This window comes from Cupriavidus sp. R6-3, from assembly GCF_059772245.1.
The window spans coordinates 1-57,148 of sequence record NZ_JCBAJO010000008.1; the positions used below are offsets into that span (position 1 = coordinate 1).

A 57,148-nucleotide genomic window follows, 5' to 3' on the forward strand; every position below is an offset into this window, starting at 1 on the left:
GGCGGTGTCGGCTGTGGCTTGCGCCTCGCGCTTCAGGCGCACCACGTCGTCGAGCTGCACCGCGACCGCGGCCTGCCACAGCGCGCGCATCGCTTCGGCGATCTCGACCGGAATCTCGGGCAGGGCGAGGTCGGCCAGGCCCGAGCGCACCACCTCGGCCTCGATCGCGTTGAGCGTACGCGACAGCGTTGCAGGGTCACCGCCGCCCAGGCGGTCACGCAGCTTGCGCACCGACACCACGCGGCGAAAGCGTGCGGCCGTGGGCGGCGCCGCGTCGCCGGCCTCGGTGAGCATGGCCAGCACGGTGGCGCGGATCTGGTCGGGGGTGGCGGCGAGGCGGGGCATGGCAGTTTCCGGAGGCGCATTTCAGCCTATCTTACGCACATACCTAACGTTAGAAAAGCCATTTATGTGTTGCTTGGGAAAACCAAAGACGGATAAATCTAGTTATCTTGCGGAAACAATGGCTTCCAGCCACAGGGCGCGCTTGGCCGCGCGGCGGGGGCGGTCAACGTTCCAAAACCAAGGGGAAAAGGACCAGTCAGCAAGTGACTGATTTGACTAGGGTTTTAGGGTGGGCATCACCCTGGAACCCGCATGGCTGCTACGGGTGGCTACCCCGGTAAATTGCGGCGAAATCAAGGGGACCCCTGATCCAGACATTCGTCTATTCGCTGGCCTGGCCGCATATCCAGTGGGCGGCGATGCTGGTGGTGCGGCTGCGCCCGGGTGCGGGTAACTAGTCGCTGGACGAACTGTAGGGGGCGAGCACTAACCGTCTCGCGCGGCGGCTTGCGAACCATAGGTCGGCCCGCGGCCGGAAAAATGCTTGACCTTCCCTGCCGTGGGAACGTCCATATTAACCATGGGGGACAGAAGCCCCTGCGGCGTGGCAGGACCAAGTCGGCAGAGAGCATCGGATTTTCCGCCGGAGGTTAGTCAAATGGGCGTTCCGGGGCGCACGTTGTATGAAGAGGTCTTTGCGGTGTTCGAAAGGGCATGCCAGGAAAGCGATTTCGAGCTGGCCGAGGACCTCCTGCTCGCCCTAGAAGCGATGGATCGCCGGCAGGAAGCTCATCGGCAACTCGACCGCGCCTACCTGCTGCTAGCCGATCTCTGAGAACGGGAGTCCCCCGACTTTGGTTTCTACCTGCTTGCCATCGGCTGGCCAATGCCCCTGGGGACAGCAGTGGTCCTCTTCCATGCCTTAGCGTGCAATATTTTCCGTTTTCTGAAGTGACCCCTTCTTTACGGAGTCCCGCGTATACCAGTCGTTCTTCTCGACAACCGGCTCTTTGCGATAGTGCCGCATGACCCGAAGAAAGCACTCGAGAGGCTGTTCTTCTTTCGTAACCATCGGGCCTAACGTCGTCGGAGACAATTGCACGTTCCGGCTAATTCGAGAAACATCGTCTATTTTGCAGAAAGCGGCCGCTAACCGATCGAGCGGGGGAGTATCCGAAGGTCTTGCGAGCGCCGAGGCAATTTCTTCCATGTGCGCCGGGCTGCAAGGAAACTCATGTCGATCGGACAGTGCGCTCACTTTGGCTTGCAGAGCCGGGTTCGTGCCCTCGTGAAGGTACGCAAACAGGTTGTAATCCAGGTAAATTCTCATGCGATGGAGTTTGCGTATTGTTAAGCGCGCTCATACGTTTGGGAAATGCTGGCCGAACCTGAAGTTGGCGCATTCGCGCTGCACGTGGCTTGGGAGCAGTGGGAGTCTTACTTCTTCGACATTTGAAGGATTCTGAGCACGATGAGTGCGAAGGCAGTCGCGACGATGGCCGTCACCGCATGGCCCATGCCGGCGGCCACGCCGATCGCGGCAGCAATCCAGATGCTCGCGGCAGTTGTGAGCCCCCTGACGTGTGTCTCATTGTCCGGCTTCAGGATCGCCCCTGCACAAAGGAATCCGATGCCTGACGTGAGACCCTGAAGCACGCGGCTCATGTCGGCAAGCTGCACGCCCGCCTGGAGGGGAACCACGACAAAAACGCATGCCCCCAGCGCGACGAGCATGTGAGTGCGCACGCCTGCGGATTTTCCCGAGCTCTCCCGCTCGTACCCCAGCAAGCCCCCCAAAACGATAGAGACGGTCATTCGAACGACGGCACGTACTGCCTCGGCAGCATTAGCGAGATCGGAGAATTCCGAGCTCAATGTGCGGATGATGTCGTTCATTGCGGAGCGTCTCTGGGTGTGTCCTGAAAATGGCCAAGACAGTCTATGTCGCAGAAGATGACTGTCAGATTGCCGAGCTATGACACAACCGGATTCGCTGGCCCGGGGGCAAGATTAACAACGTATTACATTTCGGCAATAAAGCCTGACAACGGAAGGGCAACCTTAGAATGCCGGCCATTAGTGCTCGTTTTCGCGCCAGTGTGTCCACTCGAAGTGCGCGACATTCTCCTCCAGCCCCCGAACCGCATGACCGATTCTTCAATCTCCCCGTCCCAACCCGCTGGTCTCTCGAGGGCGCTGGACAATTTCCTGACACGCCACCGCATCGGCGTTTGGCGTGTTGTCGTAACGTTTGTCCTGGCAAGTCTGGTCTTTGGCCATTCTCGCTGGGACGGTACCTGGGTGTCGCCGCTGCTGCTGACGCTGGGGATGTTGGGGGTGAGCCTGGCCACGGTCGGGCGGCTCTGGTGCGCGTTGTACATTTCCGGGCGCAAGAACAATACCTTGGTGACCTCGGGTCCATATTCACTGTGTCGCCATCCGCTCTATGTCTGCAACTTGCTAGGCATTATCGGACTAGGGGCGATGACCGAGTCGCTGGCGGTTACCGCAGTCCTGGCGCTCGCATTTGCGCTGATGTACCCGGCTGTCATCCGGACGGAAGACCGCTTTCTGGCTTCCGCCTTCCCGGAATTCGCCGAATACGCACGCCGTACACCAGCGTTCTTTCCCCGTCTGTCGCTGTATAGGGGGGAGTCGACATGGACGGTCCATGTGTCTTCCTTTCAACGCAATATTGCGGACTCGGTCTGGTTTCTCGGCCTGTCGGTGGTCGTGGAGTCGTTTGATTTGTTCCATGACGCCGGCGTCCTCCGGGCGGTCGTGACGCTTGCCTGATGCGGGCAACTCCGCATACACGTACAGCCATGCACTACGCTCACGTCTCCGATTCTGTTGTCGAGAGCATGCTCGTGATGCTGGTCGGCCTGATCGTCCTGTATGTGGGGTTCGCTGTCTATTTGCGGTGGAAGCATGGGCCCGCCCCCAAGCGTAAGACTGATGAGGGGCGAAAGCGGCACCCCAAAACGAGCAGGCGAAAAGCGATAATCGTAATCTGCTCTTAATGCTGGTGATCGAGGATTCATGTAAACTTCGGCGACGGCCCAGCCGTTAGTACTTCAACCCCAAGCCCCCCGCACAGTCTCCCAAGGAATGCGACGTTTCGTTCTGATCTTCGTGCTGCTCATTTTGCCGTTCCAGTTTTCCTGGGCGGCAGCGGCACGCTATTGTCAGCACGAGAAAGCCACGGCCACTTGGCACCTTGGGCACCACGAGCATCGTCATCAGCAGCCGGAAGGTAAAACGGATGCCGAGAAAAAGCCATTCGTGGATACAGACTGCGGGGTATGCCATCTGGTCTCCCTCCCGTTCGCCTATGGACAGACGCAGGACGTGTTGATAGCGAATCGGGTAGAAGTGACCGATACTCAACATGCGTCCGAGTTCTCGTCTCTGAATGCCAGGGCTCCCGACCGTCCTCAGTGGCAGCGTCTCGCTTGATCGGCGAGACGACGACTCTTTTTCTCCTTTCGTCTCTCGCCGAATTCTCCTGGTCACATACCTTGGTGCAATTCGATGCGAAGACTATTTCTGCCGCTCGGGCTGGCGGTAGCATTTCTCAGCCCAAACTTTGCCGTAGCGCAATCTGACACCGGCACGTCCATGGTGCCCGTCTTCCCAAGGGAAGCGGCGGGACCGTTGACCCTCGAGGCCGCGTTGTCGCTGGCGGCAGGAAGCAATTTCAACCTGTCCGCCGCCGCCAAGGAACTCGATTCCACAGAAGGTGGGATCATGCAGGCCCGGGTTATTCCGAACCCGGAACTCCAGACGCTGGTCGAGGACACGCGGAAATCCACCCGTACATCCACCGCCCAGATGAATATCCCCATCGAACTGGGCGGCAAGCGCTCGGCTCGTATCAATGCCGCGGAAAGGACGCGCGAACTGGCGCAGGCAACGCTGGCTGGCGTTCGCGGTGACATTCGGGCGCAGGTAATCGAGAGCTTTTTTTCCGTCTTGATCGCACAGGAACGCGTCAAGCTGGCAACTGGCTCCGCGGATATCGCTGCGAGGGGCGCGCAAGCCGCTTCACGCCGCGTCGCGGCCGGCAAGATCTCCCCGGTTGACGAAACTAAGGCACGTGTCGAACAGGCCAACGCCGAACTTGAATTGGCCGAAGCAACGGCGAGCCTGCAGTCCGCCCGTCAGGCGTTGACGGCGTTGTGGGGCAATGCATCGCCGCAGTTTACCGAAGCACAGGGCAATCTGGACGCGCTGCCATCCAGGCCGGCGCCTGAACTCCTTCTGAAGGAGCTGGAAAACTCACCGCTGGTGGCCGCAAGCCGCGCTGAACTTGACCGCCGCCAGGCATTGGTGGGCGTTGAGCGCAGCCGCCAGTATCCGGATCTGACAGTCAGTCTGGGTGCCAAGCGAGATACAGAAGCCAACCGCAACATGGCGGTGATCGGTGTGGCGATCCCGTTGCCGATTTTTGACCGGAATCAGGGCAACTTGTATTCGGCCATTCGCCAGGCGGACAAGGCCCAGGATGAATATCTGGCCAATCGCATCAGCCTGACCCGAAATCTCCTGATGGCATCGAACCAGCTGTCGGTATCGCGCGCCTCGGCACAAACGCTGAAGCAGACCGTCTTGCCAGGCGCCGAGCAAGCCTTCAACGCGGCGACCATTGGCTTCGAGGCCGGCAAGTTCAATTATCTGGACGTCCTGGATGCCCAGCGCACGCTGTTCCAGGCACGCATCCGCTATCTCGGCGTGCTTGGACAAACCTATCAGGCGGCGACCACGATCGATCGCATTCTGGGACGTTAAGACGGGATTCATAAAACATGGCTATTTCGAACAAACAAAAGGCTGCCATTGCGGCCATCGTACTGGTGGGCGGCGTCGCGACTGGTGGCGTTCTGCTGAGCGGGCGCTCTGCGCCGGAAGAGCAGGGTGGGCACTCGGAATCCAAGGGGCATGGCGACACCGAGCACCATGGCAAGCAGGCGGCGGAAGCCGACCACAAGGATGACAAGTCACACGGCGACGGCGAGCATCACGAGGTCAAGAAGGGCCCCAATGGTGGCGCGCTCTTTTCGCGTGATGGCTATGACGTCGAAATTGGCACGGCCGAATCCAAGGGCGAGGCCCGTATTCGGCTCTGGGTTAGCAAGTCTGGGAAGGCGGTGGCAAATGGCGTGGCAGCGACAGGCCAGCTCGTGCGGGCTACGGGCGAGTCTCAAGCGCTCAAGTTCGTGGTGTCTGGCGACGCGCTGGAAAGCCAACAGCCAGTTGCCGAGCCCCATGTCTTTGACGTGACCGCAAATGTGACCTTGCCCGGTTCGTCTTCGCCACTCGCCGTGCGGCTCTCGAAAGAGGAAGGCAAGATTGAGTTGACAGCGGACCAGCTGGCCAAGACAGGGGTAGTGGTTCAAACCGCGGGCTCGGCAAAGGTCCAGGCTGGCGTCCAGTTCCCCGGCGAAATCCGTTTCAACGAAGACAAGACAGCCCACGTGGTGCCGCGACTGGCTGGCGTCGTAGAGAGCGTTCCGGCCAATATTGGGCAACAGGTTAAGAAGGGACAGGTTCTCGCGGTCATCGCGAGCACCGGACTTTCTGACCAGCGCAGCGAACTGCTCGCAGCACAGAAACGTCTGGATCTGGCGCGTGTCACTTATGACCGCGAGAAGAAGCTCTGGGAACAGAAGATCTCTGCGGAGCAAGATTATCTGAGCGCCCGCAACGCGCTGCAGGAAGCGCAGATCAGTGTCCAGAACGCGCAGCAGAAGCTGACCGCCATTGGCGCCAGCAACAGCTCGACGGCACTCAATCGCTACGAGCTGCGCGCACCGTTCGACGGCATGATCGTTGAAAAGCATATCTCGCTTGGGGAAGCGGTGGCGGACAACGCCAACGTGTTCACGCTGTCGGATCTGTCGTCCGTCTGGGCCGAGTTCGTGGTGTCTGCCAAGGATGTCGAGCGGGTGCGCATCGGCGAAAAGGCGTCGATCAATTCGGCATCGTCCGATGTGAAGGCAGATGGCACCGTTTCATACGTGGGTTCGCTGCTGGGCGAGCAGACGCGGACGGCGAAGGCCCGCGTAACATTGACCAATCCACAGATGGCTTGGCGACCGGGTCTCTTCGTCACGGTCGACGTATTCGGTGCTGATGTCGAGGTGCCCGTTGCGGTGAAGACCGAGGCCGTCCAGGACGTCAATGGCGAGAGCGTAGTCTTTGTCGCGGTTCAAGGTGGATTCGTGCCGCAGCCGGTGAAGGTCGGCCGGACAAACGGCAAGGTCATCGAGATTGTCGAGGGCCTGAAGCCGGGCGCACGTTACGCCGCCGCCAACAGTTTTGTTCTGAAGGCCGAACTTGGCAAATCCAGCGCCGAACACGGCCATTGATACGGGGGAAACAGCAATGTTTGAACGTATCATTAGTTTCGCCATCCAGCAGCGATGGCTGGTCCTGCTCGCCGTGTTTGGAATGGCCGGGTTAGGGATTTTCAGCTACAACCGACTACCGATCGACGCGGTCCCTGACATTACCAACGTTCAGGTTCAGGTCAATACCTCGGCACCAGGCTATTCACCGCTCGAAACCGAACAGCGTGTTACGTATCCGATCGAGGTCGTGATGGCCGGCCTGCCGGGACTCGAACAGACGCGTTCCCTGTCCCGCTATGGCTTGTCGCAGGTGACGGTCATCTTCAAGGATGGCACGGACGTCTATTTCGCGCGCCAACTCGTCAACCAGCGCATCCAGGAAGCCAAGGACAATCTGCCTGAAGGCGTTGTGCCGGCGATGGGGCCTATTTCGACCGGCCTCGGGGAGATCTATCTATGGACCGTTGAAGCCGAAGAGGGTGCTCGCAAAGCTGACGGGACTGCCTATACGCCGACAGATTTGCGCGAAATCCAGGATTGGGTGGTACGGCCGCAACTGCGTAACGTGCCCGGTGTCACCGAGATCAATACTATCGGTGGTTTCAACAAGCAGTACCTGGTCGCGCCGAGTCTTGAACGGCTAGCGTCGTACGGGCTGACGCTGACCGACGTCGTCAATGCGCTGAACAAGAACAACGACAACGTGGGTGCGGGCTACATCGAGCGTAGGGGCGAGCAGTATCTGGTTCGTGCGCCGGGTCAGGTTGCGTCCGAAGACGACATCCGCAACATTATTGTCGGTACAGCGCAGGGGCAGCCGATCCGCATTCGCGACATCGGGGATGTGGAGATTGGCAAGGAACTGCGTACCGGTGCGGCAACCGAGAATGGCAAGGAAGTTGTGCTGGGCACGGTATTCATGCTCATCGGCGAAAACAGCCGGGCTGTGTCAAAAGCGGTCGATGAAAAGGTCGCTTCCATTAACCGTACGATGCCGGAAGGTGTGAAGATCGTAACGGTATACGACCGGACACGTCTGGTCGACAAGGCCATTGCGACCGTCAAGAAGAACCTTCTTGAAGGCGCGGTGCTCGTCATCGTAATTCTGTTCCTTTTCCTGGGTAACATCCGCGCGGCGCTGATTACCGCGACGATCATTCCGCTGGCGATGTTGTTCACCTTCACGGGGATGGTGAACTACAAGATCAGTGCGAACCTGATGAGCTTGGGCGCGCTCGACTTCGGCATCATCATCGATGGCGCGGTGGTGATTGTCGAAAACTGTGTGAGGCGACTGGCGCATGCGCAGGAACACCATGGCCGGCCATTGACGCGCTCCGAGCGGTTCCATGAGGTGTTTGCCGCAGCGAAGGAGGCGCGTCGCCCACTGATCTTCGGTCAGCTCATCATTATGATCGTCTACCTGCCGATCTTTGCGCTGACGGGGGTGGAAGGCAAGATGTTCCACCCGATGGCGTTCACGGTCGTCCTGGCGCTGCTGGGCGCGATGATTCTGTCCGTGACGTTCGTTCCGGCTGCGGTCGCCTTGTTCATCGGCGAACGGGTGGCCGAGAAAGAAAATCGTCTCATGCTCTGGGCGAAGCGTCGCTACGAGCCGCTGCTGGAAAAGTCGCTCGCGAACACGGCCGTTGTATTGACGTTTGCCGCGGTGTCAATTGTTCTGTGCGTGGCCATTGCGGCCCGCCTGGGCAGCGAGTTCATCCCCAATCTGAACGAAGGCGACATTGCCATCCAGGCGCTGCGCATTCCTGGCACGAGCCTGTCGCAGTCCGTGGAGATGCAGAAGACGATCGAGACGACCCTCAAGGCAAAATTCCCCGAAATCGAGCGCGTGTTTGCGCGGACAGGTACGGCGGAGATTGCATCCGATCCGATGCCGCCGAATATTTCGGATGGCTACATCATGCTCAAGCCTGAGAAGGATTGGCCAGAGCCGAAGAAAACACATGCCGAACTGCTGTCCGCCATCCAGGAGGAAGCCGGCAAGATCCCCGGGAACAACTACGAGTTCTCCCAACCGATCCAGCTGCGGTTCAACGAGCTGATCTCCGGGGTCCGCTCGGACGTCGCAGTCAAGATCTTCGGCGATGACAACAACGTGCTCAGCGAGACGGCGAAGAAGGTATCGGCCGTGCTGCAGGGCATCCCCGGCGCGCAGGAGGTGAAGGTAGAACAGACCACCGGCTTGCCGATGCTGACGGTCAAGATCGATCGGGAGAAGGCGGCGCGATACGGGCTTAACATGAGCGACGTGCAAGACGCGGTGGCAACGGGCGTCGGAGGCCGTGATTCCGGAACCTTCTTCCAGGGCGATCGTCGTTTCGATATCGTGGTCCGCCTGCCCGAAGCTGTGCGCGGCGAGGTCGAGGCTCTGCGCCGATTGCCGATTCCGTTGCCAAAAGGAGTGGACGCGAGAACGACGTTTATCCCATTGAGCGAGGTGGCGACGCTGGAAATGGCGCCCGGCCCGAACCAGATCTCGCGCGAGAACGGCAAGCGCCGCATCGTGATCAGTGCCAACGTTCGTGGACGTGATATTGGTTCATTCGTGCCCGAGGCGGAAGCGGCTATCCAAAGCCAGGTCAAGATCCCGGCTGGCTACTGGATGACATGGGGTGGCACCTTTGAGCAACTGCAGTCCGCCACCACCCGCCTGCAGGTGGTAGTGCCGGTGGCGCTGTTGCTGGTCTTCGTACTGTTGTTTGCGATGTTCAACAACATCAAGGATGGCTTGCTAGTCTTCACGGGCATTCCCTTTGCGCTGACTGGCGGGATTCTTGCCCTGTGGATACGCGGCATTCCGATGTCCATTACTGCAGCGGTGGGCTTCATCGCGCTGTGCGGGGTGGCGGTGCTCAATGGTCTGGTGATGCTGTCGTTTATCCGATCGCTGCGCGAAGAAGGGCATTCCCTCGACAGCGCGGTCCGAGTTGGCGCCCTGACGCGACTGCGTCCGGTGCTGATGACGGCCCTGGTGGCATCCCTGGGTTTCGTGCCGATGGCCATCGCCACCGGTACGGGCGCTGAGGTGCAACGTCCCCTCGCAACGGTGGTAATCGGTGGCATCTTGTCGTCCACGGCGCTGACCCTACTGGTGTTGCCGGTGCTCTATCGACTTGCTCACCGCAAGGATGAGGACGCGGAAGATACTCGCGAGCCAGTCACTCAGACGCATCAACCGGATCAAGGCCGCCAGCCTGCATGACGTAAATCCTTGGGCGGTCATCGTACCGCCCAATTTTTATAGGAGTTTCTATGGGCGCAGGTCACTCACACGACCATCCCGGTGGCAACGAGCGATCGCTCAAGATCGCCCTTGCGCTGACCGGTACGTTCCTGATTGCCGAAGTGGTCGGTGGTGTCATGACGAAGAGCCTGGCGTTGATCTCCGACGCCGCGCACATGCTCACGGACACCGTCGCACTGGCCATCGCACTGGCTGCTATTGCGATCGCCAAGCGACCCGCGGACAAGAAGCGGACATTTGGCTACTACCGTTTTGAGATTCTTGCCGCGGCCTTTAACGCATTGCTGCTGTTCGGTGTGGCTATCTACATCCTGTACGAAGCCTACCTGCGGCTGAAATCGCCACCTCAGATTGAGTCAACCGGCATGTTCGTCGTGGCTGTGCTGGGCCTGATCATCAATCTCATCAGCATGCGCATGCTGTCCTCCGGGCAAAGCAGCAGCCTGAACGTGAAGGGTGCTTATCTGGAAGTCTGGAGCGATCTGCTCGGGTCGGTTGGCGTCATCGCCGGTGCGATCATCATCCGCTTCACGGGCTGGGCGTGGGTCGACTCCGCCATTGCGGTGCTGATCGGCCTCTGGGTACTGCCTCGCACGTGGATCCTGCTGAAGTCGAGCCTGAATGTGCTGCTCGAAGGCGTACCCGATGACGTGGATCTGGCAGAGGTTGAGAAGCAAATTCTGGCGACGCCCGGGGTAAAAAGCTTCCATGACCTCCACATCTGGGCACTTACCAGCGGCAAGGCGAGCTTGACGGTTCATGTCGTGAATGACACGGCCGTCAACCCGGAAATGGAAGTGCTACCGGAATTGAAGCAGATGCTGGCTGACAAATTCGATATCACGCACGTGACCATTCAGTTCGAACTGGCACCATGCGAACAAGCGGATGCAGCTCAGCATTTCAATGCATCGCCAGCACTGGTCGGATCGAAGTCGCTTGCTGCAGGAGGAAACTAAGGTGCGGGTACTTGTTGTAGAAGACGAACCGCGTACTGCGGAGTATTTGCAGAAGGGATTGTCGGAGTCGGGTTTCGTGGTCGACATCGCGAACAATGGTGGCGATGGGCTCCACATGGCGGAAGAGACCGACTACGACGTCATCATCCTGGACGTCATGCTGCCAGGTATGGACGGGTGGACGGTCATCAAGTCCATTCGATCCAAGTCCGAGACACCCGTACTGTTTCTGACGGCGCTGGATGATGTGGCGGATCGTGTCAGAGGCTTCGAGTTGGGGGCAGACGATTACCTGGTCAAGCCCTTCGCCTTTGCCGAGCTCCTTGCCCGTATCCGGCGTTGCTTGCGCCAAAGCACCTCGAAGGAGTCCGAGCGATTGCGCATTGCCGATCTGGACATCGACGTGCTTGGAAGGCGGGTATTCCGGGGAACTACCCGCATTGAATTGACGAATCAGGAGTTCTCGCTGTTGCACCTGCTCATGCGCCGGAGAGGGGAGGTGCTGTCGCGAACCACGATCGCGTCCCAGGTCTGGGACGTCAACTTCGACACGGATACCAATGTCGTTGACGTCGCGATCCGGCGCCTGAGATCCAAGGTGGATGATCCCTTCGATCAAAAGCTGATCCATACCGTACGGGGAATGGGCTATGTCCTCGACCCAGAGCGCGGCCGGAGACGGAATGAGGCCCGGGACTTCGATAACCCCGCTGTCACTGACGAGGCGGCTTGGGCTCTTCTTTGCATTGGTACTGTCTATCGCGCTGGCCAGCATGGGCGCCTTTGCTTACTACTCGCTCGCCGCGCAACTCGAGGCCAGAGACGATGAGGTTGTAAAGGGAAAACTCGAACAGGTCGAGCATTTCTTGCGCGAGGTGGACGGGGTGCAGGGCGTCCCGGCGGCGCAGCATCGCTTCGATGATCTGGTGCGAGGTTACTCGGACCTCATCGTTCGCGTCACGGCGCTGGATGGCCGGCTTTTGTTTCGCACGGGCAACGATGCATTGCTGGAAGGCACTGACCAAGCGGCGGTCACGGGAAAGTCATCGCTCATGTTCCAGTCCGCCGATGCGGTGTTGGGGCGAGACGGTACGCGGGCGACGGTGTTCGTGGCGAAGTCTGGCGAGGACAGGAAGCAGGTGACTGCGCGATTCCGGACGACGCTCGTGCTTGGTACCACCGTCGGTGTGATATTGACGGCCCTGGTGGGGGCGGCCATTACGCGCCGTGAGCTGGAGCCGGCGCACGTACTTATCAAGCAGATCAACCGGATCAGTGTGGAACGGCTGAGCTACCGGGTGGACATGCCACCCAAGCCCACCGAAGTGCGTGATATCGCCTCTGCGTTCAATGCGATGCTGCAACGCCTCGAGGATGGTTATCAGAAGCTGTCGCGGTTCTCCGCCGATCTTGCCCATGATTTGCGCACGCCGCTTAACAACCTCATTGGACATGCCGAGGTCGCCTTGTCACGAGACCGCACCGGGCCCGAGTATGTCGCCTTGGTGGAGGAAAGCCTGGTCGAATACCAGCGACTTGCGAGGATGATCGATGCGATGTTGTTCCTCGCGCGAGCTGACAGTGCCAATGTGGCGCTCGAGTTGACGGAACTCCAGTTGAATGCAGAACTTCGCAAGTTGTCCGCCTACTTTTCGGTGCTTGCAGAGGAGCGAAGCGTCGTAATCAGGGTAAGCGGGGATGCCACCCTGGTCGCTGATGCCATTCTGTTCCAGCGTGCGATCAACAATGTTCTGTCAAATGCGGTCCGTCATGCGTGGCCGAATTCGATGATAGATCTGGTGGTGCGCCGCGAAGCGGCACATTGTTGCATCGACATCACGAACGTTGGAGACCCAATCCCGGAGCGGGAACTTTCCCTCATCTTTGATCGGTTCTTCCGTGGGGATAGGGCGAGATCCAACTCGTCACAGTCCACGGGGCTGGGCCTGGCCATCGTCCTGTCGATCATGGAGCTCCATGGCGGCGACGCGTCAGCCGTGAGCGGCTTGGATGGGAAGACACGCTTTACATTGCGCTTCCCGCTCAACGGTGCTGAAGCCTCAGCGCGGGTTTCGGTGGGTAGGCCGAGTCAGGACCGACCAGTCGTTGGGTAGAGTGGTGCAATGAGCCCGATTGCCTATTTGTAATCGCCGGGCAAGGCTGCAGCATGCGTACAATTTATACACTCGTTTTCATAGATCAACGAAGTCTCTAGAAAGGAGATGACTATGAAAACGAAGAAACACGCCTTGCTGTTTGCGGCGTTGCTGTTGGGTGGGATGTCGGCTTCGTATGCTTTGGAAATGACCGGGTTGAAACCGGGCGTGCCTGCGTCGACGGCGACGGCGCAGGCGATGGCGAAGCGTCACGCGACCTTGTATGGCGATCCAGCCGGCCAATCTCAGGCCAGTCGCATTATCGACGTGAAGCCAGGGATGCGGTATGTCAACGTGGACTCTGGCGAGACGGTGGCGTTTCGGGCCGGCGAGAAGATCGTCGCATGGACCTTCGCCCAGATGGTCAGGGATACGAGTGTGGACCTTGGCTTGTTGATGCCGGATCTGCCGGGTAGCGCTGGCGTGCGCGTCTATATTGATAGAAGCGACCTCTTCACAGGTGGCTGAACGTTGCTGAACCGGTGAACTACAGGCCCCGCACAATGCGGGGCCTTTTTCATCGTCATTGGCGTCGGTTCTGCCGCTTAGCAATACACGAGGCGATGGGAAGTTGTAGCACGCGCCACCGCATCATGAACGGCACCGGATTGACGCCGATGGAGGGAAAAAAAGCTTGCCCTCCGGGGAGGGCAAGCTTCGGAAGCTTTCGCCATCGGGATAAAGCGAAAGAGCACCAAGAGCCAAGCAACTGACGGGTGCCTGGCTCCCCCACAGAGGTCGGTCTGAGTTTCAGGGACGGCTTGCGTCAAATTCCGCGTGCGCCATCGGTGAACACATCACGCGGCCCAATACGCGAGCCGTCGGTAAATACGTCACGCTGAATGCGGTTGTAGCGAACAGACCGAGGGATGCGACGGCAATGCGACTAATCTTCATGGATTCTCCTCATTAAGACCCGAAATTAATTTGGTGGGGGCGAGTATAGAAATCTGCAGATGACGGTCAGATTGCGAAGTAATTACGTGGGGTCACTTCGTCGCGTGATGACGACAAGGTGGAACGTACCGGGGTTATGTGGATTGACATGGCTTTCGCGCGGACGCGTCAACCTGTGTGCGCGCGAACATTGCGGGCCGGTAATGGGAAACTCACGAAAAGAGGTCGCTTCTCTCGAAGCAAGATCGACTGCCTTTGCAATACGCTGCGGGTTCCGATCTAGTTGGAGAGTAAGGATGGACACGCCATACGTCGCAAAATGGGCGCGTAGCGAAGACAGCGTTCATGAGCAAGCGCTGCGACTTCGCACACGGAGGTTCGAGCTGCTGTCTGCAAATATTGCAAATGCGGATACGCCGAACTACAAGGCGCGCGATATCGACTTCAGCGCCGAGTTGGATAGGGTGATGGGCAGTGGCCAGAATTTTGCGGGCATGACCATGACTTCGCCGCGACACATCGAGGCAAGCAAGCCCGCGCTGGAAGAGGATCTGATGTATCGCGTCCCCCTGCAGTCGAGTATGGACGGCAACACCGTGGAGATGGACGTCGAGCGTGTGGCGTTTGCAGAGAACGCGCTGCGGATGCGGTTCTCCATTCAAAAGACTGCCGACGAGTACAAGGACATGCTCAAGCTCTACCAGGACATGCGGCCCTAGCGGGGAAACCGCGACTACTGGCAGGGCGGCTTGGGTGCGGCGACAGCGCTGGACGCGTCTCTGGAAGACGGCTCCGGTGTGCTCGCTGCGGATTCCTGCTTCGACGGATGTTTGGCTGTGCGATGTCGCGGGTTGGCCGCCCAGGCAACCCGTTGGTCGCGGGAGGCGTATCCCGTGTCTGAATGTCCAATGGCGAGGGTGTGCCACTGGGTCGGCTTCTCGCTGAGTCGATCACCGGTCGCAGGAGCCGGCAAAGCGTAGGCCAGCAAGGCAGAGCATGCGACGGCGCTAATCATCTGTATGGTTCCTGGACGGATGACATGAGGATCCTGTCATCCGCAAGATAGTACGCTCAGATTGCGGGCACATTACCAACGCATTACGGCGGGGCATTGGGGCGCTGACTCGTTGAGCTTTGTTGTTGCAATGCGGGGCACACTAGTTGCTAATAGTGTGCAACGGCGTGAATGCCGATTCAGACTGACTGGAGCCCGCGACAATGACCGAAAAGCTGCGCCTGGACATTCCTGTCTTGCTTCCTGGCCTTCCCGATTCCTCTGATCCCTGTGTAGAACGGTTGCTGTCCGAACTGAGAGGGAAAGAGGGCGTCGAGGCGGCGCATATAAAAACTGCAAATGTTGATAGCGATTCACAGATATGTGTCCACTACGATCCCGCAGCGATTTCCCTTGCCCGCATCCGGGAGCTGGTGACAAGCACGGGTGCGGTGATTTCGTCGCGGTTTGGTCATGTGCTTTGGCAATTGAAGGGCGTCTGGCACGAACGACGAGCGCGAACCGTAGCTAGCCAACTGCGGGCCTTGCCCGGCGTCATCGAGGCCGAAGTCAGCGCCTCCGGCATAGCGCGCGTCGAATTCGACAACGATCGGATCTCCGCGGCAGGGATCGAGCAGGCCCTGTCAAAACGCGGGCTCGCGCCGGTTGAGATCGGTGCCCGGAAGAGCGGTCATGCAGACCATGAACACCGCGAAGGCGTCAAGGATCATGCACATGGGGAAGGCGAGGGGCATGAGGCCCACGCACACGGCAGCGTGTTTGGCCCGAATACTGAGCTAATCTTCTCCCTGATCTGTGGGGCCTTGCTTGGTCTCGGATTTGCCGTTGGTAAGCTGTTCGGCAGCCTGCCAGCATGGATTCCGGTTGCCTTCTTTGTCGGCGCGTATTTTTTTGGTGGTTTCTATACCGTTCGGGAAGCGATAGAGAACCTCCGGCTAAAGAAGTTCGAAATCGACACACTGATGCTGGTAGCCGCCGCAGGGGCGGCGGCGTTAGGCGCTTGGGCGGAAGGCGCGCTACTTCTCTTTTTGTTCAGTCTCGGCCACGGGCTCGAACACTACGCCATGGGGCGCGCCAAGCGGGCGATCGAAGCGTTGGCGGCGCTCGCACCGGCTACAGCAAGTGTGCGGCGTGAAGGCGAGGTACGAGAGGTCCCCGTCGAGGAATTGCAGGTGGGGGATGTGGTGGTGGTTCGGCCGAACGAACGCCTCCCCGCCGATGGTTTTCTGGTAAAGGGGGCTTCCGCAGTCAATCAAGCGCCGGTTACTGGCGAAAGCATCCCGGTCGACAAGCAGCCCGTGGATGACGCCGCCGCAGCCAGGAGGAAGCCCGATGCCGTAGGGGCCGTGTCCCGCGTGTTCGCCGGAACCATCAATGGCGCCGGCGCCATTGAAGTGGAAGTGACGCGCCTTTCCACGGACAGCGCCCTGGCGAAAGTCGTCAAGATGGTCAACGAGGCCGAAGCGCAAAAGTCACCGAGCCAGCGGTTCACTGAGAAGTTCGAACGGATCTTTGTTCCTGCAGTGCTTGTGCTGGCGGTATTGCTGCTGTTTGCAGGGCTAGTGATCAATGAGCCGTTCAGTGCGACCTTCTACCGCGCCATGGCGGTGCTGGTTGCCGCCAGCCCATGCGCGCTCGCCATCGCGACACCGAGCGCGGTGCTGTCGGGGGTAGCGCGCGCCGCTAGAGGGGGTGTACTGATCAAGGGCGGGGCGCCGCTCGAAAACCTGGGTTCACTGAAAGCCATTGCATTCGATAAGACGGGGACGCTGACGGAGGGGCGCCCCCGTATTACCGATGTGATGGTCGCCGAAGGAGTAGCTGAAGCGGAATTGTTGAGCGTAGCGGTCGCCGTGGAGTCGCTCAGCGACCACCCGTTGGCTGCGGCCATTGCCCGCGATGGCCGCAAGCGCCTGGAAGGCAGTTCCATCCCGGAAGCGTCTCATCTCCAAAGCTTGACCGGACGCGGGGTCACGGCGACGTTGTGCGGTAAGACCGTCTGGATTGGCAAGCCTGACATGTTCGGCGCCGACGGGATTGCACCGCTTAGCGAATCGATGGCGAGCGCAGTGCAGACGCTGCGCAGCACTGGCCGCACGACAATGATCGTCAGGCAGGGAGATCGGGACCTCGGCGCCATTGGGCTGATGGACACGCCGCGCGCCTCGGCGCGCGCTGCCCTCGAGGCACTGCGCAGGCTGGGTATCACACGCATGATCATGATCTCCGGCGATCACCAGCGCGCAGCCGAAGCCGTCGCCAAGGACGTAGGTATCGATGAAGCCTGGGGCGATCTGATGCCTGAGGACAAGGTCAAAGCCATCCAGACGTTGCGCGCGGAAGCCAAAGTGGCCATGGTCGGCGACGGCGTCAACGACGCGCCGGCAATGGCCAACGCCACGGTGGGCATCGCAATGGGTGCGGCAGGTTCAGATGTGGCACTGGAAACGGCGGATGTTGCGCTGATGGCCGACGACCTCCAACACCTGCCTTTTGTGGTCGGTTTAAGCCGACATACGCGGGCCATCATCCTTCAGAACGTGTATATCAGCCTCGGCGTCGTGGCGTTCCTTCTGCCAGCCACGATCCTCGGCCTCGGTATCGGGCCCGCCGTGGCCATGCATGAGGGGTCGACGCTGATCGTCGTGTTCAATGCGCTTCGACTGCTAGCCTATCGCGACAAATCCCCATGACGGGCCCCGGCCGCAATGATGGCGATGCCAGATGCGGCGGCAGCTATGGCCGCCGACTCATTTGGCGGCATTGCCGCAACTTCCACAGAACTTTGCGTCGCGTGGGAGTAAGGTGCCGCATCGACTGCACGGCGCCGGAGCCAGTGAACTGCCGCATTGCTGGCAGAAGCGCGCGCCCTGGGCGCTCACCGTGCCGCAGTTGGGGCAGTGGACGCCGGCGGGGCTTTGTGGTGGCAAAGGATTCCCATAGCCGTAGCTGCCGCCACCATCATGATGACCTCCTCGACGACCGTGCTCACTTCCGCCGCCGTGATGACCGCCGCTGTGACGGCCCATGAGCCTTTCCAAGAAACCCATCATTCCTCCTAAGTGGATGGATCGTCGCTGCGGCCCCGTGGTGTCGGGTGCTGCGACGACTTGCGCTGCTACGCGTCAGCCAATGCCTGTAGTAAATAGTCTGTAGTGACTACAGGGTCAATGGTCGGTGGATGCGAAGAACGGAATAAGTTGAATACGAGGCTCTTTCTTTCGAAAACGTCATGATCCCGATAGTTGCTGGCCATGTCGTGAGAGCGCATGGAAGGCGGGCTGTCTATCGGCTTGGCGCAAGGGTTTCCGTGAGGATGGCATCCCGCTGAGGAGCCTCGGGGAGGCCAGGAGCTTTGCCTTCCGGGCATCCGGGTGCGTGAAAGATTGCTGCAGGCGGGGTGCCACCCCGTGTCGCTGCGGCCACCTGCCCCGGCTCAGCGGTGGGGGTGCCGGGGCCGATCGGCGCCGTATAGCTTGCCACCAGATACACCGGCCGCCGCTTGACTTCATTGAACAGACGCCCAACATATTCCCCGAGCACGCCTAGGAAAACCAGTTGCAGGCCGCCCAGCAGAAGCAGGGCGGTCATCATGGATGGGTAGCCGTGTACGGGGTCGCCGTAGAGCAGCGTCTTGCCAACGATGAAGGCGGCCATGCCAAAGGCGGGAACGGCAACAAGCAGGCCGATCGAGGTTGCAAACTTGAGCGGCACGGTGGAAAAGGCAGTGATGCCATCCACGGCAAAACGCAACAGCTTGCGGTAGTTGAACTTGGTCGTCCCGGATGCCCGCGCGTCACGCCGATACAAGACGGCCGTCTGCCGGAATCCTATCCAGGCATACAGCCCCTTCATGAAGCGGTGCTGCTCCCGGAGTTGTCCGAGTGCGGCAACGGCACGACGGCTCATGACGCGGAAGTCGCCGGTGTCGGCCGGAATCTCCGTATCGCTGAGCTTGCCCATCAGGCGGTAAAACCAGTGCGCGGTGAACTTCTTGAGGAACGATTCGCCATCCCGGGAAGTGCGCGTGGCGTACACCACGTCGAACCCCTCGCGCCATTTCTCGATCAACGACGGAATCAGTTCGGGCGGATCCTGCAGATCGGCGTCGATGATCACAACGGCGTCGCCGCTTGCCACGTCGAGGCCCGCCGTTAGCGCGGCTTCCTTGCCGAAGTTGCGACTCAGCTCGACAATGCCGACGCGCGCTTCGGCCGCCTTGAGATTGTGTGCAACCGCCAGTGATCGATCGCGGCTGCCATCGTCCACGTAGATAATCTCGTAGTCCGATGCCAATCCATCCATCACGCGGAGAAGCCGAAAGTGAAACTGTGGCAGGACAGCTTCTTCATTGAAGAGCGGTACGACGACCGAGATCTTCTCTGGCAGCAGGCTGGCGGCATTCATCGCATCGCTCCATTCATGAACGTCCAATTTGCATGGAGTACGTAGTTGACCAACATGACGAAAATTGTCGAGAGGATTTGAGCAACCAGGTAGTGAAGCCCCAATGCTAGTCCAGCCCACATCAGAAGTGAGTTAAGAAAGAACGCCAGCGCGGAAACGAGAATGAACCGTCCGAAAGTGGCGCGTTGTGGTCGGACTGGTGTGAACACCCATCGGCTGCTGATGCAGTAGTGCGTCAGAAGGCCTGCAACACTGCCGGCGGCAGACGCCGGTAGCGCTGCAACCCCGAAACCGACCAGCGTGATCAGTGTTGCGTAGTGTGTAGCGGTTGCCGTCGCCCCCGCGCCCAGAAACCGTACAAATCGTGATGGGATGTTCATGGTTTTTGCACCAGAACGTTGACGCCATGTCGTCCGATCACAGTTGTGTTGCCGCCGAGCAGCGGTCTCAGTCGATGAAACGTCTCGTGCCGCATGACCGCGAGCTTGTGACCAGGGGTCAGCCATCGCTGCGCAAAAGCTTCTTCATTAGCAATCCACTTGTCGGGCTCGACCGAGAAGCCGAGATCCAGCTCGGATCTGGCCCCGACAATGATCGGTTCTCGTTCGGCGTAAAACGCCAGACCTCGGTCAATCTGGCCCACGTTGAACAGTTGTGTGTTGTCGCGGGACGCCGCCTTGGCTTCCAAGCCAAGTGGTTTGATGGAGAGGGACCCAAACGCCCGAGACGCCATCAAGCCAGCCTGAAGGCTGGCCAGCGTCGCCAGCGAAGCGACGGCAACCGCGCAGAGCCTGTGGCCGCGCAGGGCGATCCCAAAGGCCAGGAAGCCACCGATGACCAGAATGCCCATCGTGATGGCGCCCCAGGTATGCAATGAGGCCGGATTGCTGATATTGAGCTTCAGTACCGCATTCGACATTGTCGGATGCCATAGCAGCACGGCGATGGCAACGCCGAGCACAGGCATGGCAAGAAAGCTTGCCGCCAGTGTGGGGCGGGCTGCAGTCATGGATCTGTACGCGAGCAAGACGGCCACCGGTGGTAAGGCGGGCAGGATATAGAGCGGCAGCTTCGAGCGCGAAATCGAAAAGAAGGCAATGACAACGACTACCCACAGCGACAGAAACAGTCGTGCGTCGAAGCCAGGCGTTGCCTGTGCGCTGCGAGAGCGGAGTGCGATAGCACGGGGAATCAAGCCCATGAACGGCAGGACGCCTGCCGCACCAACGGCCAGGAAGAACCAGAATGGCTTGTCCCGCTCGTGAACCGAGGACGAGAATCTCGCGAAGTGTTCGTGGATGAAGAAGTAATTCAGAAATTCGGGGTTGCGCTGGGACACCACGACAAACCAAGGCATGGTGATGGCCACCGCAAGCAGGCTCCAGCGCCAGAATCTCGCGCTAAAAAATGCGGAAAATTGTCGAGTGACCGCCCCGTATAGCAGCAGCGTGATTCCTGGCAGTACCAGGGCAATCAGGCCTTTGGCAAGAAATGCCAGACCGACCAACAACCAGATCAGGGGGTATAAGCGAGGTTCCCGATTCTGGTAGGCCACGGCGAAAACGAGAGCGGCACTGCCGAGCAGTGCGCCGACACCAATGTCTGTTGTTGTCAGATTCGAGCCGAGAATCCAGAGGGGAGCGCCGATGAGCACCAGCGCTGAGGCGAGGCCTATGCGCGTGTCATAGAGCGATCGCGCCGCCCACCATGCGGCGAGTGCGCCCAGCAGTCCCACAAGCGCACTCCAGATCCTTGCTGTCCACTCGGACGGCCCGAAGAGCGTATAGGCGCTGGCGGTCGCCCAATACTGCAGGGGCGGCTTGTCGAAGAACTTGATGCCGTTCAACCGCGGCGTGACCCAATCGCCGGAGACGAACATCTCGCGCGGAACCTCGGCGTAACGACCCTCGTCGGGTTCATAGAGGGGACGCACGGATAGCGTGGACATCCAGAGGACCACCGTGAGTGCGATGGTCAAAGCCATGAAAATCTGTCGCTTCAAGAGACTGCCCGTCCAGGTGTGCGGTGGCCACTGCTACCGCGCTTGGTCAAATGCTCTCAGGGCGCAACGACATAGATGCCGGATGTGGTTCGTCGCCGTCGTGATGTTGGATCATGGAGCAGTTCACGCGGCGCCGCTTGACGCCCCACGAGCCGAGGATGCGATTCACGCGGGAGTCCGAAGGATGGCGACTTGGCCAGCAGAGAGCGAACAGCGGGATTCTAGGGCGCTCACCTGTCGGGGGGATTACGAGATGATGACGGCGCAGTCCGCCGTCGAGTGCTTTGCGGCAGAAGAAGTTGCCTGACGAAGCGTCAGCGTTAGCTCATGGTAACCCAAGTGCTTCGGAGAACGGGCGTCGGGTTCGATGCGTTGGTGCGTAACCATTCGGCAATGTCGCCGCAATGTTCTGCATAGTAAACTTGACGCCCCGCAGTTGTCAGCGGGCCTCATCACCCTTAGTGCTCAAGCCTAGGAAGTCGCTTTCCATCAGATGTTCTTAGGCGCAGCCTCTTTCGAAGGTGCTTGTCTTTCGCGCTGCGCTTAGATCCGGGGTGTTCGTTGTCAACCCCAAAAAGTCGCAAGGACTTCGCTGCTATGCGGTCGAGACTGACGGCACTTCTGATGGCAATCTCGACCTATCAGGCGTGGGATTTCTACCACCTTGCAACGCGAACACCGGACGCTCATGTCGTCGCCGACGCAGTCGCGTAGGTAGTGGGCGGCCTCGCGATCCTTTGGTTCGTGATTCGAAAACGGTGTCGTCGTGTCAGCCCAAACCGACCTGTTTCTGAGGCGCTACCTGGCGCAGCCAAGGTACGAGGGCAGGTGATGGCGGAACGAAACGAGGTGGCAATTCAGGCGACGCGGCAGTTGTTGCAGTCGATGCTGCTGCAGTTCGAGCGCTGGAAATATACGCCATCGGAAACGGAAGTGGCGATGCTTCTCATAAAAGGGTTGACCCTTGAAGAGTGCGCTCACTCGCTAGCGTGGCATGATGTGACGGTGCGGACAATTGCCGCGGGCGTATTCGCCAAGGCGAACCTCAGCAATCGCCATCAATTTGCCGCCTACTTTTTCGGTGATCTGTTGGTTGAGCCGATCGAGCCTGCACCTCGATCAAAAACCGGTGAGTGTAGGCACGACGCCGGCATGTAAGTTGTCGCGCTTGACCTTCAAGCAAAGACCGGAACGGTAAAAATCCGATTATTGGTATCTGTGCCACAGTACGGTGCTGTGGCTGTATCTCTATTTCGATGAACAAACTTCTTCAAGCTATACACGAAAGCTTGCCGCAGTGGCTGGCAGATTGGTTCGACATTCTTGTTCCCGCTATCGAGGTCGTGCTGATTGCGGCTGGCGCATGGTTAGCAGTGCGCATCGCGCGGCGGTTGCTTAGAAAGCTGACCAATACATATTCTCTGCCAGGAAAAGTTGCGGCGCTGTCTTTGCGTGTGGTCGCGACCATCGTGTACGTAGCTGCCACGCTCTGGGCTCTGGAGCGAATGGGCGTGTCTGGAACCGTCCTGTGGACCGCATTCACGGGATTTGCCACTGTCGGGGCGGTCGCGTTTTTCGCCGCGTGGAGTGTACTCTCGAACCTGTTCTGCGCGCTCCTGATATACGTCACCGGTGCGTTCCGCATTGGGGATGTTGTGGAGCTTCTTGAGAACGGGGAAAAGCCGGGAATTAAGGGCCGTGTGCTCGACGTAAATCTCGTCTATACCACCTTACTGGAAACAACAGTCGAAGGACAAGAGGTGGTGCTGCAGCTGCCGAACAGTCTGGTGTTTCAACGTGTGCTACGAAGGTGGAAGTAACCGCAAGGGTGGCGCGGTCAGGCAAGGACGGAGACCGGCGCAAGAAGGGAAGCCCCGCTTCGCTTTTTTGAGGCCGAGCAAACTACTCAAGACCTTAAGCCGCTGGCGTCCGCGATGTCGGCGGACGCCGCAATACTGCTTGACTTCAGTGGCAGTGACGAATGCCGGTCTTGTGGTCCATATGGCAGCCTTGGCTGTCAGTCCCACCACTATGCGCCCACACGCCGCCCGACGCACAGGCCAGAACGGCCGTGAGAATGATGGTGATCCGTTTCAAGAAAGGTCTCCCTGGAGTGTTGGTTAGCGGTCTCAGTCTGCCGCAAGTTCCACACTATCATCACTGCGATTGCCAGCCCTCCCCGCCGCGGTAGGGCTGTTGCGGCTGTGTCACAACTGTCTGCGCTCGCTACGGCCAACGCACCTCAGCAACTTAACGAAAATGCTGACGGCCGCTGGCGCCCAAGTTTGTAGGTGAATCGACGCATAGCGTCCCCGCAATCCCGATGGCCTCGCCGATGGCCAGGCCATCAGGGTTCTGCGTGCTCTGCCTGCGCCGCAGCCACAGGTCACCGACGACATTGAACTGTGGCTGGCACCGCGGGCCGTGCGCGCATTGCGAGCCCACGGCATTTCCACACTGGCGGACCTGACCGTGCGCGTGCCGCGCCGGCGCCGCTGGTGGGGCGCGATCCCGGGGCTGGGGCAAGCGAGCGCGCGGCACATCGAGGCCTTCTTCCACGCCCATCCGCGGTTGACGGAGCGTGCGCGTGCCCTGATCGTCGGCGCGCCGCCAGGCGAGGTGGTCCCGTGGGAGCGGCTGAAACTGCCCGACGAGGTGGACGGCTCGCGAGGCAGCTTCCGGGCACCGCGACAGGCCTGCACGCTCGACGCATCGAACGACTACGAAGCCGTGCAGGCCTGGCTCGCCCTGCACGAAACCCAGACCACGCAGCGCGCCTATCGCAAGGAGGCGGAACGCCTGATCCTGTGGGCGATTATCGAGCGCGGTCGGGCGCTGTCGTCGCTTACGACCGAGGACGCCATCGCCTACCGCGGGTTCCTGCGGCGACCAACTCCGCGTGAGCGCTGGATCGGGCCACCGCGGGCACGCAGCGCGCCCGACTGGCGCCCCTTCGCACGGGGGCTATCGGCACGTTCGACGGCCTACGCCCTCACGGTGCTGGGCGCCATGTTCCGATGGCTGATCGAGCAGCGCTATGTATTGGCCAACCCGTTTGCCGGCATCAAAGTCCGCGGCCGCACGCGGGTCGCGCCACTCGATACCACACGTGGCTTTACTGAGGGCGAATGGCTGCTGGTGCGCACCATTGCCGATGGCCTGGAATGGTCGTACGGGTGGGACGTGCCCGCAGCGCAGCGCTTGCGCTTCATTCTCGATTTTGCCTACGCGACCGGCCTGCGGGCCAGCGAACTGGTTGGCGCGACGCTGGGCGATATCCGCACTGACGAGCGCAACGACCGCTGGCTGCACCTGGTCGGCAAAGGTGGGCGCCCGGGAAAGGTGGCGCTACCGCCACTTGCGCGAACCGCACTCGATCAGCATCTTGTACAGCGCGGACTGCCGGTGACACCAGCCCGTTGGGACCCCAGGACACCCTTGATCGCCAGCCTGGAGCAGGACAGCGTCACTAACATCACCGGCACCCGGCTGTGGATGGTAATGCGGCGCTTCTTTGGCCAGGCCGCGGACATCATCGCCGGCGACCACCCGACACTCGCCGAAAAGCTGCGCCGAGCCAGTCCCCACTGGACGCGGCATACCCACGCTACACACGCCCTCGCTCGCGGCGCGGAACTGACCACCGTGCGCGATAACCTACGCCACGCGTCGGTGGCCACCACCTCGATTTACTTGCAAAGCGACGAAGTCAAGCGGGCACACCAAATAGGTCAGGCCTTTGCCGCTCGGTAGCCGACGTCCGTGCCGACTGGCTTAGCGTGCAATATTTTCCGTTCTCTGAAGCGACCCCAGGTACAGCGAACTCCAACGGCTCTGCGCGCCGATGATCTGATCAGTAATGATGTGGGCCGCGACTGTGCCGTACACCAGCCCGTCGGTGGAGAAACCAGTGGCGATGAAAGCCCCTGACTCGTCCCGGCCGATGTAGGGAAGGCCGTCCGGAGAATGAAAGTGTTGTGCCGACCAGCGCTGAACGGGTGAACCGACAGCCAGGTATTCCTGCGCGGCCCGTTCAAGTTGAGCGAGTGCCGCGGCTGCATCATGCCTTCCCGTTTCGTGGTGTTCACCGATGCAAAGCAAGTAATGCTTGCCGTTTGCCTCCAATCCGCGGACCGATAGCCTGGGATGGGCCTGCGCCCAGAAGATGCCAGCCGGAACGGCTTGTTCGTGGAAGGCCAAACCATATTCGCGGCGCACAGCCATGCCGGCTTGCACCAAGTGAAAACCCAGCGGGGAATGGGTGGCCAGCACAATATGGTGGCCGAAGGCGGTACCGGTCCGTGTGCGAACGACGCCGACTTCCAGGTCCAGCTCGAGGGCAGGGGAGTTTTCGAAGAGGCGGGCGCCGGCGTGTTCGGCTTGCAGGGCCAAGGCGTGCAGATAGCCGATCGGATGGAACTGCGCTTGTGCCGAAAGCAGAAGCACCGCGCCCTTTGCGGCGGGCAAGCCGGGGGGCATCTCAGAGGCCAACTGCGCGTCCAGACCTGCTGCGCGCAATGCCTTCAGCTCCCCCAGTATGGTCGGCTCGGCATCCGGGCTTAGCGGATACTGGTACATCGGGCAGCGGCGGAAGCCGCTGCTCGGCCCCATCGCCTGCGCTTGCTGCTCGATCCAGGCGATCGCTTCCCCGCGAGACGCTACGACGGCGCGGGCGGTGTCCGCTTCGCACTTAGCCGCCAGCGTTTCGAGGCCACCGGTGACGGTCTGATACAGGTTACCGGTGGAGCCGCCGCTATCACCCGCGCCTACGGCACGGGCTTCGATCGCCGCCACCGACCGGGCGGTCTTTGCGAGCAGCAGGGCGGCGGTCAGGCCCGTGATGCCGGCACCGACGATCACCACGTCGACGCGCAGGTCGCCCTCAAGGGCCGGTCGAGGCCGACGCGGGCGCGTGGCCGCCCAGATGGAGATCGAGCCCATCATGCCTCCTTGTACCGAGTTTCATGGCGGCACAGGTTATCGGCGCAGGCGTCCAGGACTTCCCGACATCGCGGGTCAACGCCATGGTGCTTGCGTGCGCCGGGCGCCGTCCCTTGGTGGCGCGGCGGCACTGGCAGCCCAACAGATAGCAAAGCAGATAGCAAAGCGCGTGCCGTGATTGGATAGCCCGCGCGTGAATGCTGGTCTCAAATTGAGCGCCGGGCATCGCGCGGGAGAACGCTCGTCGGCGAAGGCAACGCGAGAAGAGGCGCGTGTGCGGGACGAACTGGTCAGCCCGAGCAATGTTGGCATCGCCCCTCCCAAGGAAGCGAATCAAACGGAGTCATCCGCGCATGACCAGCGAAATACTAAGTCGCCATAAACTCGAAGTGCCGGCAGGCCACGACATTACCGGGCTGTAATCAACGCGCAAGCTTATTCCTGAAAGATATTCCTCGCCTTGTAATTTGGCCTCAATCTTTAAGCGGAAATGAGCGCGGTCATAGCACCGTCGCGAGCAAAGGGAGGGCAAAACGTGCGAGCGCTGCGGCCTCGCGGTGCGGCCGGTCCAAATATTGCTGTGACGATAGCGGCGCCGACGTGGCGTCATCACTTCAAGGAGCCGACCATGCCGCATCAGAATTTTCAACACTGTATCGACGAGTGCAATGCTTGCGCAGTGGCATGCGAGCACTGCGCCGCCTCGTGTCTAAGTGAGCCGAACGTACACGAGATGGCCGAGTGCATTCGCCTGGATCTCGATTGCGCCGCAATGTGCCGGATGGCCAGCGCCTATATGGCGCGGGGAAGTCGCTTCGCCAAGGATCTGTGCAACCTTTGCGCGACCGCTTGCGAAGCATGCGGTGCCGAGTGCGAGCGACATGCGGCTCAGCATTGCCAGGAATGCGCTCAAGCGTGCCGGCGTTGTGCGCAGGCATGCCGCGCCATGGCGTAGCACGATCGGCTGCCAACGGCAGAACGGCCATGACGCTAACTTTTTGGCTCTCTACGGTCACGCGAAAGCCCGCGCGGACTACAGGACTGCAACGTCGCTGTCATTAAACGCGTCGGTTCTTCCGGCCGCCACCAGCGGCGACGGGATGCCGTCTCAGCGTCCGGTCGAGCATGGCGAAGACATCCCTAGCGTCGATTCGTTGCGCCGTCACCGTTGACGAAGTCGCTCATTCGTGCCGGCGGCTGCGGCGTGCCACCCATCGCGGGTCCATCGGAAGAGCCGCCTCCGTGCGAGTTGTGTGCACAATCATCTGCGTGATTGCCATCCTGGCTGTGGTAGGCATGCTGTTGATGCATAAGCGCATGATGGGCGGGCTAAGTTGTTGCTGGACCGGCGGCCGCGTAGTGCGCCGGATAAGGGCGGTGGCCGCCTAGTTGATGCCCGCCCGGAGATCGCTCCGGCGACCGCGCGCACGCAGCGCACCGGAGAGCGGCTGGGTTACTTGGTCTGATCCATCATTTCGCGACACTTTTGCATCATGGCGTCATGGTGGCGCAACATCGCCTTGGAGTCGTCCGGCTTCTGTGGCTTGTGTTGCTGCGCTTCAGCCCGTTTGGCGGTACGAGCGCTTTCAATCACATCCCAGTTCGGCCCGGCGACGGCCGACAGGGAGACTCCAAGGGAGACGGCGCCCACGAGAGCGTGGAGTAGGGACTTCATGATTTTCCTCATTCGGTGTATGCAGCTCGCCGGCCAACCCAAGAGAGCGGCCGGCAACGCCGCTGATGTCCAAGTCAGACAGGAGCGTGCTGGTGAGACGCCACCAAGTGCGGCATCCCTGTGTGGCGGATCGCGCTACACACGGTTCCGTTTGGGCGGGCGCTCGAGACGGGGCGGAACGATGGAGCGATACGCGAATTCCGGATGCGCGACCAACACGCTGGCCCATGCATCCGTGGCCCATCCGCTGGCCCACGGCGTGCCTGCGAAGGCTGCACACGCGGAGGCCGGGCAGGGAAGACGACCGGCACAACTGGATTGACTGACGCAGTCATGTTGACTGCTGGTATCGACACTGGCTTGCCCCTCTTGAACAAGCATGTGTGTCAGCATTTGGGCGATGCCGGCGATACAGCAACTGTCCAATGGCCAGGCGTGCGCGCGCAGGGGCAAAGCCAGTGCCAAGGTCAGCAGCACGATGACACGCAAAAGCTGATTCATAGGCTTACGCATTGGGCCCTCCGAGCCGACGCGCGATAGCGTCGTCGCGGCGAGCAGGTGTCCCGCCACGGCGCGTGGTGCAGCCATGGCGTGATCGCCGACATGCCGTCCTCATTTGTACTATGGACCTTTTCACGGGGGTAAGGTTAAGCAGTGCGTGGGTCGCATTCGCGCAGCAATTGAAAAGAACCGGAAGCGGTAATGCAACGCGCAATTGCTACGCGTCGGGGCTGCGTGGGAAGCCAACTGACAGTGAGACGCCCCGTGGTACGGGGCGATCGGATTCAAAACCGTCGATGCATAGATGGTCCGCTTCCTGCACTGAGCCGTAACACGCAGTCACGCCACGGATCCGAGCCTTCGGATGTCCAAGCTTTTGCAAGCCGGTCCCCGAACCCGTAGTGAGATGTCCATGTCGCGCTGGGCTTGCGCGGTACGTTAGCCGACGGTCGCGCATCCACCCAACATGACCGTGATCAGCAATAGGATACGCATAATGTCCTCCTTGGTCGTACAGGGAGATACCAGCGGGCGAACCATGGGCGGGTCTGTGGCTCGACTGACAAACCAGCGAAGCGGTTTGCAAACGGCAATGCGCTACCGTGAATCTAGGTTTTTGCTGCGCTCACGCCAAGATTTCCTTTTCATAGAATGACGGCGCGGCGCCGGCGCTGATTCCGGGACCATCAGTCCAATCCTGATCGGCACTGCATTGGTCATCGGCTTCAAGTTGCGCCACGGCGCAGACGCAGCATGTCGGCGATTTCTCGCGTGTGAGGCCTGGAGAGAAGGTGCCGGTCGACGGCATCGCGAAGTAGGGACCAAGCAACCACCGCAAGCCGGCGCTCCAGGCACGCGGACCGACTTCAGTTACGGGGCCTAGGATGGGCTCCGCGGCGAACCTGCGCGGCCCCGTCGCGGTGTGCACGCCTGCGCCAGCAGCAGCGCGGTTTTCAAGCGGCCGGCTTGCTGGCATTCAGGCTTTTGCATCGCGGATAGGGATTTCCGTGCCGCTCCAGCAGGGTCCAGACTGGGACACGGCTGTGCGCCTTCAGCTGCGCACGCCGCCCAAACTGCGCTCCGAGATGGGTTGGGCATGCCGAAGCCTTGTCGTAGCCGAGATCGGCAAACGGTGCGCGGCAGCAATCGTTATGTCGCCCAGAAGAGGTAAGAAATGCCGCGCACGACTAGCGCCGCCCCCAAAGTCGTAGGGCATTCCATGCAGGGACTGGTCTGGATGGCCCAGCTGGTAAAGGGGGCCTCATAGCCGTCAAGGAAACTAGGCATCGCCTTATGGCAAACCCGCGACCAGTGTCTTACCTTGACGACTCTGCGCTGCCGGCATTGAATGAATACTGAAGCCCGTCGCTGCGAGAGCGGAATCATCCGCCGATTCAGTCCTGGGGGTTCTGGAGACAACGATGCTGACACCACATGAAGTTGCCACACTCATGCTGATCGAAGACGCAGCACCAAATGTCGCCGACCTCGATCGCGCGACGATCGAGGCATTGGTTGAGCGGCAGTTGGTGCATCTGGAAAATTTGGGTTACGGCGATCGTCTCCACATCACGACGCGGGGCAACGACATTTTGCATGTCCTCGCGCGACTGCATTAGCCACGCTATGCTGGCCTGCAACCGCGCATACGCAGCTAGGCCACGCGCCCGCGTTGCGCAGCAAACGCCGCGATATGGCTAGACCCTAGTTCCCCCCAATATCAGCGGCACGCGTGTAAGCGTCAGGGCCACCGCCCACAGCGAGTCGCTCGGCGGCCCGCGTGGGCCTGTTGGCGGCGTTGGGCATAGCCGCCGAAGTCGCCGTATGGTCAGGCACGCGCCGCCAGACGGCACGTCCTCAGCAGCCCGATACAGCAGGCTTGGCGCGATAACAGCCGTGATGCCTTTCGCTTCCGGTAGTTCCCGGAAATGGCCGCTCAACTCAACAGACGATCGTCCACCACCTGTCCCCATAGAGTCCAGGCAACTATCCAGGACGTCAGGCTACCAGATATCGATGGTCGGCGCGTTCGGCGGACGATATGCGCATTTATGCAGGCGTTTCGCCATTCCGTGGCACGCGCACCGAGTCCGAAAGCGTGGGGCTGGGGCTTTCCATCACGCAAGCCATATTGGTCGCATATGGTGGCCAGGGTTCGGCGGAATCGTCGGACGGCACAACGCGCTTCTGACGTTTCCTCCTGAGCGAAACACGGCGCGCAGCTAGGGGCGTTTGGCTTTAACCCCGTCGCTACGGTCCGGAAATTTTTTCATGAAGTAGCCACGGCGTTGCGGTCGGTGGCTGCTTGCCCTTCGCTAAAAGGACCGTTCGACTTTGAGTTCTTTGAACGGTTAGGCTCAAAACTTATGCCGCACTCCCAGCACGACGCCGGTTTGGTTATCGCCCGGCACGACGTTGACCGGGGCGCCACTGCTGGCGTTGAAGCCATTCAATCCCAGCTGCGAGCCACCCTTGTTTCGGACATAGCCGACATTGAAGTACACGTCGGTGCGCTTGGAAAACGCGTAGTCGGTCGAGGCGACGAACATCAGCGGATCAGCGTCGGAACCCCGCACATCCGTATAATACGCAGCGCCGGTGAGCGACAGCGCCGAGCTCAACTGATAGCGCACGCCTGCCCAATACAGATTGGAGCGCATCGCCGTCGCGGCGCTTGAGATATCACCGTTGAGCCAACGGTAGCCGGCATACAGCTTCGCCGGGCCGATCCCATAGCTGATCCCCACCAGCGCCCGCCGGTCCTTCCGCCCCTGTGACGCAACGGTCAGCCCTCGGTACTCGTCGTACAGTGCGCCAACGGAAAGCGGTCCGGTCGCATACATCAGACCGGCACTCATCTCCCGGTCTGCTTTCGGCTCGCCGGGGACCTCGCCGCCGCCAGTGCGGCCGAAGCTGTACAGTGCCATGGCGGTCAGCCCGCCGAATGTGCCTTTGTACTTGACGGAATTGTCCGCGCGACCAGCAATGGTATCGTCGCTCTTGAAGAGCGAATATCGCGGCGCGAAACCCATCGGGTCAAACTGAATGGCGGTGTCGTATAGCACCGTCGTCTGGCGACCAAGGGTGAGTTGACCATATTGACTGGACAGACCGACCAGCGCGCCCCGGTCGAACAAACGGCCAGCGCTGCTCGATTGGGCAGTATCGAGCGAGAATCCGCTCTCGAGTTCGAACACCGCTTTGAGGCCACCGCCGAGATCTTCCGTGCCCCGCAGGCCCCAGCGCGAGGTCGACATGTTGCCAGCCGACATGCGCACTTGGTTGCTGCCCCCGCTCGATGACGGTACATTCGACACATACTCGATCCCGACATCTGCGACGCCATATAGCGTGACACTCGTCTGGGCATAGGCGCCCAGCGACAGCGACCCAAGCAGCATGCCCGCGGCAGTAATTCCTTTTCTTTTCATAGTGTCTCCAGCCCGCCATGTTTTTTGGAATTTGGTAGGCCACTGAAGTCTAGTCAGACCAAGGTTACTGCGACATTGCAAGCCGGTTACATTGATCCGGGACGATGCAACTTCTGTCGACCGCAGCGGTCGCTGCAACGAGCAGCGCAGCCGGAAAGAACCTGGTTAAGAAGGGGAAGGGTGCGTGACGACGCGCCCCTTGATGTCGAGCGTTGTCAAAAATGACACTACTGCCATGTCTCATAGTTTTCCTGATAGGCCCGCCGCCTAGAATCGTGGGCGCTGCAGTAGGCAAACGCGACCGAGCAACCCTTGAGCATGTCACAGCGCGCGGCTTACCATTACATCGCGCGACGGGTCACATCCCACATCTTTGAGGGAGACTTCGATTGAATGGTATCCAAGCCGGCTTATGGGCGTTGCGGGTCGGTGCGAGGGCTTCGGCGTAGGCGCAAGCAGCCATCCTGGATCTTGATCGGCGCCTGCCGCTTTCACGCCGGGTGGCCCGGCCGAGTCGCCCCCCTGCTGAGTGGTTGATCGACGTCGGGGCCGGTCCAACGCAACATGGTGCCGAACGCTTGTCGCAGGAAGAGATTGTGTGCTGGTACTAGACAGTTCCGGGAATGAGCCGGCCCGGGTCCCAAGATAACGCCGGGCACGCAATGCGTTGTACGCGGCCGGTATCGCCGCGGGTTTATGGGTATGGTCGTCATGCCCAACACTGCAGGTGTCCCGGCCCCTCAGCGTGTCCGTCTACCCTGAGGCTAAATAGTGCATCCGCGCTCATCTTGGGAGAGGGCTGAGTAACGCTGACATTGGTAAGGCACGGACTAGCTCTAAAAAGCGGACGCCTCATGGGCGCCCGCTTGCGCTGGCCAATGTCAAGTCGCCCGGTTAGCCGCCTTCGCGGTGACCCTGAATCAGTGCGTCCTCGAGGCGGAACACCTCGTTGCCCTTCATCAGGATCTTGCTGCCGTCCTTAGTTTCCATGACCTTGCCTTGTGGCATGTTGACGGCCTTCCCGTACTTGTTCTCCATCCCCATCTTGCCGTCCTTGAAAACGTGGACTTTTGAACCGTCCTTGAGTTCATAGGTTTTCACGACAGTGCTCAGATCGGTCGCGGTCGCGGTAAGCGATACCGCGGCAATCAGACTTGCAACAACGAGTACGCTTTTCATCTTCAAGGTCTCCTTTCGCTCGATGGCCCAGGTTAAGACTGCGTTTGCACGTGCTGAAGCGCGTGTCGAAAGGGCGCGTCAAGATCACTGCGGTGTCGGCGGTCGGGGCTCGCCGCGGTCACGTTTTTGCCGCCTCGCATCTCGCAATGGCTTCGCTGGGTCCGAGTCGGCGCAGTCGCGGCGCCGTTGCCATGATTGAATAACCGGTGCCGCGGCAAGCGCGTATCGCCGGGTTTCCCTGTCCCGCTGCGCCGCACAGTACAGCAACCCAATTGCCCATTTCTGGTCCACGGTAGGCCACATCGCGGGCGGGGTAGCGGCCGGCCCGCCGTCGCACTGTTGCCACTAGCGGCTACTGAGATTTCGCGTGGACTTCCGACCGAGCTAAATGGCGCGGATCGAGCCGGGCGCGATCCTCATTGCTGTACCACCGAGCACGACTAGCAACCTTCCGACGTTCATGGATCATTCCTGGGTTGGCGACTCATGCCAAGCTGCGCAGGCATGGCAATGCAAACGGGACTCAGACTAACGCCACAAGCCGCCGCGCCCATATTAGGGCCGCCGCGTGACCATAGTCGCCATTCTATTTGCACGCGATTGGCCTTGGTAAGCTGGATACGAAATGTAATCACACGGCAAGCTGGCGGTTAACCACCCGCGGGCCAGCACCTGACCAGCGCCTGAAATGCGTTCAGAACCAGATGCGCCCGCTGGCAACGATTTGCTTGTCGGTGGTCCGCTCCCCGGCGCGAGCGCAAAATCGGCGGTATTGCCCAGCTTTTTGCCCCAAACCACGCCGAGGTCGGGGGCGAACTGCCGTCGGATTTCGTATCGCAGTCGCAAGCCAAGCTTGAACTCGGACACGCCGCTGCCTATGCCTCGCGCCGCAACCGGCTCGCCTGGAGTTCCGGCGTCAACCGCAGGCGTTGCGTGAGGCGGATATCGTAGGTAACACGCAGCCGGGCGACAGCGCGTCCGGCCGACCCTAGATAAGCCGTGGCTTCGATATCAACCAGTACGGTGCCCGACCTTGCACGCCAAAGGCGCCCCAAGTGCGCGGCGGCTCATTGCCAAAGTCTTGGCGCACCCCGAGTTATCAATCCCAGAATGTCGCAAAGGCGTGCCCCCACAATGCCTCAGCTTTTGCCTCCACCGTGTTGCCGTACATATGCGTGCCTTCCGATTTGACCCATAACCGGTTCAGATCCCGACCGACCCAGGCCAGCATGTCCTTAGGCTTGGCGTCGTCTAGACCACGACCGCCCGAGTGTTCGAGATGCTAGTAGCGCTTGTCTGTGCAAGCCACGCGTATCGGCCTGGGGCTCGATCGCCGACAAGTAAGGGAACTCTCAGTCCCTGTGGCCCATGCCAGACGGGCGTTGTCGGAGAACCCTCGCTACTTCACCATGGCACCAACCATTTATATCGGCGCCCGCGACAAGCCGCGCCACTTACGAGGATGTAATAGTCGAGTAACGCTTCGGAGAGGCGCCCCTGCCTACCATTGTGCTCAAGAGGTTCTACCTCGAGACGTCAATGGAGAGCTTCATGAAAACCAAAACAACTGCGCTCACCGCGCTGTCCATCGTTACCCTGATGGCCACTTCCACGGCATGGAGTGCGGACAAGGCCAGAACGAACGCCGGCGATAACTGGGCCGAGCACGTCCAGCGGCAAGCCGCCGAGCCGGTCGGCACGTCGCCCGCTCCGGGCGTGGCAGCGGCAACGGCTAGATCGGACGCCGCCACTTCGTTGGGACCTCAGGCGGCGCTTTTCGGCAGTCCCGCTCAGGCCAACACGGCATCACGGGCGGTCACGCTTACGCCAGGACTGAAATCCGTGCGCGTGGCCTCCGGCGACACGGTCACGTTCCGGAGCGGTGCTCAGGAGATGGCCTGGACGTTTGCCGAGTTCGTTCACGGCAGCACTGTCGATCTCAGCGTTCTCTTTCCGGCGTTGTCCAATGCAAAGGGCGTGCGGGTCTACATCGAACGCAGCCAAATCTTCACCGGTGGCTGATGAACTAAGGCAGCGCTGCAGCCAACGAGCGAGATGACGCGCTTGTAACGTCGCTGTCAGCTCTTGGTTCGGTGCTACGCGCTAGACTGAACTCATAGGCTCATCGAGCCCTTTCCAATAGGAGAAACATTATGCTGAAGTTGAAGAGAACCGCTCTTGTGGCACTGACCGTTACCACGCTTGGCAGCATTGCTGGCTTCGCCCATGCTGGTGTCAATTCGCCGCGCGATCCCTTTACCGAAGGGGCGCACGCGATGGGTACGCGCGATCCGTACACGCACGGGGGCCATACCACGGGGACGCGCGATCCGTTCACCGATGGCAACCATGCGGCCGGCGATCGTGACACCTTCACGGACGGCGCCTAATCTTGCTGCAGCGGGGCTGCTCATACCGGACTGGCCCCGAAGCGAGGCCCAGTATCGCGGAATCCCTTTCGCGACACCGGGCGTCGTTCGTTTCTAATGATGGCACCGCGGCCCTGCCGGATACTACCCTCTGCGCTGCCTCCTGGAATTTTTCTGGGTGCGACACTGCGCACTGCCCGTCAGTGTTGATTTCGGCCTCCCAAAATGCTTTCCTAAGGCTAGACCATCACCCCGTATGCGGTAGGGGGCGTATTTTGAGCCATCGTCCCACTTGACTTTCCCACGACGGGGACGCGTATGCTGCCCTGCTAAGGCAGTTACTCCGATCGAATACGCGAGTTTCGGGCTATGCGCGTGCGCCGACGGTTGCCACTGCAGATGACATCGGTCTGGCCGCCACGGTGCTTCGCGGCCGCTGCTGGGCGGCCGCAGCGGTTGATCGTGCATCAGTTTCACCGTATAACCGATGGCCTGCCTGGCGTTCTCCACGGAGCGGCTGGCCTGGCAGCGCCACGACAACAAGGAGTCAGTCAAGCGAGCGTGTCATCGGCGCGACGATGAATGCGGTTCGGCAGGCTAGTCATTCGGTCCGACAAGGTGGGCTCGCAAACGGTGCTGTCGCAGATCGTGCAAATGGTGGCTCAGGCGCAACGATGCTTCCGAGCGCGCATTGGGGCGAATGACTTTGCGGACGAGCAGGTTCTGCGTCTGGCGGCGAGTCTTGACCATGGCAGCGAACATCCGCTGGTTGCGGCCTTGGTGGAGGCTGGCCGCGCCCGTGGCCTGGCGCTGGTGAACGCGGAAGACGTTGAGCCGAACACCGGCATCGGCATGCGCGGCGGGGTAGCGGGCACGACGATGGCGATCGGCAATACCGCGCGGATGCAAACCGACGGCAGCGCAACTGAAGCGCTGCAGGGGCCGATGCATTGCCGGCGCAAGACACGAGTGTCATGTATCTCGCCGTCGATGGTCGCCTTGCCGGCCTGCTGGCCGTCTCGGATCCCATCCAGAGCTCCACGCCCGAAGCGCTAGCCACCCTCAAGGCCGAAGGCATCCGAGTAGTCATGGCAACCGGCGTCGGTGTGGCCACCGCGAAAGCGGTCGCGGCAAAGCCGGATATTGCCAAGGTTCACGGCGACGTTAAGCCGGCAGACAAATTGGAACTAGTCACCGGGCTGCAGCAGGGCGGCGCCGTCGTTGCCATGGCCGGTGATGGCATCAATGATGGGCCGGCGCTCGCCAAGTTTGATGTCGGCATCGCCATGGGAACCGGTACCGATGTCGCCATGCACAATGCGCAAGTGACGCTGATCAAAGGCGACCTGCGCGGAATTGCGCGGGCCCGGCCGCTATCGAAAGCCACCATCCGAAACATGAAGCAAAACTTGGGCTTCGCGTTCCTCTACAAAGCGCTCGGCGTGCCGTTGGCGGCCGGGGTACTGTACCCGTTTACCGGGTGGCTGCTCTCGCCTATGATTGCCGCGCTGGCGATGAGTTTGAGTTCCGCGTCTGTGATTCAAACGCGTTGCGGCTAAGGCAGACCAATATTTGATAGCGCAGTGGGTGCCGCGTCGCGCTACCAGCCACGCATCGCCATCGTTTTCTTGGGAGTATCGATGAAACGTATCCTGGCTGTCGCGTTGCTCGCCGTCGGTGCAAGCTTGCTATGCTGCATCGCCGACGCTGACGGTCTATAAAGACCCCGACTGCGGTTGCTGTGAAGAGTGGATCAAGCATGTCAACCAGGCAGGGATCCGAACCAAGGTGGTCAATTCGCCCGACGTTGCGGCAACGAAGAACAAGCTCGGTGTCCCGGCACACTTCGCCTCTTGCCATACCGCCGTAATCGACGCTAGCGGCCAAGTGGTGGAGGGCCACGTTCCGGCAACGACGATCCAAAAACTCGCTGCCAAGCCATCGATGAAAGGCGTCGCGGTACCCGGCATGCCAGCCAACTCCCCTGGAATGGGGCAGATGGACGGTAAGCTGGTGACCGTCGATTTTGCTGGCAGGCCGTTTTCCAAAGACTGATGGCCGAACTGGCGGCGCGCCAGGCGCTGCCGGTCAACCGATATGGCACAGTCAGAAAATTCGCGCTGGCGCATCGCCGCATGGTTGGCGTTAGGCGCTGCCGCCGCCGTCGCCGTTGCACTGCAGACCAAACGTTACCTGGAGGCCGCAATCGCCGATAAGCGGCCCGCCTCGGCCCGGCAGCTACGCATCGATGCGTCGGACGCCGTACGCGTGCGCGCGGCAAGCAGCTGTATGCGCAGGCATGCGCGTCCTGCCATGGCGCAAAGCTCCAAGGCCGGGCCAACTGGCGCGAGCGACTTTCCAATGGCCGCATGCCAGCGCCCCCGCACGATGCTTCCGGGCATACCTGGCACCATGCCGACGCGGTGCTCTTTGCGATCACCAAGCATGGACTGGTTCCAGGCGTCACCGCGCCCGCAGGCTATGTGAGCGACATGCCGGCATTCGATCGGTCTGATGACGACATTGTGGCGGTGCTGGCCTACATCAAGAGCACGTGGCCGGACAAGGTGGAAGCGGCGCAGCGCGAAGTCACCGATCAGCATGCGAGCCAGCCATAGCGCCGCGCCCGGAGTCCGCTATACCAGTTAGAGAGCCGAGCAAACCTTGGGCCCAGCTGGCAGCTGGCAGCTGGCAGTTGGCCGCTGGCAGCGGGGGAGCGGGGCCGGCCACGCGCTCGTGTCGAGGATGCTCGATTGTTATCTGACGACGATCTTGCCCACCATGCCGGCCTCGAAGTGACCGGGCACCAAGCAGGCGAAGTCCACCGTCTCAGGCCGAGCGAACTGCCAGACGAGCGTGCCTTGCTGTCCGGGTGCCAGCGTGACCTGATTCGGGCCAGCATGCTTGTCTGCCGGCATGTTGCGCATCATCTGCGCGTGTGCCTGCAACTCGCTGGCAGTGCCGATGATCATTTCATGGTCGACTTTGCCGAGGTTACGCACGACAAAGCGTACCGTCTCGCCGGCCTTTACGACAATCGCCTCGGGCGTAAAGCGCATCGTGTCGCGCATTGCCACGTTCACTGTACGCGTTACCTTGTCGGAATCGCCAGGCTGGCCTGCAGCGGATTTGATTGCGGCGTCATGATGGGCATGATTGCCCTCCATACCGGCGGCAGTCGCCAGCATCGGAGACATGCTCAACGCCAACAGTAATGATTTGATCGTCTTCATGACCTCTCCTTGGCGGTGGACGGAGGAAGGGGACGCAGGTCGTGCAGTGCATCGGGCAACCTTGGCATGCTACGCGCCAGCGGGCGACAGGATGCCGAGCGAGGCAACCAAGGCCAGAATCAGGGTGGCGGCACTGGTTTCGAACATCAGGCTGCGCCGAAGGGCCCGAACGGCGCCGGCCTGGTCGCCCCCTTGCATGGCGCGCTCGAGCCGCGGGCTCAAATGAATGCGATTGGCCGCGGCCAGCGCGAGCATTGCACCGAATAGCGCCAGCTTCATCACGAGCAGCCCACCGTACGACGTCAGCGACAGTTCGGGCAACACTGGCCCCACGATGAGCCCGTAGTTGACCGCGCCGGTGATGGCCAGGGTGACGACGACGAGAGTCCCAATGCGGGCGAATCCGTTGGAGGTGCGGCTCAGAAGGACCACATTCTGAGGCGCGCTAGAGGTGTGCGACAACAGAACGAAGGCGAGAAGGGCGCCGACCCAGGCTCCGGCGGCGATCAAATGGGCAATATCGGACGCAAGATGGACGTAGCGGCGAACGCCATCGTCCATGGCACCATGACCGCCCCAGGCCAGGGTGGACAACGCCACGCCGCCCGCCGCAGTTAACACCGCAAACTGAAGCGTCGGCCACCGGCGGCCAAACAAGGCTATCGCCACGCACAGGAGCAGCGCAATGAGCCGCATCGCCCAGGCCGCACCAAAATCGGTGCCGGTCACGATCATTTCGAAGACATGGCTTTGCAGCTCCGAGTACGCCGATGCGCCGGTCATGCCTTTGGCCATGATGGCAATATTAGCCAATGAGAAGACGACGCCAATGGCAGCGAGCGCCGTGCAAATAGCGACAAAGCTCGTGCCAAGTCGTGACGCCATCTCGTCACGGCGCAAGGCGTACAGCCCGAACAGCGGCAGTCCGAACAGCGCCGCTAGATCGACATAGAGCGCGAAGCGCACCGCAACCGTTGTCCAGTCCATCAGTGGATCACTTAACGGTGAAAGCGATATTACCGGTGATCGGATGCGTGTCGGACGACACGGCGCGCCATTCCACCCGGTAGCTGCCCGGCGCCAGAGACTGCGCTGGGGTGATGACCATCGTCTTGGGATCGTCGCTGCCAGACACCTTGGCCGCAACTTTCATCGGCGCATGGTTGGCCATGCCCGGCATGCCGGGCATGACGAGATTGGCGCCGGAAAATTGGGTCGCCAGGTTCTCCGAAAACTTCAGCTCGATCTTCTGCGGAGCCGACACCTCTGCCTTGTCCGCCGGTGTGGATGAAACGAGCTTGGGGTGCGCGAAAGCAGCAGAACTAGCCAGTACGGCAGCGGCAGCCAGCGTGGCACGAAGGGTAAAGCGGGGCGCTTGCATGATGAACTCCGATTACAGATTTATAGATAGTTGCTTAGAACCACATCCGGACACCCGCCACAAAGCGAGTTTCGCCACTACGGCCGCCTGAGGCGCGAACCATGTCGGCGGTATTGCTGAAGGTCTGATACCGCTCGATACCGATGTACGGCGCGAACTGGCGACTGAACTCGTAACGCAGGCGCACGCCGACCGCGCCGCTGGAAAGCCCGCTGCCGACGCCGATCTCCCGGTCGTTCTTGCCATACAAGTTTGCCTCGATTCTCGGTTGCAGAATCAGACGCTGGGTAATGAGCAACTCATACTCCGCGGATAGGCGCAGCGCGGTGCGACCCTCCGTGCCGACATAGCCGGTAGCGTCCAATTCGAACCAATACGGTGCCAGGCCCTGCACGCCGAATGCCAACCAATTCCGGCTTGGTCGTCCGTAGCCGGCATCGTTACGGACACCGAGCTGGGTGTCCCAATACGTTGCGATCGAATGACCCCAGAGCAGTTCGGTGCGGGCCTCGTGGATCTTGCGCTTTTCCGCCTCGCCCTCGGCCTTGATGACGAGCTTGTTATACGTGCCGCCGATCCACGCCTGTGCCTCGTAAGCAGCGGCATTGCTCTCGTTGCCTTTGACCCATTCGAGCCGGTCGACCAACACCGAAGCGAACACGTGCTCGTCTGCCATATGGAGCGATCGCGCGGGTCCGATGGCGTATTTCCCTACCCCGAGCTGGTAGCCACCGGAATATGCATGCGGATCGCGTGCGTCAGCCGGGGGGCTGCCGCCTTGCATCTGCATGTCGCCATGATCCATGTCTGCCGCCTGGCCGTGGTCCATGCCTTGCATCTTGCTGTGGTCCATGCCCTGCATCTGGCCGTGGTCCATGCCTTGCATCTTGCTATGGTCCATGCCTTGCATCTGGCCGTGATCCATGCCCTGCATCTTGCTATGGTCCATGCCCTGCATCTGGCTGTCATCCACGCCTTGCGTGCCGGTAGGCTCCCTTTGCGGGCCTGCTTTCGGCGCCGGGCCAGCGCTCTCAGCGACACCGCGCGCAGTCGGCTCTGCTTGACTGTTCGGTGTGTGGGCGTGCTGAGCCCAAGCGGTGCTCATGCCTGCCGTGGCGAGTAGAGCGGCCAGTATCGTGCTTATTCTGTTGTGCATGTTCTTAGTCGGTTAAGGTCAGGCCACCACCACTTCGCGGAACATCCCCGCGTCCATATGCAACATCAAGTGGCAGTGCCAAGCCCATCGTCCCAAGGCGTCGGCGGTGACCAGGAAGCTGATTCGTTGCGCAGGTTGCACGGCAATGGTGTGCCGGCGCGCTTGGAACGCACCATCCGGCGCCTCCAATTCGCTCCACATGCCATGCAGATGCATCGGGTGCGTCATCATCGTGTCGTTATGCAAGATGACGCGCAGCCGTTCGCCATACTTGAAGTAGACCGGGGTGGATTTACCAAACTCGACACCGTCGAAGGACCACGAATAACGCTCCATATTGCCGGTCAGGTGCAATTCGACTTCGCGCCCTGGGCCGCGCTGGTCCAGCGGACCGCCGATGGTATGTTGGTCGGCCAGCGTCAGCACGCGACGGCCGTTGTTGCGCAGGCCGATGCCGGGGTCGTCCAGGTTGGTGCGCGCCATGTCGACCCGCATATCCGTGCTGGCGCCGTATTCGGTCCTCGCGTGCCGCGCCTTGGTGCTCGGGACCTTGAGCGATGCGTCAGCGCCCATGCTGTTCATGCCGCCCATGCCGTGCTGGCTGTGGTCCATGGCCATTGCGCCGTGTCCCATTGCTTGCATGCCCATGGAGCCATGGTCCATGCCGGCGTGGTCCATGCCCTGCATGGCCATACCACCATGATTCATGCCGCCCATTCCACCCATGCTACCCATCATGTCGGCCATGGTGAGCCACTTGGGCTTGTCCAGCGCAGGCACCGCGGCCACCAGGCCCTCTCGCGTGGCCAGCGTGCCACGGGCGTAGCCGGTGCGGTCCATCGCCTGCGAAAAGATGGTATAGGCCTCGTCCCGCGGCTCCACGATGACGTCGCAAGTCTCGCCAGCGCCGAAACGGAACTCGTCGACCGTCACCGGCTCGATGTTCTGCCCGTCAACCTGGAACACCTTAAGCTTCAGGCCAGGAATGCGTACATCGTAGAAGGTATTGCCTGAGCCGTTGATGAAGCGCAACCGCACCTTCTCGCCGGGCTGGAACAGACCGGTCCAGTTGCCGGCCGGCGTAACGCCATTGGTCAGATAGGTCAGGGTGGCACCGGAGAGATCTGCCAGATCGGTCGGATTCATCCGCATCTGCTGCCACATCTTGCGCTTGGCGAGCGCACTCTTGATCCCGTCGTTCGAGACGTCGCGGAAGAAGTCGATCGCCGTGGGCTGGTTATAGTTGTAGTAGTCGCTCTGGACTTTCAGTTTGGAGAGGACGCGCATCGGATCCTCATCGGTCCAATCCGACAGCAGCACCGTGTAATCGCGATCAGCCCGGACGCCGTCCACGCCGCTGGCCGGGTCGATGACAATGCCGCCATACACGCCGGTCATCTCCTGAAAGCCCGAATGGGAGTGATACCAATAGCTGCCAGTCTGCTCTACCTTGAACCGGTAGGTGAAGCTCTCGCCCGGCGCGATACCGGGAAAGCTGATGCCTGGTACGCCATCCATCTCGAACGGCAAAATGATCCCGTGCCAGTGAATCGAGGTCGGCTCGCGCAGCCGATTGGTGACCCGGATCGTTACCGTGTCGCCCTGCCGCCAGCGTAGCGTCGGCCCGGGCAACATCCCGTTAATGGTGGTTGCCACCCGCGGGCTGCCCGTAAAGTTAACCACCGACTCGCCAATCACGAGGTCGAATTCGGTCCCCCGCAGCACCGGCGCCGTCCCCGACGCGGCACCTTGCGGCTTGTCTGATGCTTGGGCCCACGCGATGCCCCCAAGACCGGACAATCCTGCCATCACACCCCCCGCAGCCAGACCCTGCACGAAGCGGCGGCGCGGTAGGTTGGCCAGCACAATGCCAGACTGTCGATCACGTCCCATGAAATAGTCCTTTTTGCTTGAATGGCCGCATCGGACAGCGGCAAAGAGAGAGTAACGAGGACGAGGCTACCGACAACTTACCTGAACATTACATTCCGGTAATGTCCGGGCCACTCGGAGCAGGGCTGCGTAGACTCGCCATGGGCTGACCCAAGCGCAGCCATACAATCGGAAAAAGGAAGCTCGAACATGAAACTGCTCGTCGTAGAGGACGAATCCAAGACAGGCCAGTACCTGCGCCAGGGATTGACCGAGGCCGGATTCGTTGTCGACCTGGTTGGCAACGGGCTTGATGGACAACACCTGGCGCTCAACGAGTCTTACGATCTGATTATTCTCGACGTCATGCTGCCGGACCTCGATGGCTGGAGAATTCTGCTGAGCCTGCGCGCGGCCGAGAGCGCGGTTCCGGTCTTGTTCCTTACTGCCCGCGACAGCGTCGCTGATCGGGTCAAGGGACTGGAGCTCGGCGCGGACGATTACCTGGTAAAGCCATTTGCATTCTCCGAACTGTTGGCTCGCGTCCGGACGCTGCTGCGCCGCGGCACTGTGCAGATGGGGCTGGACCGCATTCAGGTGGGCGACCTGGTTCTTGATCTTAGTCGACGTCGCGCTTCGCGCGGAGGTCGCCGGATAGCGCTGACCAGCAAGGAGTTTGCGCTGCTCGAACTGCTCGCCCGCAGGCGGGGAGAAGTTCTGCCCCGCTCGTTGATTGCGTCCCAGGTGTGGGATATGAACTTCGACAGCGACAGCAATGTGATCGACGTTGCGATTCGCCGCTTGCGAGCCAAGATCGACGACGACTTCGACGCCAAGCTGATTCAGACGGTGCGAGGCATGGGGTACGTGCTGGAAGCGCCCGAGGGGCAAGAATGAAGCGCCGTATGTCGCTGACCATGCGGCTGACGTTGTTGTTTTCTCTGACGTCGGCATTGGTGCTACTTGGCCTCGGAATACTGATCTGGCTTTCCATGGACCGGCATTTTGCCGACGAAGATTATGTGGTGCTTGGGGACAACGTTCGTCTGATTCAAAAGATCGCTCAGGAGCAATCCAGCACGCACCTGCCGAGCCGTCTTGCGGAAATGGTGGAACATCACCCCGGTTTTGTCGCCCATGTGAGCACCGCGAAAGGTGACGTCATTTACCGCACCAATGGGTTCGATTTTGGCGCCATGCTCAACGTTATTGGCCGGCTTGGACCGGATGAGACGACCTTGAGCTGGCAGCAGGGAGACAAGGAATAACGAGGTATGCGCGCGCACGCGACAGTGCCCGGCGAGTCGGTGCCCTTGGCGGTGATGGTCGGCATGGACACCGAAATCCATGCCCACTTTATGCACGCGTTTCGTCGCTCGCTGGCCTTCTATACCACGTTGGCGGTGCTCGCCAGCGGCTTGTTCGGCTGGTGGGCAGCCAGGCGCGGTCTGGCGCCGTTGCGAACGATGGCCTCTCGCGCCAAGGGTGTCACGTCGAATCACCTTGACGCCCGCATGCCCGTGGAGACCGTGCCGGTGGAGATGGCCGATCTGGCGGCGACGCTGAATGCCATGCTCGAGCGCTTGCAGGACGATTTCCGGCGATTGTCCGAATTCTCGTCCGACCTGGCTCACGAATTGCGCACGCCGATCACCAACCTGATGACCCAGACCCATGTCGTGTTGTCGCAGCCGCGCGAGGCCGCCAAGTACCGCGACGTGTTGGCCTCCAACGCCGAGGAGCTGCTGCGCCTTGGCCGCATGGTGTCCGATATGCTTTACTTGGCCAAGATGGAGCACGGCATCACGCTGCCCAACGAGGAGTCGATCCATGTCGGCGACGAGGCCCGCGCGCTGTTTGATTTCTACGACGCCTTGGCCGAGGACAAGGGTGTGCAGCTGCGCCTGCAGGGCGACGCCAGCATCGTGGGCGATCGCCTGATGTTGCGCCGCGCACTGAGCAATCTGCTGTCGAACGCACTGCGGTATACGCCCAGCGGCAAAGCGATTGTGATCAAGGCATGCGAGCAAGACGGCGGCGCCACCATCGTGGTCGAGAACCAGGGCGAGGGGATCGATCCCGAGCTGTTGCCGTCGTTGTTCGACCGGTTCTTTCGGGCCGACAAGTCCAGGGCGCGCGCTGATTCGGACAGCGTGGGGCTTGGCTTGTCGATCACGCAAGCCATCATGGTGGCGCACCGCGGTGGAATCTCGGCTGAGTCGTCAGGCGGTCTCACCCGCTTTATTCTGACCTTCCCGCGGCGCCAGCCACGAGCTTAGGGAGGCCGGTCCCCCATGGCGAGCTGCGAGGCACGTGCTGATGCCAGCAAGATCGGCATACTGTTAGGCCATGTGCCGGATCCCGCTGCCAATAGCGACGCTATTGAGATAAGTATCCTTATCGTAATAGCCGTTTCGGTGCGCTAAACTGGCGCCCATGAAATCGCGCCTGACCCTACCGAACTCCGCATCTGCCGCCAGCACGGGTATGGATACGGCCTGCGCCGATGCTTCCACGGCATTCCCCGATGCCGCCTCCCTGGCCGCGCTGCGTGCCTGGCATGCCGGCCTCAGCTCCCGGCAAGCCGTGGCGCAATACCTGGGGAAGGAGAGGGCGCGCGGCCAATCCTCGCGCGCCGTGCTGGGCCGCATTCGCCGCCGGCTCGCCTCGCTGGCACGCGAGCGCGGCCGCGACGATCTGGCCGCGTTGTTCGAGATACCGGCGTCGGAGCGGGTGGCGCAGGGCAGGGCGGCCGACCGTGCTATTGAGGTCTTGCGCACGCTGCCCACGCCACAGCCAGCGATCACCGACGACATCGGCCGCTGGCTGCCGGCGCGCGCGGTCGCCGCCTTGCGCGCCCACGGCATCGAGACGCTGGCGGCGCTGACGGTGCGCGTGCCCAGGCGTCGACGCTGGTGGGCAACCATCCCCGGGCTGGGCGCTACCGGTGCCAAACAGATCGAGGCGTTCTTCGCCGCGCATCCTGAGCTGACCGAGCGGGCCCGCGCGCTGATCGTGCAGGAGCGGCGCAGCAGCGTCGTGCCGTGGGAGCAACTACGCTTGCCCCATCAGGTCGACGGCTCCGAAGGGCGCTTTCGCGCCCCGCGCGCGACGTGCACCTTGACCGCGGACAACGACTACGAGGCGGTGCAGGCCTGGCTGGCGCTGCACGAGTCGCCGGCCACTCATCGCACCTACCGCAAGGAAGCGGAACGGCTGATTCTGTGGGCTATCGTGGAGCGTCAGCGGCCGCTGTCGTCGTTGACCACCGAAGACGCCGTGGCCTACCGCGCCTTCCTGCGCCGGCCCACGCCACGAGAGCGGTGGGTCGGGCCGCCACGCCCGCGCTCGTCGCCGGACTGGAGGCCGTTCACCGGTGCGCTGGCCGCACGCTCGGTGGCCCATGCCCTGACAATCGTGGGGGCGATGTTCCGCTGGCTGGTCGAGCAACGCTACGTGCTGGCCAACCCCTTTGCCGGCATCAAGGTGCGCGGTGGCGGTCGCACCGCGGCGGTCGATACCTCGCATGCCTTCACCGACGGCGAGTGGAAGCTGGTGCGGACCATCGCCGACGGGCTCGAGTGGTCCCACGGCTGGGAGGCTGCCGCGGCGCAGCGCCTGCGGTTCATGCTGGATTTTGCCTATGCGACGGGGCTCCGGCCCAGCGAGCTGGTAGGGGCCACGCTCGGCGATATCTGGACCGACGCGGAAGGCGATGAATGGCTCGAGCTGACCGGGAAGGGCGGGCGCATCGGCAAGGTGGCCTTGCCGCCGTTGGCCCGGCGGGCCTTGGAGCGCTATCTGTCCGAACGCGGTTTGCCCATCAGCCGGCGCTTGTGGCGTCCGGAGATTCGCCTGGTCGGTGACCTGAGCGACGAGTCCGGCTCAGGAATCACGAGCACGCGGCTATGGCAGGTCGTGAAGCGGTTCTTCAAGCTGGCCGCTGACATCATTGGTTCGGACCATCCTGCGGCTGCGGACAAGCTGCGCCGTGCCAGTCCGCACTGGATGCGGCATACGCACGCCACGCACGCCCTGGATCGGGGCGCCGAGTTGACCATCGTCCGGGACAATCTGCGGCATGCTTCGGTGTCGACGACGTCGGTCTACCTGCATAGCGATGAGGTCAAACGGGCCCGGCAGATCGGAGAGGCATTTGGGGCTTAAATGACACCGCAAGGGCGCCCACAGCGAGCTGTACGGACGAACAAGGGGGTGCAATCTTGCCCTTAGTTGCCGAGCGGTTCTGGCTCAAAACACGGAATCCTTCAAGCCGAATCCCCTGGTTGGCATCACGGCGATCGTCATGCTGTCGGCGTGCGGCCCCGCCGCGCACAGGGCGATCGCGCGCCGTGCATGGTGACGGCTGCGCAAATCGACGAACTCGAGCATCAGAAAGGCCAAGCAGATGGCCGCCAGCACCAAACCGCTCACGCCGCCGGAAGTCTTGCCATAGGTGAATGCCGCGACGGCCAGGCTGAACATGGTCACGGTGCCGAAGCAAAATGCCCAGAAGCTGGATGTCACCTGACCTGGGCGGAGCTCGACGTAGGTGGGCCCGGCGGTAAAGCCCAGATCCTCATTGAACCGCAGATAAGGCCAACCGGAGGCCGCCCAGCGCGCCAGCGACAGCGCTGCCGAATGCTGCGCGATGTAGCGCAGTTGGGCGACCGAAAAGCTCCGGCCATAGGCTGCATACATCCGTCCGCAATCGGCCAGCGTCGGTGCGGCAGGGGCCATCACCTCCCAAGCTCGCGCTACCGCATCCGGATTTCGTACACATGGCTCGCGCGCCAGCCAAGACAATAATTGCACGCCCTGGGACCAAGGCTCCGCTGACTCCATGTCCGCTCCCGGAATTGTCTGCCACGCCACGGCAGGTGTCTTAAAGTAACTTTGCGTCACTTTACACGGCTAGCAAAGAGGCCGACAACTCGGACAGGGGTATCTCGCAGACGGGACGCGCGAGCACGTGCAAACGGTAGAGAGAGCACACGGCGCTCCCAGCATAGTCGCCGGCTGTGTCCTCATCGAAACTGCCAGCATCCGAAAGGTGTGCGCCTAGGGGCTGGTAACAAATTTATGCAAAATCGGGTAACAAATTTATGCAAATTAACGGGTGCCGTTGTTTTGCGTAATTTTGTTACTCACACACTGACGGCGTGACGCTGCTTGTCGCTTGCCTAGTAACAAATTTAGTTGAACAAACTTTGCAGAAAATTGTTACTCCGTTGAACGGTTCAACTTAAAGTGTTCTTTGGATGTACGGCGGCCATGTTACATCTTCAGTCTGTCAGGTAGCGTGCGAAGGGGCGTGTCTCCCCGGCAGGTTATTCGTCTGCCAGTTTAAACGTGCCGTCGCCGCTCGCAATAATGCGTTCTGACCTGATCAGCGACGCCAGTCCTTCCAGGACATCGGCTACTTCCATCTCGAGCAGCTTGGCGATTTGGACCGCGTGCAACTTCTTGACGCTTGCACTGACGAGGTCGAGAATCTGGCCTTCGGGCCCCGACTCATAAGGTAGCCAGCTCAGCCGGCGGTGCTTGTCTGCGGTCCTGTCAATCTCAGGTTCCCGCTCTCTTTGCCGTGCAAGAAGTCGGTTCCGCATTTGCTCGTCTTCTTCGGCACTGGCGCGCTGTCTCTCGCGCTCTGCCGCAAGCCGCTGCGGACCTTGAGCAATAAAGGCGTCCATCACCTCGATCGGTCCCTTTCGGAAAGGCACTCCTCGAAATGCGCCGTGCTCATATAGCAGCTGTCGCAACCGTTCACATCGATACGATTCGCTCTCGCAGACGTCGGGTAGGTATTGCGCCTGTTGTTCCGCCGGTATGTCACGGTAGTAACGGCCACCAATCATGACGTAGCGCTCGATGAGGCGGAGCAACAGGTCTTCTCTGCTTAGTTCGTCGGGGTTTCCCATTGCCGCTCACAATGAAAAGAGGGCTGGCTCATCGAGTTAAAAATTGTAACAAATCTGTGCAGAAATCGAGCGGGCGGTGCCGGTGAGCCGGCGGCTATCTGCGGCGCTGCACGCTCACTGGCGCGATCGCGATGACCCGCTCTGCTATGCGTTGGGTTATCTGCGGGGCGTTCGCGCGCCACGAACCAACATGGTCGCGACTGCTACGCAACCATCACACTATAGCGCGCGTGGCCTTCGGCAACTGGTGTGGCGGGCCATGTCCGCGTTTAACGCGTCTCTCACCCTCAATGAGCGTGACCTGGGTCAGTGGTCTGCGCACATACGGCCTGGCGATTTGTCGCATGGTGTCGTGGCACGGGCGCTACCCGAACGATTGCGCGGCAAAGATGGTCCGCTGCAAATTACCGTGCGACAGCGACTTCGGCGCTGACTGGACGAGGCCGTCAGCGATCAGGTGTCATGCTCGGCGAACAGTTCCAGCCAGCCCGCGAGCCGATGGGACTGACACGCCTGCGCTAGTTGCCCGAGATTCCGCCAGAGCGTTGTGAAGGGGAGGTGTTGCTGGTTAGCGAGCTGCTCGATGGCGAGAATCAGCAGTGAAAGCGGCGTCTCATCCAGCAGGTGCCCGAGATGAGGGAACCACTCGGACACCACGCGGCCTTCGGCCAGCATGGAGGCCAGCACGTCCGACGGCAAAGAACCGCGGTAGCTGACGCTAGCTGTGCGGGCAGCCATGTCGAGCCAGGGGCGCGGTGCCAAGGGTTGCAGCGTCGAGATGTCGAGTCCTAACACGCGCACAATGCCGAGCGGGTCATCGGGGTCAGCAGCCACGGCCAAGAACCTCGCTTGGCGTGCGGACAGCTGCAGCGCCATCCGGCGCGCCGTCACCGCAGCCTGTTGCGCCGGCGTCAGCGCGAAAACGAAGTTAGTCATGCCAGTTAAGCGGTGAGGGTAGCCATAGTATTACAGGTCCGTCACGCTGCACCCACCGTTCCCCGTGGGCTGGTACCTTGGTTCCGAATCCGCCCATACAGTGGGGCTGTGCGGGTTGGGCGAGGCGGCCCAGGCGCGATGTAGCCGCGCCGGTTCGCTTCTGTGGGGTGGCGCACACACGTGCGCCAATATGGCGTTGATCCACGCAGCGCCGCATAGCGACTTTTCGGCGGGTTCGAACGTGTCCTAATGGCTGTGCCTATGGTGCGTGTCCGGATAATGCGGATGCCGATGGATCAGCACCTCATGCCGATGCCAATGGCGGTGCGGTTCGGCCCCTTCCCACGGAAAGTCATGCTCATGTTGATGGTGCGCGTCGTGCCGGTGGGCATGGCTGTGCTCGAGCGGGTCATGGGTATGCTCATGCTCGTGCCGTTCCCGGAGGTGCAACCAGATGCCGAGTGCCATCAAAGCTGCGGCAAGCCAGAACGTGACGCCTGGCACGTCGGGCCATATCGCCAGCGATATGACGACGCCAAATACCGGCGCAATCGAAAAATAGGCGCCGGTCCGCGCAGTGCCCAGCCAGCGCAAGGCTATGACGAACAGGGCGAGACTGACGCCGTATCCCGCGAAGCCCACGACCATGGCAGCCAGTGTGCTCGCAAACGGCGGCAGATCCGCGCCGGTGGCAAATGCCAAGCTTGTATTGCAGACGCCGGCTACCAGTCCCTTCAGGCAGGCAATGACCAGCGCGTCGTTGTTGGAAACCTTGCGTGTGAGGTTGTTGTCGACGGCCCAGCAAAGGCACGCTGCCACGACCAGAATCGCCCCCGATGCGAATCTGACTTCGCCCGGCTGCCACGAGAGCAGGAGCCCGCCCGCCACGATCGCGACCATCCCTAGAACGATCTGACGATCGGCGTTTTCCTTGAAGACCACCCAGGCAATCACGGCGGTCAACACTCCTTCAACGTTCAGCAGCAGCGACGCGGTCGCGGCGCTTGTCTCGTTCAGGCCCGTCATCAATAGGGCCGGGCCGGCGACGCCCCCGGCAATAATCGCGGCAAGCAGCCACGGCCACTCTGCGGGGGGAATGGCAAGCGTGCCGCCTTCGGCGCTTTGACGCGCACCAAAGAGTCGGCGGGCACCAATTGCGATGAGCAGGCCGATTCCGCTGCCCAAGTAAAGCAGTCCCGCCAACATCAGCGGCGATATTCCCCCGGTCAAAGCCTTGGCCAGCGGAGTGCTGGCTCCAAAAAGTATCGCGGCAGCGAGCGCCGGGGATGCTAAGCGTAGTGACATGGCGTATTGCGGTTGGCATAGCGGAATGGCATTGTCGCGCGCATCCGACAATTGAGGCGACCAGGTGATTGGGCGGCCCTTTACGCGGCAGGGGTGCGCCAATGACGCCGGCATATTCCTGTAGAATCCGGCGCATGTCGCGAATTGTTGCCATCCTTTTGATGCTGATGCTCCCGCTGCAGGCTCTCGCTGCAGTGGAGCGGCAATTCGCGCATGCGTCCGGCCCGGTGCTGGACCATATGGTTGTCCACGCCGAGCACGTGCCGCATCATCATGACGACGATGGCGATATCCACGAGGACGACTCCAGCGCCTCGGCGTCACACCAGTTGGACTTCGAGCTCGCCTCGAACCTCTTGGGAACGGTAAGCCTGGCTTACTCGCTTCCCGTCCTGCCGCCGCGTTACCAGACGCCCCTGTTTGACGGCGCTGTGATACCGGATCCTACCGGCACACCACCATTACGCCCACCTCACGCTCCTGTCTGACGACGGGGTAGCGTTCGTTTGTTCGTCTGCTGCGACGCCTTTTTACGGGTCGCGCCCCGTCGCATTGCTTCTTCAAGCCATTCGCGTTGGGGTTTTTCATGCAGAGATCATTTCTACTTCTGGTGGCAGCGCTCGTGCTGTCGCCCCTTACATACGCCCAAGCGCCCGCTGAGCGATCCGCGCCAGCGGACCTGCAGTCCCTGTTCGAGGTCGCATGGGAGCGTTCGGTCGCGCTCCAGACGGCCGAGGGGCGGCGACAGGAGGCCGCTGCAAGTCGTATTCAGGCGGATTCGCTGATCGCCGGACCTCCCGTCGCCGACCTGCGTCATCGTGGGGACCGGTTCACGGACGGGCGGGGCGTTCGAGAAAGCGAAGTCGCGCTTGGCGTGCCTATCTGGCTGCCGGGTCAGCGAGCGGCGAGGGGCGAGCTCGCTGACGCCCAGCTGGCGGAGGCGGATGCCAGAGCGAGACTTGCCAGGCTGGCCGTTGCCGGCGAATTGCGGGATCGGGTCTGGCAGCTTGCGGCGGCTGCGGCCGAGCAGGAAGTGTTGCGCCGACGCGTGCTAAACGCCACATCTTTGCGCGACGATGTGGCACGACGGGTTTCCGCCGGCGATCTTGCCCGGACCGATCTGCTGCTAGCGGATCAGGATCTTCTCGCCACGCGCGCGTTGTTGACCGACAGCCAGGCACGGATGACCGAACTGTCAACACGGCTGTTCCAATTGACCGGTGCCTCCGCGCTGCCGCTGCGCTACGAGGAGCGACCTGCCATGCCCGAGGCCGTCTCGGCCCACCCATCGCTGGAAGCCGCCGCCGGAGGCCTGCTCCGCGCGCAACGACAACTCGGGTATCTGCAGAAGTCCCGCCGGGACGCTCCGGAGGTAGGGGTCTCCTATCGCCGTGATGCGGCCGGTGGCGGCGCGCCGTCCGACCAGACCGTGGGCGTGTTCATTCGGATTCCGTTTGCGACGGACGCCCGCAATCTGCCAAGGGAAACTGCCGCTCAGACCGAAGTCATGACCGCACGCGCGGAGCGGGAGCGCATGGAGCGCGTGGTGCAGTCCGAAGCGGAGGCATCGCGACAGGCTCTCACGCTGGTGGAGCAGCAGCTCAAGCTCAGTGAGCAGCGCAGCGCGATGCTCGCCGAGCGCGCGGTCCTCCTGCGCAAGACCTTCGATGCAGGCGAAATCGGCCTGACCGAGGTATTGCGCGCACAAAACCAGGCGCTGGAAGCCGAAGCCGACGCAGCGCGACAGCGCGCGCGGCGCGGCGCTGCCATCGCCAATCTCAATCAGGCTCTGGGAGTATTGCCATGAATCGTTGCCTCATCGCGCTTGTGCTGCTGTTCGGATGCGGCCTTGGATACGCAGCCCCCGGCGCGCACGGCCCAAGTGGCGAACATCTTGACGCCCCGGCCGCAACTTCGGCCGGGACCACAAGGCCGACCATCGAAGCAAACACCGAAGCGTTCGAGCTAGTCGGGACGCTCTACGACGATGAGTTATCCATACTCGTCGATCGCTATGCGACCAACGAGCCAGTGACAGCAGGCACGCTAGAGGTCGAGCTAGGGGAAATCAAGGCGCAGGCCAAGCTGCATGCCGATTTGGGGGACTTTTCCTTCACCGATGCGGCACTGCTGAAGGCGCTGCAGGCACCGGGGCAGCATGCGCTCGTCTTTACGCTGGTTGCCGGCGCCGAATCCGATCTGATCGAGGGGCGTATCACCGTTGGTGGCGACGAACACGGCCACGACCACGTTGCCTGGAAGCCCTGGGCCGGCGCTGCGATCGCAGTGGTCCTCGCACTGGGGCTGTTCGTCATGATCCGCCGGTATCGCCGTCGGACTGGCGCGATGAACCGATAGGCCGACATCACATGAAAAACACGACATTCTGCCGGGCGCTGCTGGTGGCCGCCGCCGCGGCCCAATTCAGCGCCATCGTTCCCGCCTGGGCCGCTCCGGGCGCCCATGGTCCCGACGGCGAGCATCTTGACGGACCCGCGCCAACTGCAGCGGCCGGGCTCGCGCGGCTTCCTGATGGCAGCGTGCAGGTGCCCAAGCTGGCGCAGCGCCGGATGGCCATTCGTACCATCATGCCGCAAGCTGGCGAGCATCCTGTGTCGCTGGAGCTCAATGCGACTGTGGTGATGGACCCGAACGCGGGTGGCCGCTTGCAGGCCGGACACCCCGGCTGGCTTGAGGCGCCGCCGGGCGGATTCCCTGTGCTGGGCCAGCGTGTGCGAAAGGGCGACGTCATGGCGGTGTTGCGGCACAAGAACGAACCTTTCGACATCGGCAATCAGCAAGCTCAACTGGCAAACCTGAGCGCGAATTTGAAGCTCGCGCAACAGCGCCTGCAGCGGCTGGAGTCGCTGCAGGACAGCATCCCCCGCAAGGACATCGAAGCTGCACGCGCCGAAGTCCAGAGCCTGTCCGGTCAGCGCGCCGCCGTGGGAACCAGCCTGCATCAGACCGATGCGCTGCGCGCGCCGGCGAGCGGCATTGTCGCCTCGGCCAACGTCGTCGCAGGTCAAGTCGCCGCAAGTGATGACGTCTTGTATGAAATCGTCGACCCGACCCGCTTGATGGTGGAGGCCCAGAGCGCCGACGCCTCGCTCGCTGGCCGGATCCGGGATGGAGCCCTGGCAAACGTGCAGGGCGGGGCGTTGCAGTTTGTCGGCGCGGGCCGCAGCTTGCGCAACGGCGCGGTACCGCTGACGTTCCGGCTTGCCGGCCAGACGTCGCTCCCTCTTGCGGTCGGGCAACCCGTGACCGTCGTTGCGCACCTGACCGACACGGTGAAGGGAATTGTGCTGCCAAGCGAAGCGGTGGTCCGCGGGCAGAACAATGAGACCAGTGTCTGGATCAAGTCCGGGACCCAGCGCTTTATCGCACAGCCCGTCCAGGTACGTGTCCTGGATGCGCGCAATGTCGTCGTGGTTGACGGTCTGTCCCCCGAGAACCGCGTGGTGGTCAGCGGTGCCTCGTTGATCAACCAGATTCGGTAGGGGCGGGCATGTTCAACTGGATAGTTCGTGCCAGCCTCGGCAACCGGCTGGTGGTGCTGGCCCTGGCTACGATTTTGATGGCGTTCGGGGCCATGACGGCCTGGCGTACGCCCGTGGATGTGTTTCCGGACCTCAACAAGCCCCTGGTGACGGTGATCACGGAGGCAGGCGGCATGGCGCCCCAGGAGGTCGAGTTGCTGGTGTCCTTTCCCATCGAAACCGCGCTCAATGGCATGCCTGGCGTGACGCGAGTGCGTTCGGTCTCCGGCGTGGGACTGTCGATTGTCTATGCCGAATTCGATTGGGGGAGCGACGTCTATCGCAACCGGCAATTGGTGTCGGAGCGCCTGGCGCTGGTGCGGGAGCAATTGCCCGGTGGACTGACGCCCATCATGGGGCCGGTTTCGTCCATCATGGGCGAGATCATGCTCATCGCCTTGCCGATCGACGCTCAGAGCGTCAGCCCGATGGTGGCACGCGAGTACGCCGATTTCGTTCTGCGCCCGCGGCTGCTGTCGGTGCCGGGCGTATCACAGGTGATTCCCATTGGCGGCGAAGTCCGTCAGCTTCGGGTTGAACCGGACACTGCACGGATGGCGCAGTTCGGTATCTCGCTCGGCCAGTTGTCCGACGCGCTGCGGGACTTCGCCAGCAACAGCAGTGGCGGCTTCATCGACCTGAACGGCCGGGAATATCTGATTCGCAACCTGGGCCGTACGACGCGCCTGGATGATCTCGGCGGGCTGGCCGTCGCATATCGCGATGGTGCCCCGGTGCTGCTCCAGCAGGTCGCCAGTGTGCGCCATGCCCCCGCGGTCAAACGCGGCGACGCCGGGTTCAACGGCAAGCCGGCCGTTATTGTCAGTGTGCAAAAGCAACCGGACGCCGATACCGTCAAGCTGACACGCGAACTGGAAGCGGCGCTGGCCGAGCTCAAGCAGGGCATGCCCAAGGGCCTGGAAGCGCCGCGCGTGCTGTTCCGGCAAGCGGATTTCATCGAGGCTTCCATCGGTAATGTGGTTGAGGCACTGCGCGACGGCGCCATCATGGTCGCGATCATCCTCTTTGCCTTCCTGCTCAGTGCTCGCACGACCGCCATTTCTCTGATCGCCATTCCGCTGTCCCTGGCCGTGACGGCGCTGGCCTTTCACGTGTTGGGCCAGTCGATCAACGTGATGACGCTGGGGGGCTTGGCCATCGCCATTGGCGAATTGGTCGACGATGCGGTGGTCGATGTGGAGAACATCCTGCGCCGGCTCAAGCAGCGCAAGACCATGACGGAGGCGCCTGCGGTACTGGAGACGATCTGGCGCGCGTCCGTGGAGGTGCGCTCGGGCATCGTCTATGCCACGTTGATCGTCGTCCTGGTGTTCGTGCCGCTGTTTGCGCTACCAGGCATCGAGGGCCGGTTGTTCGCGCCATTGGGCGTGGCCTATATCGTGTCCATCCTTGCGTCGATGCTGGTGTCGATGACCGTCACACCGGTGCTGTCCTACTACCTGCTTCCCGGCATGAAGCGCCTGGACCATCCCGATAGTCCCTTGGTGCGATGGCTCAAGCGGGTCGATACGCGCGTGCTGAACTGGTCGTTTCCGCGTGCCCGGGTCATTCTCGCTGGCGCCGGGATCGCCGCGCTTATCGCGGCGGCATCGATACCGTGGCTTCCGCGGGCCTTCCTGCCGGCTTTCAACGAGGGCTCGCTGGTCATGTCCCTGATGTTCAATCCGGGCACATCGCTGACGGAGGCGAACCGCATGGGCGCCTTGGCCGAATCGCTGATTCGCCAGGTACCGGAAGTCACGCAGGTGGGCCGCCGTACTGGCCGCGCGGAGCTCGACGAGCATGCCGAAGGGGTGCATTCGTCCGAGATCGATGTCGACCTGAAGCGTTCCGATCGCAGCCGCGAGGAAGTCATGGCCGCCATCCGCGCACAACTCTCCTCGCTGCCTGCATCCGTCGCCATCGGGCAGCCGATCTCTCATCGCCTGGACCATCTGCTGTCGGGCGTGCGGGCGCAGATCGCCCTGAAGATCTACGGCGACGACCTCGATACCCTGCGGGGCTTGGCGGAATCCGTCCGCGGTCGCCTGGCGCAGGTGCCCGGCCTGGTCGACATCACGGTCGAGAGACAGGTATTGATTCCACAGGTGAACGTGCGCCTGGATTATCGAAAGGCCGCGCAGTATGGCATCACGCCCGGCGATGCGCTGGGCGCCATGCAGACGCTCTCCGAAGGCGCACGGGCATCCCAGGTTATCGAGGGCGTGAGACGTCATGATCTCGTTGTGCGGCTGGCCGAAACGCAGCGCACGCCACAGGATCTGGCGCGCATCATGATCCAGTCGCCACGCGGGCCCGTGCCGCTGGCCGCCATCGCATCGGTGGAAGAGGGCGATGGCCCCA

At 61.6% G+C, this 57,148-nt stretch carries 49 protein-coding genes and 5 pseudogenes (1 of these 54 cut by a window edge); 31 read left to right on the top strand and 23 right to left on the bottom strand.

Going from position 1 to position 57,148, the window contains the following annotated elements; translation table 11 throughout:
• Positions 1–345, bottom strand: a 345-nt coding sequence (locus AC6EI8_RS03035; RefSeq protein WP_498381261.1) for a DNA-binding protein, incomplete at its 3' end; no start/stop codon positions are given.
• A gap of 598 nt (positions 346–943) precedes the next feature.
• Here AC6EI8_RS03035 and AC6EI8_RS03040 point away from each other — a divergent pair.
• Entirely contained in the window at positions 944–1,120 is a 177-nt protein-coding gene (locus AC6EI8_RS03040) for a hypothetical protein (protein ID WP_004635326.1), read from the top strand.
• 87 nt (positions 1,121–1,207) lie between these two features.
• Here the strand turns inward: AC6EI8_RS03040 and AC6EI8_RS03045 are convergent, their stop codons facing one another.
• Entirely contained in the window at positions 1,208–1,615 is a 408-nt protein-coding gene (locus AC6EI8_RS03045; protein WP_004635327.1) for a hypothetical protein, read from the bottom strand.
• Positions 1,616–1,722: 107 nt separating this feature from the next.
• A complete protein-coding gene (locus AC6EI8_RS03050) occupies positions 1,723–2,181 on the bottom strand; it encodes an MgtC/SapB family protein (RefSeq protein ID WP_004635330.1) in 459 nt (152 codons plus the stop codon).
• 249 nt (positions 2,182–2,430) lie between these two features.
• Between AC6EI8_RS03050 and czcN the strand changes: the two genes are divergently transcribed.
• The 11 genes and pseudogenes from czcN to AC6EI8_RS03105 all read left to right on the top strand — a co-directional run bounded on the left by czcN (position 2,431) and on the right by AC6EI8_RS03105 (position 17,626).
• Positions 2,431–3,081, top strand: coding sequence for a heavy metal efflux RND transporter CzcN (gene czcN, locus AC6EI8_RS03055; protein WP_020206397.1), 651 nt, complete (start codon positions 2,431–2,433; stop codon positions 3,079–3,081).
• 315 nt (positions 3,082–3,396) lie between these two features.
• Positions 3,397–3,744, top strand: a complete 348-nt coding sequence (gene czcI, locus AC6EI8_RS03060; RefSeq protein ID WP_144425793.1) for a CDF family cobalt-zinc-cadmium transporter CzcI — start codon at positions 3,397–3,399, stop codon at positions 3,742–3,744.
• A 75-nt stretch (positions 3,745–3,819) separates the two neighbouring features.
• Positions 3,820–5,076, top strand: coding sequence for a heavy metal efflux RND transporter CzcC (czcC, locus tag AC6EI8_RS03065; protein WP_004635338.1), 1,257 nt, complete (start codon positions 3,820–3,822; stop codon positions 5,074–5,076).
• Between the two features lie 17 nt (positions 5,077–5,093).
• Entirely contained in the window at positions 5,094–6,656 is a 1,563-nt protein-coding gene (gene czcB / locus AC6EI8_RS03070) for a heavy metal efflux RND transporter CzcB (RefSeq protein WP_004635340.1), read from the top strand.
• A 16-nt stretch (positions 6,657–6,672) separates the two neighbouring features.
• A complete protein-coding gene (gene czcA, locus AC6EI8_RS03075; protein WP_004635342.1) occupies positions 6,673–9,864 on the top strand; it encodes a heavy metal efflux RND transporter CzcA in 3,192 nt (1,063 codons plus the stop codon).
• Between the two features lie 50 nt (positions 9,865–9,914).
• Positions 9,915–10,865: a cation diffusion facilitator family transporter gene (locus AC6EI8_RS03080; RefSeq protein WP_004635344.1), complete on the top strand. Its 951-nt coding sequence runs from the start codon at positions 9,915–9,917 to the stop codon at positions 10,863–10,865.
• A gap of 1 nt (position 10,866) precedes the next feature.
• Positions 10,867–11,541, top strand: a pseudogene (locus AC6EI8_RS03085) (response regulator transcription factor PcoR); the annotation flags it as partial.
• A gap of 7 nt (positions 11,542–11,548) precedes the next feature.
• Positions 11,549–12,979 (top strand): sensor histidine kinase CzcS, encoded by a 1,431-nt coding sequence (gene czcS, locus AC6EI8_RS03090; RefSeq protein ID WP_011229349.1) that lies wholly within the window; start codon positions 11,549–11,551, stop codon positions 12,977–12,979.
• 108 nt (positions 12,980–13,087) lie between these two features.
• A complete protein-coding gene (gene czcE, locus AC6EI8_RS03095) occupies positions 13,088–13,489 on the top strand; it encodes a copper-binding periplasmic protein CzcE (RefSeq protein ID WP_011514820.1) in 402 nt (133 codons plus the stop codon).
• A 725-nt stretch (positions 13,490–14,214) separates the two neighbouring features.
• Positions 14,215–14,637 carry a flagellar basal body rod protein FlgB gene (flgB, locus tag AC6EI8_RS03100; RefSeq protein ID WP_008650726.1) on the top strand — a complete coding sequence of 141 codons (423 nt, stop codon included), beginning with the start codon at positions 14,215–14,217 and terminating at the stop codon, positions 14,635–14,637.
• A gap of 499 nt (positions 14,638–15,136) precedes the next feature.
• Positions 15,137–17,626, top strand: coding sequence for a heavy metal translocating P-type ATPase (locus AC6EI8_RS03105; RefSeq protein WP_011514822.1), 2,490 nt, complete (start codon positions 15,137–15,139; stop codon positions 17,624–17,626).
• Positions 17,627–17,683: 57 nt separating this feature from the next.
• On the opposite strand, the gene AC6EI8_RS03110 is transcribed toward AC6EI8_RS03105, so the two are convergent.
• The 4 genes from AC6EI8_RS03110 to AC6EI8_RS03125 all read right to left on the bottom strand — a co-directional run bounded on the left by AC6EI8_RS03110 (position 17,684) and on the right by AC6EI8_RS03125 (position 21,324).
• Positions 17,684–17,986, bottom strand: coding sequence for a zinc ribbon domain-containing protein (locus AC6EI8_RS03110; RefSeq protein WP_008650724.1), 303 nt, complete (start codon positions 17,984–17,986; stop codon positions 17,684–17,686).
• A gap of 232 nt (positions 17,987–18,218) precedes the next feature.
• On the bottom strand, positions 18,219–19,340 hold the full coding sequence (locus AC6EI8_RS03115) for a glycosyltransferase family 2 protein (RefSeq protein WP_008650723.1): 1,122 nt from the start codon (positions 19,338–19,340) through the stop codon (positions 18,219–18,221).
• Positions 19,337–19,720 carry a GtrA family protein gene (locus AC6EI8_RS03120; RefSeq protein ID WP_008650722.1) on the bottom strand — a complete coding sequence of 128 codons (384 nt, stop codon included), beginning with the start codon at positions 19,718–19,720 and terminating at the stop codon, positions 19,337–19,339. Before AC6EI8_RS03120 ends, AC6EI8_RS03115 begins: the two co-directional genes overlap by 4 nt.
• A complete protein-coding gene (locus tag AC6EI8_RS03125) occupies positions 19,717–21,324 on the bottom strand; it encodes a glycosyltransferase family 39 protein (RefSeq protein ID WP_008650720.1) in 1,608 nt (535 codons plus the stop codon). Before AC6EI8_RS03125 ends, AC6EI8_RS03120 begins: the two co-directional genes overlap by 4 nt.
• 849 nt (positions 21,325–22,173) lie before the next feature.
• Between AC6EI8_RS03125 and AC6EI8_RS03130 the strand changes: the two genes are divergently transcribed.
• Positions 22,174–22,500 (top strand): helix-turn-helix transcriptional regulator, encoded by a 327-nt coding sequence (locus AC6EI8_RS03130; RefSeq protein WP_049768032.1) that lies wholly within the window; start codon positions 22,174–22,176, stop codon positions 22,498–22,500.
• 131 nt (positions 22,501–22,631) lie between these two features.
• Positions 22,632–23,162, top strand: a complete 531-nt coding sequence (locus AC6EI8_RS03135) for a mechanosensitive ion channel family protein (protein ID WP_498381264.1) — start codon at positions 22,632–22,634, stop codon at positions 23,160–23,162.
• 145 nt (positions 23,163–23,307) lie between these two features.
• Here the strand turns inward: AC6EI8_RS03135 and AC6EI8_RS03140 are convergent, their stop codons facing one another.
• Positions 23,308–23,385 (bottom strand): YHYH domain-containing protein, encoded by a 78-nt coding sequence (locus AC6EI8_RS03140; protein WP_223819874.1) that lies wholly within the window; start codon positions 23,383–23,385, stop codon positions 23,308–23,310.
• 297 nt (positions 23,386–23,682) lie between these two features.
• On the opposite strand from AC6EI8_RS03140, the pseudogene AC6EI8_RS03145 reads away from it, so the two are divergent.
• Positions 23,683–25,095: pseudogene (locus AC6EI8_RS03145) on the top strand (site-specific integrase); the annotation flags it as partial.
• Positions 25,096–25,116: 21 nt separating this feature from the next.
• Here the strand turns inward: AC6EI8_RS03145 and AC6EI8_RS03150 are convergent.
• Positions 25,117–26,286, bottom strand: a complete 1,170-nt coding sequence (locus tag AC6EI8_RS03150; protein ID WP_151023054.1) for an NAD(P)/FAD-dependent oxidoreductase — start codon at positions 26,284–26,286, stop codon at positions 25,117–25,119.
• Positions 26,287–26,911: 625 nt separating this feature from the next.
• On the opposite strand from AC6EI8_RS03150, the gene AC6EI8_RS03155 reads away from it, so the two are divergent.
• Together AC6EI8_RS03155 and AC6EI8_RS03160 are read left to right on the top strand one after the other, a co-directional pair.
• A complete protein-coding gene (locus AC6EI8_RS03155) occupies positions 26,912–27,238 on the top strand; it encodes a four-helix bundle copper-binding protein (RefSeq protein ID WP_012435770.1) in 327 nt (108 codons plus the stop codon).
• Positions 27,165–27,455, top strand: a complete 291-nt coding sequence (locus tag AC6EI8_RS03160; RefSeq protein WP_162491053.1) for a hypothetical protein — start codon at positions 27,165–27,167, stop codon at positions 27,453–27,455. The genes AC6EI8_RS03155 and AC6EI8_RS03160 overlap by 74 nt, the downstream gene beginning before the upstream one ends.
• A gap of 281 nt (positions 27,456–27,736) precedes the next feature.
• On the opposite strand, the gene AC6EI8_RS03165 is transcribed toward AC6EI8_RS03160, so the two are convergent.
• Entirely contained in the window at positions 27,737–27,958 is a 222-nt protein-coding gene (locus AC6EI8_RS03165) for a hypothetical protein (RefSeq protein ID WP_144425794.1), read from the bottom strand.
• A gap of 135 nt (positions 27,959–28,093) precedes the next feature.
• Positions 28,094–28,459, bottom strand: coding sequence for a hypothetical protein (locus tag AC6EI8_RS03170; RefSeq protein ID WP_144425795.1), 366 nt, complete (start codon positions 28,457–28,459; stop codon positions 28,094–28,096).
• A gap of 1,421 nt (positions 28,460–29,880) precedes the next feature.
• On the opposite strand from AC6EI8_RS03170, the gene AC6EI8_RS03175 reads away from it, so the two are divergent.
• On the top strand, positions 29,881–30,078 hold the full coding sequence (locus tag AC6EI8_RS03175; protein WP_151023052.1) for a hypothetical protein: 198 nt from the start codon (positions 29,881–29,883) through the stop codon (positions 30,076–30,078).
• Between the two features lie 738 nt (positions 30,079–30,816).
• On the opposite strand, the gene AC6EI8_RS03180 is transcribed toward AC6EI8_RS03175, so the two are convergent.
• The 3 genes and pseudogenes from AC6EI8_RS03180 to AC6EI8_RS03190 form a co-directional block, all read right to left on the bottom strand.
• The gene (locus AC6EI8_RS03180) at positions 30,817–31,890 is read right to left on the bottom strand and encodes a porin (RefSeq protein ID WP_151023050.1); all 1,074 of its coding nucleotides are present in this window, start codon (positions 31,888–31,890) and stop codon (positions 30,817–30,819) included.
• Between the two features lie 894 nt (positions 31,891–32,784).
• Positions 32,785–33,069 carry a periplasmic Cu(I)/Cu(II)-binding protein CopK gene (gene copK, locus AC6EI8_RS03185; RefSeq protein WP_053821801.1) on the bottom strand — a complete coding sequence of 95 codons (285 nt, stop codon included), beginning with the start codon at positions 33,067–33,069 and terminating at the stop codon, positions 32,785–32,787.
• A gap of 555 nt (positions 33,070–33,624) precedes the next feature.
• A pseudogene (locus AC6EI8_RS03190) lies at positions 33,625–34,300 on the bottom strand (copper resistance protein B).
• A 320-nt stretch (positions 34,301–34,620) separates the two neighbouring features.
• Between AC6EI8_RS03190 and AC6EI8_RS03195 the strand changes: the two are divergent.
• The 5 genes and pseudogenes from AC6EI8_RS03195 to AC6EI8_RS03215 all read left to right on the top strand — a co-directional run bounded on the left by AC6EI8_RS03195 (position 34,621) and on the right by AC6EI8_RS03215 (position 38,056).
• The gene (locus tag AC6EI8_RS03195) at positions 34,621–35,091 is read left to right on the top strand and encodes a CzcE family metal-binding protein (RefSeq protein ID WP_158507260.1); all 471 of its coding nucleotides are present in this window, start codon (positions 34,621–34,623) and stop codon (positions 35,089–35,091) included.
• Between the two features lie 131 nt (positions 35,092–35,222).
• The gene (locus AC6EI8_RS03200) at positions 35,223–35,459 is read left to right on the top strand and encodes a hypothetical protein (protein ID WP_151023048.1); all 237 of its coding nucleotides are present in this window, start codon (positions 35,223–35,225) and stop codon (positions 35,457–35,459) included.
• Positions 35,460–36,122: 663 nt separating this feature from the next.
• Positions 36,123–37,014: pseudogene (locus tag AC6EI8_RS03205) on the top strand (HAD-IC family P-type ATPase); the annotation flags it as partial.
• Between the two features lie 101 nt (positions 37,015–37,115).
• Positions 37,116–37,493: a DUF411 domain-containing protein gene (locus tag AC6EI8_RS03210; protein ID WP_226994872.1), complete on the top strand. Its 378-nt coding sequence runs from the start codon at positions 37,116–37,118 to the stop codon at positions 37,491–37,493.
• A 230-nt stretch (positions 37,494–37,723) separates the two neighbouring features.
• Complete coding sequence (locus tag AC6EI8_RS03215; protein ID WP_162491058.1) at positions 37,724–38,056, top strand: c-type cytochrome; 333 nt, start codon at positions 37,724–37,726, stop codon at positions 38,054–38,056.
• A 138-nt stretch (positions 38,057–38,194) separates the two neighbouring features.
• Here AC6EI8_RS03215 and AC6EI8_RS03220 read toward each other — a convergent pair whose 3' ends face one another.
• From AC6EI8_RS03220 to AC6EI8_RS03240, 5 genes are all read right to left on the bottom strand, one after another.
• Positions 38,195–38,671: a cupredoxin domain-containing protein gene (locus AC6EI8_RS03220; RefSeq protein ID WP_053821803.1), complete on the bottom strand. Its 477-nt coding sequence runs from the start codon at positions 38,669–38,671 to the stop codon at positions 38,195–38,197.
• Positions 38,672–38,740: 69 nt separating this feature from the next.
• Positions 38,741–39,658: a copper homeostasis membrane protein CopD gene (copD, locus tag AC6EI8_RS03225; protein ID WP_053821804.1), complete on the bottom strand. Its 918-nt coding sequence runs from the start codon at positions 39,656–39,658 to the stop codon at positions 38,741–38,743.
• A 7-nt stretch (positions 39,659–39,665) separates the two neighbouring features.
• A complete protein-coding gene (copC, locus tag AC6EI8_RS03230) occupies positions 39,666–40,052 on the bottom strand; it encodes a copper homeostasis periplasmic binding protein CopC (RefSeq protein WP_053821805.1) in 387 nt (128 codons plus the stop codon).
• 34 nt (positions 40,053–40,086) lie between these two features.
• Entirely contained in the window at positions 40,087–41,010 is a 924-nt protein-coding gene (locus tag AC6EI8_RS03235) for a copper resistance protein B (RefSeq protein ID WP_053823090.1), read from the bottom strand.
• Positions 41,011–41,226: 216 nt separating this feature from the next.
• Entirely contained in the window at positions 41,227–43,101 is a 1,875-nt protein-coding gene (locus AC6EI8_RS03240) for a copper resistance system multicopper oxidase (protein ID WP_151023046.1), read from the bottom strand.
• 189 nt (positions 43,102–43,290) lie between these two features.
• Here AC6EI8_RS03240 and AC6EI8_RS03245 point away from each other — a divergent pair, with 189 nt between their 5' ends.
• From AC6EI8_RS03245 to AC6EI8_RS03255, 3 genes and pseudogenes are all read left to right on the top strand, one after another.
• A complete protein-coding gene (locus AC6EI8_RS03245; protein WP_012435768.1) occupies positions 43,291–43,977 on the top strand; it encodes a heavy metal response regulator transcription factor in 687 nt (228 codons plus the stop codon).
• Positions 43,974–45,359 (top strand): annotated as a pseudogene (locus tag AC6EI8_RS03250) (heavy metal sensor histidine kinase). The gene AC6EI8_RS03245 and the pseudogene AC6EI8_RS03250 overlap by 4 nt, the downstream one beginning before the upstream one ends.
• 157 nt (positions 45,360–45,516) lie before the next feature.
• A complete protein-coding gene (locus AC6EI8_RS03255) occupies positions 45,517–47,247 on the top strand; it encodes a site-specific integrase (protein WP_082371469.1) in 1,731 nt (576 codons plus the stop codon).
• Positions 47,248–47,331: 84 nt separating this feature from the next.
• Here the strand turns inward: AC6EI8_RS03255 and AC6EI8_RS03260 are convergent, their stop codons facing one another.
• From AC6EI8_RS03260 to AC6EI8_RS03275, 4 genes are all read right to left on the bottom strand, one after another.
• On the bottom strand, positions 47,332–47,820 hold the full coding sequence (locus tag AC6EI8_RS03260; RefSeq protein ID WP_144425799.1) for a hypothetical protein: 489 nt from the start codon (positions 47,818–47,820) through the stop codon (positions 47,332–47,334).
• 590 nt (positions 47,821–48,410) lie between these two features.
• On the bottom strand, positions 48,411–49,001 hold the full coding sequence (locus tag AC6EI8_RS03265; RefSeq protein ID WP_053821808.1) for a hypothetical protein: 591 nt from the start codon (positions 48,999–49,001) through the stop codon (positions 48,411–48,413).
• Positions 49,002–49,454: 453 nt separating this feature from the next.
• On the bottom strand, positions 49,455–49,937 hold the full coding sequence (locus AC6EI8_RS03270) for a hypothetical protein (RefSeq protein ID WP_053821809.1): 483 nt from the start codon (positions 49,935–49,937) through the stop codon (positions 49,455–49,457).
• A 246-nt stretch (positions 49,938–50,183) separates the two neighbouring features.
• Positions 50,184–51,242, bottom strand: a complete 1,059-nt coding sequence (locus tag AC6EI8_RS03275; protein ID WP_053821810.1) for a DMT family transporter — start codon at positions 51,240–51,242, stop codon at positions 50,184–50,186.
• Positions 51,243–51,376: 134 nt separating this feature from the next.
• Between AC6EI8_RS03275 and AC6EI8_RS03280 the strand changes: the two genes are divergently transcribed.
• From AC6EI8_RS03280 to AC6EI8_RS03300, 5 genes are all read left to right on the top strand, one after another.
• On the top strand, positions 51,377–51,730 hold the full coding sequence (locus AC6EI8_RS03280) for a hypothetical protein (protein ID WP_053821811.1): 354 nt from the start codon (positions 51,377–51,379) through the stop codon (positions 51,728–51,730).
• Positions 51,731–51,828: 98 nt separating this feature from the next.
• Complete coding sequence (locus AC6EI8_RS03285) at positions 51,829–53,049, top strand: TolC family protein (RefSeq protein WP_061959896.1); 1,221 nt, start codon at positions 51,829–51,831, stop codon at positions 53,047–53,049.
• On the top strand, positions 53,046–53,600 hold the full coding sequence (locus AC6EI8_RS03290) for a hypothetical protein (protein WP_053821813.1): 555 nt from the start codon (positions 53,046–53,048) through the stop codon (positions 53,598–53,600). Before AC6EI8_RS03285 ends, AC6EI8_RS03290 begins: the two co-directional genes overlap by 4 nt.
• Positions 53,601–53,611: 11 nt before the next feature.
• Positions 53,612–54,745 (top strand): efflux RND transporter periplasmic adaptor subunit, encoded by a 1,134-nt coding sequence (locus tag AC6EI8_RS03295; RefSeq protein ID WP_053821814.1) that lies wholly within the window; start codon positions 53,612–53,614, stop codon positions 54,743–54,745.
• 8 nt (positions 54,746–54,753) lie between these two features.
• A protein-coding gene (locus tag AC6EI8_RS03300) for an efflux RND transporter permease subunit (protein WP_053821815.1) crosses the window boundary here: on the top strand, positions 54,754–57,148 show its 5' portion. Its footprint extends 710 nt past the window's final position; only the first 2,395 of its 3,105 coding nucleotides appear in the window; the start codon lies at positions 54,754–54,756; the stop codon falls past the right edge of the window.

What these genes read in the sequence shown, in the direction of transcription:
- czcE (WP_011514820.1), top strand. Translation starts at nt 13,088, where the DNA reads ATGACTATGAAAACGAAGAAACACGCCTTGCTGTTTGCGGCGTTGCTG.
- czcA (WP_004635342.1), top strand. Translation starts at nt 6,673, where the DNA reads ATGTTTGAACGTATCATTAGTTTCGCCATCCAGCAGCGATGGCTGGTC.
- AC6EI8_RS03255 (WP_082371469.1), top strand. Translation starts at nt 45,517, where the DNA reads ATGAAATCGCGCCTGACCCTACCGAACTCCGCATCTGCCGCCAGCACG.
- AC6EI8_RS03245 (WP_012435768.1), top strand. Translation starts at nt 43,291, where the DNA reads ATGAAACTGCTCGTCGTAGAGGACGAATCCAAGACAGGCCAGTACCTG.
- copD (WP_053821804.1), bottom strand. Translation starts at nt 39,658, where the DNA reads ATGGACTGGACAACGGTTGCGGTGCGCTTCGCGCTCTATGTCGATCTA.
- czcS (WP_011229349.1), top strand. Translation starts at nt 11,549, where the DNA reads ATGAGGCCCGGGACTTCGATAACCCCGCTGTCACTGACGAGGCGGCTT.
- AC6EI8_RS03130 (WP_049768032.1), top strand. Translation starts at nt 22,174, where the DNA reads ATGGCGGAACGAAACGAGGTGGCAATTCAGGCGACGCGGCAGTTGTTG.
- AC6EI8_RS03195 (WP_158507260.1), top strand. Translation starts at nt 34,621, where the DNA reads ATGAAAACCAAAACAACTGCGCTCACCGCGCTGTCCATCGTTACCCTG.
- AC6EI8_RS03150 (WP_151023054.1), bottom strand. Translation starts at nt 26,286, where the DNA reads ATGATGGGCTCGATCTCCATCTGGGCGGCCACGCGCCCGCGTCGGCCT.
- AC6EI8_RS03165 (WP_144425794.1), bottom strand. Translation starts at nt 27,958, where the DNA reads ATGAAGTCCCTACTCCACGCTCTCGTGGGCGCCGTCTCCCTTGGAGTC.
- czcB (WP_004635340.1), top strand. Translation starts at nt 5,094, where the DNA reads ATGGCTATTTCGAACAAACAAAAGGCTGCCATTGCGGCCATCGTACTG.
- AC6EI8_RS03160 (WP_162491053.1), top strand. Translation starts at nt 27,165, where the DNA reads ATGCGGCTCAGCATTGCCAGGAATGCGCTCAAGCGTGCCGGCGTTGTG.
- AC6EI8_RS03280 (WP_053821811.1), top strand. Translation starts at nt 51,377, where the DNA reads ATGTCGCGAATTGTTGCCATCCTTTTGATGCTGATGCTCCCGCTGCAG.
- czcC (WP_004635338.1), top strand. Translation starts at nt 3,820, where the DNA reads ATGCGAAGACTATTTCTGCCGCTCGGGCTGGCGGTAGCATTTCTCAGC.
- AC6EI8_RS03180 (WP_151023050.1), bottom strand. Translation starts at nt 31,890, where the DNA reads ATGAAAAGAAAAGGAATTACTGCCGCGGGCATGCTGCTTGGGTCGCTG.
- AC6EI8_RS03170 (WP_144425795.1), bottom strand. Translation starts at nt 28,459, where the DNA reads ATGAATCAGCTTTTGCGTGTCATCGTGCTGCTGACCTTGGCACTGGCT.
- AC6EI8_RS03270 (WP_053821809.1), bottom strand. Translation starts at nt 49,937, where the DNA reads ATGACTAACTTCGTTTTCGCGCTGACGCCGGCGCAACAGGCTGCGGTG.
- flgB (WP_008650726.1), top strand. Translation starts at nt 14,215, where the DNA reads ATGGACACGCCATACGTCGCAAAATGGGCGCGTAGCGAAGACAGCGTT.
- AC6EI8_RS03175 (WP_151023052.1), top strand. Translation starts at nt 29,881, where the DNA reads ATGCTGACACCACATGAAGTTGCCACACTCATGCTGATCGAAGACGCA.
- AC6EI8_RS03125 (WP_008650720.1), bottom strand. Translation starts at nt 21,324, where the DNA reads ATGGCTTTGACCATCGCACTCACGGTGGTCCTCTGGATGTCCACGCTA.
- czcI (WP_144425793.1), top strand. Translation starts at nt 3,397, where the DNA reads ATGCGACGTTTCGTTCTGATCTTCGTGCTGCTCATTTTGCCGTTCCAG.
- AC6EI8_RS03260 (WP_144425799.1), bottom strand. Translation starts at nt 47,820, where the DNA reads ATGGCCCCTGCCGCACCGACGCTGGCCGATTGCGGACGGATGTATGCA.
- AC6EI8_RS03115 (WP_008650723.1), bottom strand. Translation starts at nt 19,340, where the DNA reads ATGAATGCCGCCAGCCTGCTGCCAGAGAAGATCTCGGTCGTCGTACCG.
- AC6EI8_RS03285 (WP_061959896.1), top strand. Translation starts at nt 51,829, where the DNA reads ATGCAGAGATCATTTCTACTTCTGGTGGCAGCGCTCGTGCTGTCGCCC.
- AC6EI8_RS03110 (WP_008650724.1), bottom strand. Translation starts at nt 17,986, where the DNA reads ATGATGGGTTTCTTGGAAAGGCTCATGGGCCGTCACAGCGGCGGTCAT.
- AC6EI8_RS03120 (WP_008650722.1), bottom strand. Translation starts at nt 19,720, where the DNA reads ATGAACATCCCATCACGATTTGTACGGTTTCTGGGCGCGGGGGCGACG.
- AC6EI8_RS03105 (WP_011514822.1), top strand. Translation starts at nt 15,137, where the DNA reads ATGACCGAAAAGCTGCGCCTGGACATTCCTGTCTTGCTTCCTGGCCTT.
- copK (WP_053821801.1), bottom strand. Translation starts at nt 33,069, where the DNA reads ATGAAAAGCGTACTCGTTGTTGCAAGTCTGATTGCCGCGGTATCGCTT.
- AC6EI8_RS03265 (WP_053821808.1), bottom strand. Translation starts at nt 49,001, where the DNA reads ATGGGAAACCCCGACGAACTAAGCAGAGAAGACCTGTTGCTCCGCCTC.
- AC6EI8_RS03295 (WP_053821814.1), top strand. Translation starts at nt 53,612, where the DNA reads ATGAAAAACACGACATTCTGCCGGGCGCTGCTGGTGGCCGCCGCCGCG.
- AC6EI8_RS03275 (WP_053821810.1), bottom strand. Translation starts at nt 51,242, where the DNA reads ATGTCACTACGCTTAGCATCCCCGGCGCTCGCTGCCGCGATACTTTTT.
- AC6EI8_RS03235 (WP_053823090.1), bottom strand. Translation starts at nt 41,010, where the DNA reads ATGCAGGGCATGGACCATAGCAAGATGCAGGGCATGGATCACGGCCAG.
- AC6EI8_RS03290 (WP_053821813.1), top strand. Translation starts at nt 53,046, where the DNA reads ATGAATCGTTGCCTCATCGCGCTTGTGCTGCTGTTCGGATGCGGCCTT.
- AC6EI8_RS03240 (WP_151023046.1), bottom strand. Translation starts at nt 43,101, where the DNA reads ATGGGACGTGATCGACAGTCTGGCATTGTGCTGGCCAACCTACCGCGC.
- AC6EI8_RS03155 (WP_012435770.1), top strand. Translation starts at nt 26,912, where the DNA reads ATGCCGCATCAGAATTTTCAACACTGTATCGACGAGTGCAATGCTTGC.
- AC6EI8_RS03050 (WP_004635330.1), bottom strand. Translation starts at nt 2,181, where the DNA reads ATGAACGACATCATCCGCACATTGAGCTCGGAATTCTCCGATCTCGCT.
- copC (WP_053821805.1), bottom strand. Translation starts at nt 40,052, where the DNA reads ATGCAAGCGCCCCGCTTTACCCTTCGTGCCACGCTGGCTGCCGCTGCC.
- AC6EI8_RS03045 (WP_004635327.1), bottom strand. Translation starts at nt 1,615, where the DNA reads ATGAGAATTTACCTGGATTACAACCTGTTTGCGTACCTTCACGAGGGC.
- AC6EI8_RS03040 (WP_004635326.1), top strand. Translation starts at nt 944, where the DNA reads ATGGGCGTTCCGGGGCGCACGTTGTATGAAGAGGTCTTTGCGGTGTTC.
- AC6EI8_RS03080 (WP_004635344.1), top strand. Translation starts at nt 9,915, where the DNA reads ATGGGCGCAGGTCACTCACACGACCATCCCGGTGGCAACGAGCGATCG.
- czcN (WP_020206397.1), top strand. Translation starts at nt 2,431, where the DNA reads ATGACCGATTCTTCAATCTCCCCGTCCCAACCCGCTGGTCTCTCGAGG.
- AC6EI8_RS03220 (WP_053821803.1), bottom strand. Translation starts at nt 38,671, where the DNA reads ATGAAGACGATCAAATCATTACTGTTGGCGTTGAGCATGTCTCCGATG.
- AC6EI8_RS03200 (WP_151023048.1), top strand. Translation starts at nt 35,223, where the DNA reads ATGCTGAAGTTGAAGAGAACCGCTCTTGTGGCACTGACCGTTACCACG.